Genomic DNA, 57,671 nt, shown 5'->3' with positions numbered 1-57,671 from the left:
CCGTATGCGTAAGCAAGACCCGCGCGGAGACTGGGGAAGACAAGAACGTCAACGGCAAGTGATCGAAGCGATCATCGATGAAATCATATCGATCTCCAGCTTAACAAATTTCAATCGTATCTTTAATGCGATCGCTCCTAATCTGACGACTAACCTTTCTGGAAGAGAAATTTGGATTTTAGGAACGAACTATGCTTCAGCAGCGAACAAAATCACTAGTTTAGTGCTGGAAGGTGAGGAAGACCGGATCTATTTTCCATCTTATGGACAAGAAGTTTATGTTTGGAAACCGAATGAGGACAAAAAAGCAGCCGTTTCAGCAGAATTGCGACGTCACTTAGAACTAGAACCAAATGCGATCGACAGCAGTGAAACAGACAGTATGGAAACAAGCAGTGCAACAAGCGAATAAAATGTTGTTTCAAATATGGAAAAATTTCAGCTCAAAATAGAGAAAAAACCGACAGCGAAAAACGATTGTCGGTTTTTTTGCGTATATTTGCTATAAGAAAAGCAAAAAAAGACAAGGCAAAGGAGCGCACTATGGAAGAACTGATCGGAAGGGAATTACTGCTGGAAGAACTGAAAAACTCGCCGACATCGTTGACAGCGGCTGAAAAAAGACCAGGTTTCACCATAAATGATCAAGCGATAACTTGTAACCGCTGCGGCTCGAATCAAAAAAAGCATCGTGCACGAACAGCTTGTACGTGTGGGGAGAATTGTTTTTACTGCACGAACTGTCTTCAGATGGGAAAAGTAAAAAGCTGCAGTACACTTTATCATTTGCCGGAAACAAACCAGTTCCCTATGATGCCTGAGCCTATTTTAACGTGGACAGGCACCTTGTCAAAACAGCAGCAAGCAGCTTCAGATGATATTGTCGCAACCATCGAAAGAAAGGAGACACGTTTGATATGGGCAGTGACTGGAGCAGGAAAAACAGAAATGTTGTTTCAAGGGATCGCTTTGGCTTTGCAACAGAAAAAAAGATTGTGTATTGCTTCTCCGCGTGTAGATGTTTGTTTGGAATTGGGACCTCGTTTACAAAAAGCTTTTGCAAGTGTGCGGCTGGCTGTACTGCATGGCGCAATGGAAGAAGATTATCGCTATACGCAATTGGTGATTGCTACTACTCACCAGCTTTTGCGATTCAAGGAAGCATTTGATGTATTGATCATTGATGAGGTGGATGCTTTTCCCTTCTATCTTGATCAAACACTGCAGTTTGCAGCAAATAAGGCGAAAAAGAAGACTGCTGCCTTGATTTATTTATCAGCTACACCTAATAAACAATTGCAGGCAGCAGTAGCTAAAAAGCGTTTGTTAGCTACGATTTTGCCGGCTCGTTACCATGGCTTTATCCTGCCGGTCCCTGTCTTGAGATGGATCGGGAATTGGCAGGAAATGATACAAAAGAAACAAAAAGGACAGCTTTATCGTTTGATCTGTCAGCTCTTGAGTAACAAGCGGCGTTTTTTATTGTTTGTTCCAAATATTCATTTAATGCAGCAATTGGAAGTTTGTCTGCAGGAATGGCTGCCTGATCTATCATTCGCCAGCGTTTTTGCTGCAGATGAGAAACGTCGTGAAAAAGTACAAGCGATGCGTGATGAGAAACTAGATTGCCTGCTGACCACTACTATTTTAGAAAGAGGCGTCACTTTTCGCGATATTGATGTACTTGTACTGGGAGCAGAAGATCGAACATTTACAGAAGCTGCGCTCGTACAAATCGCGGGAAGAGCAGGGCGGCACAAAGATTACCCTGAAGGATTGGTTCTTTATTTACATCACGGTCGAACAAAAGAGATGATCCATGCAAGACAGCAAATCCTGTCGATGAATCGATTAGCAAAGAAAAGAGGGTTGATCAAATGACAGCTCATTGTTTGTGGTGCCATAAAGAAATTGGACATACATTGCAACTTCGCGAATTGCTTTTATTAAAACCGATCCAATCGCCGATTTTGTGTCCGGATTGTCTTTCACAGTTACAGCCGCTAGAACAGCAGCCAGTTTGTAAAGGCTGCGGGCGTCTATGGCAAGAAAAAGAACCTTGTCCGGATTGCCAGAGGTGGAAGTTGATGTATCCTTCCTATGCGTTCCACAACGAAGCACTGTTTCAATATACAGGTTTGATAAAAGAAATGATCGAAGCGTATAAATTTAAAGGGGACTATCGGCTGAATCTGATTTTTGCAGAGCCTCTCCAACAGTTGTTGAAAAGAAAGGAAGTTGCTGCAAAAGGGGTTGTCCCTGTACCGGTTAGCCAACGAAGCCTTGCGACTAGAGGTTTTAATCAAGTCACTGGATTGCTAGATGCAGCAAGACAACCTTACCTAGATATCATGGTCAATACATCTATGGGAGAAAAGCAATCTAAAAAAGATCGAAAACAAAGAATGGAAACGCGTCAGCCTTTCCAAATAAAAGAAGCAGAAAAAGAATTCATCGAAGGCAAAGACATTCTTTTAGTTGATGATGTTTATACAACTGGCCGTACGTTGTTTCATGGTGCGGACTGTTTATTAAAGAATGGCGCTCGTTCTGTAGAGACCATCACATTAGCTCGTTAACAGCAAAAATAAAAAGGGAAAAGATGTAGCTTTTGTTTGCCAATTAAAGCGCTATCTCCTATAATTAAGATAAGCAACACAACAAGTGCATCAAATGAGTGGTCCATTTGATGTCTTGTGATCTGATCCAACATTTAACCTGTTTAAATGCAGGAAAACAACAAGGTCCTGCTTGCAAAGGGGAACTTTTCTTGTATTTAGACAGAAATAAAGGCAGTCAGATGGAAGGAGAGAGTATTTATGATTAGATACAATGTTCGTGGAGAAAATATTGAGGTCACTGCAGCTATCCGCAGTTATGTAGAGAAAAAAGTGGGCAAGATCGAAAAGTACTTTAATGATGTACCCGAAGCTTCTGCTCACGTCAATTTAAAAACATATTCGGATAAGACTGCAAAAGTGGAAGTGACAATCCCACTACCTTATATTGTCTTACGTGCGGAAGAAACCTCGCCTGATTTATATGGCAGTATCGATTTGGTTTCAGACAAACTAGAACGACAAATGCGTAAATATAAAACAAAAGTAAACCGCAATTCCCGTAACCGGGTTGAAGCTGTGGATCCGCTTGGCGGAACTGAATTTGAACATGCAGACGCAGAAGATGTTGAAGAAGAAACACCAATCGTGCGTACAAAACGTCTATCTTTAAAACCGATGAACAGCGAAGAAGCAGTGTTGCAAATGGATATGCTTGGACACAACTTCTTTATCTTTGAAGATGCTGATACTAACGGTACGAGCATCGTTTATCGCCGTAAAGATGGCAAATATGGCTTGATCGAAACAGAATAACAATGGGAACGAATAGGGGCTGGAATAAAGTCCTCTAAAAATAAATGTGCTTCCGTCTATGGATACTTCTTCATAGGCGGAAGCTTTTTTTGTCTGTGCAGTTTTTTCAATGAGTGAATACCTGTGTAATGACAATTCAACTAGATCTGCTCTCTTACATCAGTAGAAGCTTTTACAAATGCAGGAAACGATGCTGCATGTGGATCAGCTTATTGAGGATATCCATCATGCGTTTTTAAAAATGAAGAAGCAGCCATTCTTCTTTTCTCGAAGGGGCGATGCAGAGCTCTAAGAAGAGCAGTACAGCGAGCTTCTTTTTAAAGGAATCTTTAAGAAACGAAAAGCGGCTTTTTCTTGAAAAAAGGTTTAATTTGTACGCAACTAGTGTTAAAATTATTAAGGATATAGGCTTTTTTTATTAGGGATTAACGACTATGAAGGTCAGAATTGGACAAATAGCAAATTATGGATAGCGTGAATGACCAATACAGAGGAGAAAGATTGAATGGCAAATTTATTACGCAAAATTTTTGATACAGATAAAAAAGAATTGAAAATATTAGAAAAAGAAGCAGATAAAGTCGAAGCTTATGCAGAAGAAATGGCCGCTTTATCAGATGAAGCATTGCAAGCAAAGACCCCTGAATTTAAGGAACGGTTTCAGAGTGGCGAATCATTAGATGAATTGCTTCCAGAAGCTTTTGCGACAGTCCGCGAAGCTGCAAAACGTGTTTTGGGACTTTATCCTTTCCGCGTACAGCTGATGGGCGGCGTCACGTTGCATCGTGGGAACATCGCTGAAATGAAGACAGGTGAAGGGAAAACGTTGACTGCGACGATGCCTGTATATTTGAATGCATTGAGCGGTGAAGGTGTGCACGTTGTTACCGTCAATGAATACCTGTCTAGTCGGGATGCTGTTGAAATGGGCGAATTGTATAATTGGCTTGGCTTAACAGTTGGTTTGAACTTGAATAGTAAGACAGCAGAAGAAAAACGCGAAGCTTATTTAGCAGATATCACTTACTCAACCAATAATGAATTGGGATTTGATTATTTGCGGGATAACATGGTCGTTTACAAAGAACAAATGGTCCAACGTCCGTTAAATTTTGCTGTTGTCGATGAAGTAGACTCCATCTTGATCGATGAAGCGAGAACACCGTTGATCATTTCAGGACAAACCCAACAGTCGAATATGTTCTATACACGTGCAGATTTCTTTACAAAAGGCTTAAAAGAAGAAGATGATTATACGATCGATGTTTCTTCTAAAACCATCTCCTTGACAGAACAAGGGATCGAAAAGGCAGAGAAAACGTTTCGTGTTGAAAACCTGTATAACGTAGAAAATCAAGAGTTGATCCACTATATCGACCAAGCATTGCGCGCCAACTACATTATGCTCAAAGATATTGATTATGTGGTTCAAGACGGAAAAGTCATGATCGTAGACCAATTTACTGGTCGGATCATGGAAGGCCGTCGCTACTCAGACGGCTTACACCAAGCGATTGAAGCAAAAGAAGGCGTAGAGATCCAAAAAGAGTCTAAAACAATGGCGAATATTACATTCCAGAACTATTTCCGGATGTATAAAAAATTGTCGGGGATGACGGGTACAGCCAAAACGGAAGAAGAAGAATTCCGTGAGATCTATAATATGAACGTCATTGCTATCCCAACGAATAGACCACTGGTTCGTGATGACCGTGCAGATCTACTTTATCCATCACTGATCAGCAAGTTTCAAAATGTAGTGGAAGATATCAAAGCACGTCATGCAAAAGGACAACCAGTCTTAGTAGGGACTGTTGCAGTTGAAACATCTGAATTGATCTCAAAAATGTTAGATCAAGCCAAAGTTCCGCATGAAGTATTGAACGCTAAAAACCACTTCAAAGAAGCAGAAATCATTGTGAATGCTGGTCAAAAAGGTGCTGTAACGATTGCGACGAACATGGCTGGACGGGGAACAGATATCAAATTGGGGCCTGATGTACGTGAGCTAGGCGGTTTAGCGGTTATTGGAACGGAACGTCATGAATCACGAAGAATCGATAACCAATTACGTGGACGTTCTGGACGTCAAGGTGATCCTGGTGTTTCTCAATTTTATCTTTCATTGGAAGATGACTTAATGAGACGATTCGGCTCTGAAAAGATCAAAGCTGTTTTGCAACAACTAAAAGTTGAAGAAGAAGATGCCGTCATTCAAAGTAAAATGATTTCGCGTCAAGTTGAGTCCGCACAAAAACGGGTAGAAGGAAACAACTATGATACCCGTAAAAACGTTTTGAAATATGATGATGTCATGCGCGAACAGCGTGAAGTGGTGTACAAGCAGCGTCTAGAAGTGATCATGGAAAAAGAATCTTTGAAAAAAGTAACCGTACCGATGATCAGACGGACGATCAATCGCATTGTTCAAGCCAACACGCAAGGTCCAGTTGAAGAATGGCATTTGCAAAATATCGTTGATTTTGCTGGTGCTTCGCTTGTGCATCGTGATGAAGTCACCTTAGAGGACCTTAAAGGTAAGTCAGCAGAAGAAATCGAACAATTCTTGCTAGATTTAGCAAAACGTGTATATGCTGAAAAAGAAGAACAGTTAAACGGCGCAGAACAAGTTTTGGAATTTGAAAAAGTTGTTGTTTTAAGAGTAGTGGATAATAAATGGACGGACCACATCGATACGATGGACCATCTTCGCCAAGGTATCGGCTTACGGGCATATGGACAATCCAATCCATTGGTCGAATATCAAACAGAAGCATTCAATTTATTTGAAGAAATGATTGCTGCTATCGATTACGATGTCACTCGTTTGTTGATGAAAGCTCAAATCCGCCAAAATCTGCAGCGTGAAACAGTTTCTGGCAGTGCGGCACAACAAGCGAAAACTGCTGACACAGGCGGCGATCCTAAGAAAACGGCAAAGCCGAATAAAAAGCCTGTGCATGTAGATGGAAGCAAAGTCGGTCGGAATGACCCTTGTCCATGCGGCAGTGGAAAAAAGTATAAAAACTGTCACGGAAAATAAAAATGGAAAAGTTCAGGACACTTTACTGAAAACAGATCCATAAGCCTTTGCTAAAAAGGAGCTGAGAGTAATTTTCAGCTCCTTTTAAAAAGTAAAGAAGTGAGTAGGCGTTCTTCTGAACATGGAAAAAACATTTTTTGAGGATCCAATGCTAAAAATGATGGTTCTACAATATTTAACGTTGGTCAGTAAATCATCAATTTTTTTAATGCTAAACCCGTTAGAATCCTATTTTTTTACCAACTTTAAAAGAGGAAGAACCAAAATGATCGAGTTAGCATGAGGGAAAAGCAAACCAATAAAGAATAAGCTTTATTCAAGGAGGAAATAAATATGGATCAAAGCGAAGTAAGACATATTTTAGAAAAATCAGAAAAGAAGATAAACAACTTTAGGGGGTCTCTTTGACTTAGAAGGCATGGAGCAAGACATTGCGGAATATGATGAACGGATGGCTCAGCCTGGTTTTTGGGATGATTCAACTCAAGCGCAAGCCATTATCAATCAATCAAATGAGTTGAAAGAAAAATTTCAGCAGTTTCATCAATTGACGGATAAAAAAGAAGAGATCGAAGTCTTGCTAGATATGCTCAAAGAAGAAGCTGATGCAGGATTAGAAGCAGAATTGGAAGAAATGACTATTGCTTTTGAACAAGAGTTGAATGCATTCGAATTGCAATTGTTGTTAAGTGATCCATATGACAAAAATAATGCTATTATGGAGCTTCATCCTGGTGCTGGCGGAACAGAATCGCAAGACTGGGGCAGCATGCTGCTCAGAATGTATGTACGCTGGGCCGAGCGGAAAGGATTTAAAGTAGAAACGATTGATTATCAAGCTGGAGATGAAGCAGGAATCAAAAGTGTGACGCTGCTGGTTTCTGGAACGAATGCTTATGGGTATTTGAAAGCGGAAAAAGGGGTCCATCGATTGGTAAGGATATCGCCTTTTGATTCTGCAGGCAGAAGACATACTTCTTTTGCTTCAGTCGATGTCATTCCGGAAGTAGAAGATAATGTGGATGTTCAAATCGATTCAGATGATTTGAAAATCGACACTTATCGCGCAAGCGGTGCTGGCGGTCAGCACATCAACAAAACAGAATCAGCGGTGCGGATCACTCATATTCCAACTGGATTGGTTGCTGCTAGTCAGGCACAACGTTCACAGCTGCAAAATAGAGAACAAGCCATGAATATGCTAAAAGCCAAACTTTATCAACGTGAAGTAGAAGAAAAAGAAAAAGAAATGGCTGCTCTTCGCGGAGAACAAAAAGAAATCGGCTGGGGTTCACAGATCCGTTCTTATGTCTTCCATCCGTATTCAATGGTAAAAGATCATCGAACAAATGTTGAAACAGGAAATGTAGATGGCGTAATGGACGGTGAATTAGATCCATTTATCCATGCTTATTTAGCAAAAATGATCGAAAAAACAGACGAAATATAAAATTGTCAAACTTCTGTCAAAATTAAAATCTTGGCAGAAGCTTTTTTTGTTATTTCTGTAATATTTAAATAGATCTTTTTCCCATTTTTGATCATTTATATCCTCGAAAATGGTTGCTAGAGAAGATAGAAAACGGATCAAAATGCCTGAAAGTGGGCAAATAGAGGGGGTTGCTCAAAAATAAGACGTTTCTTACAGGTTAGTGTTATAATGAAATATAATTGTAAAGGAATTAAAACAGACAATATTCTGGAGAATGCTATAATGATTAACTGTTGGGTCAGCCGAAAACGGCTTTTCTCAATTACTTGAGCAAGAGAAAACTAACATTTAGATAGGTGATAAAATGATCGAGATGCTCAATGTCTCAAAAAAATATTCAAATGGTATCACAGCTGTGAATGATTTGTCTGTTCGTATCGAGCAAGGTGAATTTATTTATGTTGTAGGACCAAGTGGTGCAGGTAAATCAACGTTTATTAAAATGATTTATCGTGAAGAGCTTCCAACAAAAGGAACCATCAAAGTTGGCGATTTTGATTTAATGAAAATGAAAAACAAAAATATTCCTTTTTTAAGAAGACAAGTTGGCGTTGTTTTCCAAGATTTCAAGTTACTACCCCGGTTAACCGTTTATGAAAATATTGCATATGCTATGGAAGTAATTGAAAAGAACCCTAAAGCGATTAATAAACGAGTATTAGAAGTTCTTGACCTAGTGAATTTAAAACACAAAATTCGGATGTTTCCAAATGAACTATCTGGTGGGGAACAGCAACGGATCGCGATTGCTAGAGCAATTGCAAACACACCGCGTGTATTGATCGCTGATGAACCGACAGGAAACTTAGACCCAGATACAACTTGGGAAATCATGAATATCCTAGAAGAAATCAATAATCAAGGTACAACGGTTATCATGGCAACACATAACAGCGTAATCGTAAATAAAGTTAGACACCGTGTCCTCGCTATAGAAAATGGTCGTATTGTCCGTGACCAACAGGAAGGAGAATACGGTTATGAAGCTTAGAACAATTGGAAGACACATCAAAGAATCTTTTAAGAGTCTTTTTCGTAATGGTTGGATGTCTGTGGCAGCTGTCAGTGCGGTAGCCGTTACGCTGCTTTTAGTCGGAAGTTTCATTGCAATGTTGATGAACGTGAATAAATTAGCTTCAGACGTAGAAAATGATGTCAGTGTGCGAGTCTATATCGACTTGGCAGCATCAGAAGATGAACAAAAACAACTAGGCGAACAATTGGAGAAACTGGATAAAGTTGATTCTGTTGAGTATCGAACACGTGAACAAGAACTAAAACAAGTTGTAGGAACGTATGGAGATGAGTTCAACTTATTTAAAGGTGACGATAATCCATTGCATAACGTTTATATCGTGAATACAACTCAACCAGAGTTTACGAAGAAAGTCGCTGCAGAAGCAGAAAAAATGGAATTTGTTTCCCAAGCAAACTATGGTGGAGCAGAAGCAGATGCTTTATTTGACACCATGAAAACAGTACGGAACGTTGGTGGAATCATCATCATTACTTTGATTCTGACAGCTGTCTTCTTGATTTCAAATACGATCCGGATCACGATCTTCTCACGCCGGACAGAAATTGAAATCATGAAATTGGTAGGTGCGACAAACTGGTTTATCCGTTGGCCTTTCGTTATTGAAGGTGCATTGATCGGTTTGATCGGAGCAGCGATACCTGTTGCTATTTTAAGTATCGTGTACGTTTATGGATTTGATGCCATTTCAAATTATTTTGTTGGAACTTACTTCTCCTTGTTAACACCATCCCCATTCTTGTATCAATTGGGCGGATTGATGTTAGGCATCGGAGTTGTGATCGGAGCAATTGGTTCATTGCTTTCAATCAGACGTTTCTTGAAAATTTAAATTTAAAACAATTAAAAACAATTGAAAACAGTAGGAAATTTGGAGGAAAGACAAGTTGAAAAAGAAAATGATCGGAGCAGCTGTTTTAGCAGCTCTTAGCATTACTACTTTCGTGACACCTGTAGCAGCATCTACAGAGGATGACATTCAAGCGACAAACCAAAAACTGACTGAATTGACAAGTAAAGAAAGTTCAGCAAAAGCTGAATTGACAGAAGTCACTGCTCAAATGGCTGAGCAAGAAGGTAAAGCGAACGATTTAGCAGAACAAATGACAAAGACACAGCAAAAACTAGCTGATTTACAAGCACAAATCAAATCGTTGAAAGAGGCCATTGCTAAACGTGAAAATAAATTAGCGGAGCAAGCACGTTCTGTTCAAACAGATGGCAATAACGATAACTATGTAGCTTTCTTAATGGATTCAGAGAATTTTTCTGATGCGATCGGACGTATCGATGTGGTTTCTGAATTGGTAAAAGCCAATAAGGAATTAATCGATGAACAAGCTGAAGATCAAAAAACATTATCAGCTGTTGAAGAAGAAACCAAATCAAAATTAGCAGAACAAGATTTGCTAGCAGCAAAATTAGAAGCGGCTAAGACAGATTTGGAACAAAAGAAAATAGAAAAAGAAGCAGTAGTTGCTTCACTTGCAGCTGAAAAAGCTGATGTACAAGCAGATAAAGATCATTATTTAGCTGTTAAGGCTGAAGCAGACGAAGAATCTGCACGTTTAGCAGAAGCGAAGCAAACGGCAGCAGTATCATCAAATGATGAAACGACGAACAGCACTGAAAATAAAACAGATGCAAAAACCACTGCAGCAGATAAAAAATTGAAAACTGCAAAAGAAACAGCAACGGTCGAAGCAGAAAGCACAAGCACGGCTTCAGGAAACGCTTCTTGGTCTACGATCAAGAGCACTGCTTTCTCCCTTCAAGGAATTCCTTATCATTTTGGTGGGACGACAACGGCTGGATTTGACTGCTCTGGATTTACAAGCTATGTTTTTGCTAAGGCTGGCATACAATTGACGCGCACAGCTAGTGCACAGTATGCGTCAGCAACTAAGGTTTCTCAATCAGCAGCTAAACCTGGGGACCTCGTCTTCTTTAATCAAACAGGTTCGATCGACCATGTAGGAATCTATCTTGGCAATAACAAGTTTATCGGATCTCAATCTTCTTCCGGTGTTTCTGTTAAAGAAATCAACCAATATTATTGGGGCAAATACCTCGTTGGTTTTGGTCGTGTCAATTAATGTCTTCTTTATTTTAGTTTTATCCATTTCCTAAAAATTGTTTACTCCAAGTATCGTATCAGCGATGCTTGGAGTTTTTTTTTACCATAAAAATGAATGGGAAAGCAGTAATTTGGTTCTACAATATTTAACGTTAGTCAGTAAAAAATCAGTTTTTTTGATGCTAAACTCGTTAGAATCTCGCAAGCATTGAGACGCAATTTTCGGCTCAATGTGTTCGCAAGGCTTTCCATCAGTAGTCCCAGAAATTTCTTTATCAACATTAGAAGATGAAGAACTAGCAATTTAAAGAGTAATTTAAACATTTATCAACGTTCTCATTTCGTTGATAACATACCATTCTCTCTTTCGTCTTCTTTTAGCTGAAAGGAGCAGAAAGAATGACCCTTCCTTATTATTCAGTCTTCATTTAGAGAATAATGAACAAATTTTACAGAGGATTTCTGAGAATATCGTGCTTATTTTATGGGAGTTTGCTAAAATGAACCATAGGAATGTAAAGAAAGTAGGTGGAGAAATGGTTGCAAATATTTTAACTGCGCTTGCAGTATTTTTTGTTCAACCAAGTTTTTTAGTTGGCCTGGCATTGGCTTTTATGATCAGTGCGCAAAGGAAAAAAAGAGAAAGAAGTTATTTTCACGTAGCCATTGATAAACGTTCATATGAAGTGAAAACATACTTAGTGGATGGTCTGTTGATCGGACTGCTTTGTTCTGTGTTGATAGTAGCTGTTGGGATCCCTGTAACAATTGATTGGATTATTCTTTATCAATTGATCGCATTGTTGATGTTGCTATTTGGCTTTCGTTTCATTCATCCCTTGTTTACTTTTAGCGCAGCTGTCTTAGTTTTAGTAGGAATAAGAGAATTTATCGCTCCTGAAAATGCTGCCTTCTTATCTAATCCTTTGTATGAGCCTTTTTCTCAGTTAAAATGGGTCCATTCTTCCTTTGGTTTGAATGTTTTGATCATGTCGCTACTCGTTTTAGCTGGAACATTGATTTATTTTAAAAAGAAAACGTTTCTTCATTTATCACCAATACTATCAAAAACAAAAAGAGGTAAGAAAACAGCTAGTTACCGAATCACACCTTTTTTTGTCATTCCCTTAGTATTGATCGTACCTGGAAGTACTTTTACAGCTTTTTTTGACTGGTGGCCTGTTTTTTCTATCGGTAACCAGCAATATGCGTTCTTTATTTTGCCTGTCTTATTCGGATTTCGTTTAGTTATCCGTGGGCAAGTCGTGTCAGAAGCCATACGTAAAACCATGAATGAATTGATGATCGTCGGAATACTAGGTCTGCTTTGTGCAGCAGGTTCTTACTGGTTTGCGCCCGCTTCATTAATTGGAAGTTTATTGCTCATCTTAAGTGGAGGGGCCGTTCTTTTTCGGCATTACAGACGCGAAAAGAAAGCGGGTTATTTATATGGATTTTCAAATGACGGCTTGAAGATTATTGGAATCAAACTCGATACACCAGCGCAAAAAATGGAATTGAAGTTAGGCGAAACACTGGTGGCGTGCAACGATCTGCCTCTCAGAACAATAGAAGATTTTTATGCTGCATTGGCTACAAATAGTGTTTATTGCCATTTAAAAGTAAGAGGAACAGATGGGGAATTGCGTTTGACAGAGTCTGCTCTTTATGATGATGATCCATATGGAATCGGATTAGTCTTTTTACCTGATCAAGAATAAAAAATGATGAAACAACAGTTGATGGAGGTAGGAATGAAAAAAGTATTGATCGTAGATGACGAGCCATCTATTTTAACCTTATTGAAGTTTAATTTGGAAAAAGAGGGCTACAATGTTGTCACTGCATTAGATGGTTTAGAAGGTTATACACTTGCAATGGAAAGTTCGTACGATTTCATTATTCTTGACCTGATGCTTCCTTCAATGGATGGTATGGAAGTATGTAAAAAATTGCGTCAGGAAAAAATCAAAACGCCTATTATGATACTGACGGCTAAAGATGATGAACTAGATAAAATCATCGGTTTAGAACTTGGAGCAGATGACTATATGACCAAGCCTTTCAGTCCACGTGAGGTGCTTGCACGAATGAAAGCAATTTTCAGACGCACAAATGAAACATCTGATGAATCACAACATAAAAACGATGGATCTAAAGACGCTGCAGATGAAATAATCACGATCGGAGAAGTTGAGATTTACCCAGAAGAATATATCGTGAAGGTAAGAGGCGAACACATCAGCCTGACACCAAAAGAATTCGAGCTCCTTCTCTATATGTCGAGAAGGATGAACCGTATTTTAAGCCGTGACCATTTATTAAACGCCATTTGGGATTTTGATTATGCAGGTGAGACACGGATCGTAGATGTGCACATCAGTCACTTGCGCGAAAAAATCGAAGAGGATACGAAAAAGCCGAAATATATCTTAACTGTTCGCGGTTTTGGATATAAATTTGAGGAACCAAAACCATGAAACAACTGCAGTATCAGATCCTCAGTACATTTATTGTTATTTTTACGTTATTCAGCTTGTCTTTCAGCTTTTTTCTCCACTCTGTTTTATCAGAAGATGCACGCAATCATCAAAGAACACAGTTAACAGAACAGGCAAAGCTAATGGCTGATTTTTTAAACGAACTCCCTATGTTGGATAATGAGCAGAAGACAGAATCTTTCCTGGCAAATCTTTCTAAAGACTCAAAAACTCGTCTTACCTTGATTTCAACAACTGGACAAGTTTTATATGATTCAAGCATGGATAAAGAGCAGATTGAAAATCACTTGGATCGAGAAGAAGTGCAGGACGTTCTGAAAGGAAAGCCGTATAGTATTAGCGAACGGAAAAGCGAGACCACTCTTGAACTCCAGTTTTATGTAGCCGTTCCCGTTGTATCAAATACAAATGAGATCACAGCTGTTTTGCGTTTAGCCCAGCCGGAGAAAGAATTGGCTAAAATTGGACAGCAAATTCCACGGGTCCTGTTTTTATTTATTTTATTAGCTTTAGGTGCAGCTTCGATCGTTACGTATTTTTTAGCTAAAAAAATTGCCAAACCGGTTCAAGAAGTGATGTTTGTCACGAAAGAGCTGGCTAACAAAAACTATGCTGTCCGTTTTTCTGGAAGAGGTTACGGCGAGTTGGCAGAATTAGGGTCTACAGTCAATGAACTGGCCGTCAGTCTGGAAGATCAAATGCAAGAAATCAAACAGAATGACAAACAGCTGCACGAGCTGATCAATCATCTTGTAATCGGTGTGATGCTGCTGGATCATCAACGTAGTGTTCAAATGGTCAATCCTGCGATGGAGCGGATTTTACGCACAGGTGCAGACGCATTGATCGGCAAACCTTATGTTGAAGTGATCAAGAGTTATGGGTTAAGTCATCTGATTGAAAAAACGTATCGAAAAAAGACGACTCAGAATGATGAGATTTATTTCTACTACCCTGAGGATACGATCGTGGATGCCAACATCGTGCCCTTAATCGAACGAGAGCCTAATGATTTGAGGCTGATCGTCTTATTGTATGATATTACTGAAATCAGAAGGCTTGAAAAAGTACGGACCGATTTTGTAGCAAATGCTTCTCATGAACTGAGAACACCAGTCACAGCATTAAAAGGCTTCACCGAAACATTGCTGGATGGAGCGATGAAAGATCCAGAAGTATTGCAACAGTTCCTTGACATCATGCTGAAAGAAAGCCGCCGTTTGGATTCGCTGGTCAATGATATCCTAGAACTTTCTCGCGCTGAGCAAAAACAAGTTCCGCTCGAAGTAGAGACGGTCAGCTTAGAACAAACTGTAAACTCAGCTGTTCAGCTCGTTCGACAAAAAGCAGACCAAAAGAAAATCACGATCAATATGGTGATAGATCCACTGATGCTTCAAACAGATCCTGACCGATTGAAACAAGTTTTAGCTAACCTGCTTCATAATGCCGTTGCTTATACGCAGGAAAAAGGAGAAGTCGTTGTTCGTGCTTATCAAGAAGATCAGATGGCTACGATTCAAGTAAAAGACAATGGAATAGGTATTCCAGAAGATGAACAAGACAGGATCTTTGAACGTTTCTATCGCGTTGATAAAGCGCGCAGTCGTTATTCCGGAGGTACTGGATTAGGTTTGTCGATTGTAAGGTATTTGGTTGAAAACCTAAATGGAACGATTTTCGTGGAGAGCAAGTTAGGATTAGGAACGGTATTTACAGTAAAATTACCGATTCGTTTTTAAACAGCAACCATCAGTAAACAGAAGAAAAGAGCACGATTTAAAAGTTTGGGTATTTGTCCGCCTTTTCTTCTATAAAATGCAGTGTTATGGGCGGAAGCTATTGCTTTGTTAGTCGTATAGTATAATCAGCAGTCTGTAAGAAGATTCTTCTGGATCTTTCTACAGGCTGCTTTTTTGAGTTCTTCATTTGTATCTTCCAGCAACCAGATTTGTTCCATTTAAACAGATTTCGTCTAGGCAGTTCTTTGTTTCTTAACATTCTTTACATAGCTATACAGTTCTATACAAAAAACTTACATAAAGTCAAAATGAAATCAATATTGAATGGGTATGATGAACGTGTAAGAGAAAAGGGCTTTAAAATAAAAAAAAGGTGGGAAAAAGATGACGATTACGAAATGGATAAAATTTGCGACGGTATCTGGAGCTGCACTGATCTTAGCTGCTTGTGGAGGAAGCAATCAATCAGAAGAAGCAGAAGCTCAATTGGGAGGAAATGATTTCGATCAAACACAAAATGTTCATGTCATCTCACGAGAAGATGGTTCGGGTACTCGAGGAGCATTTACTGAAATAACAGGCATATTAGCCAAAGATGGAGACAAAGAAACCGACCTTACATACAGCGGAGCGACGATTCAAAATAATACAAACGCTGTGATGACTTCTGTGGCTCAGGATATTGCAGCTATCGGCTACATTTCAATGGATTCATTGAACGATTCAGTAAAAGCTGTTTCGATAGATGATGTATCTCCTTCTATCGAAACGATCCAACAAAAAGAGTATCCTATTTCACGTCCATTCAATTTAGCTTACAAAGGTGAGTTATCTGAAGCGGCAGAAGACTTTTGGAACTACATCATGAGCAAAGAAGGTCAGCAGATCATTGCGGAAGAAGGACTGGTCCAAGTTGTCCAACAAGCGCCTGCTTATCAAGCTAGCGAAGGACTGTCTGGGACGATCAGCGTAGTAGGCTCTACATCCGTTACACCTGTCATGGAAAAGTTGGCGGAAGCTTATCAAACCTTACAACCAAATGTTCAAATCGATATCACTTCTAATGGTTCTTCAGCTGGCATGACGGCAGCTATGGATGGTACAGCAGAGATTGGCATGTCTTCTAGAGAATTGACAGAAGAAGAGACCTCGCAGCTTGAATCGGAAGCCATTGCCATAGATGGGATCGCCGTCATTGTTCACAAAGACAATCCCGTTCAGTCCTTAACGACAGAGCAAGTCAAACAAATTTTTACTGGCGAATTGGATACGTGGGAAGGTCTTGCGCCGTAAATACTTTATCCTGGCTGAAGAGCTGCGGCAATAAGGCCACAGCTCTTCTATTTTAGGAGCAAGAAAGTGAGGGAAGATGGGATGCAGTATAACGATAAGCTGAATCTGAAAAAGTTGGATCAAGATTTGATAACAGTGAATAAAAAGAAGAAGAAAGTGCAAAAAATCGGGATGGAAAATTGGATGAAAGGCATTTTCTTCATGTGTGCTGTCTTTTCTATATCGTCCATTGTTTTTATGATCTATTTTATTTTTTCATCGGGTATCCCCTTTATCACGGAATATGGGGTAGCGCGTTTTTTGACAGGCACAACATGGGCACCTTCTAATACTCCTGGATCATACGGTATTTTACCAATGATGATCGGTTCTATTTTAGTTACCGGCGGAGCAACTTTAATCGGCATGCCGATTGGAATACTGACGGCTGTTTTTATGGCGGCGTATTGTCCGCCTGAATTATACAAAATTTTAAAAGCAGCTGTAAATCTGATGGCAGCTATCCCATCTATTTTATATGGTTTTTTTGCCCTGCAATTTATTGTGCCTTTTATGCGTGAAGTCGCAGGAGGAACCGGTATGAATATGATGACCGCTATGATTTTGCTGGGATTAATGATTTTGCCTACGATCATTAGTTTATCAGAAGCGGCTTTAAGAGCTGTTCCTCGGTCTTACTATGAAGGGAGCTTAGCTTTAGGGACAACACATGAAAAAACAGTTCTATCTGTTATGGTACCGGCAGCAAAATCTGGAATCATTTCATCAGTGATTTTAGGGATCGGACGGGCTATTGGAGAAACAATGGCCGTTGTTCTGATTGCAGGCAATCAACCGATTATTCCAGACAGCCTTTTTAGCGGTGTGCGTACCTTGACTACTAATATTGTTCTAGAAATGGCTTATGCACAAGGGGAACATAAAGAAGCGTTGATCGCGACAGCGGCTGTTTTGTTTTTGTTTATTTTGATGATCAACAGTTTGTTTCTCTATGTCAAAAAGAAAAGAGGTTAAAAAATGGGCAGTAAGTGGATTAAAATAGCTGTTTATCTTTCTGCAGGAATCACCTTTGCAGCGCTATTATTTATGGTCATGTTTATATTTATCAAAGGGATCCCTTATCTGTCACTTGATTTATTTTCTTGGGAATACACAACTGAAAATCAATCTTTACTGCCTTCTTTATTAACAACATTGATCGTAGTAGGGCTAACCTTGTTGATTGCTGCGCCTATCGGAATTTTTACCAGTTTCTATCTTGTTGAGTATGCTAGTAAGACGAGCAAGTTTGTTTCCGCTATTCGCATGGCTGTAGATACATTAGCGGCCGTTCCCTCAATCGTATACGGGCTGTTTGGGATGATTTTTTACGTAACGTTCTTGGGATTTCAGTATTCTGTTGCCGCTGGCGTCCTAACTTCAGTCATCATGATTCTGCCTATTATCATCCGTTCAACAGAAGAAGCATTATTTTCTGTAAGTGATACATTAAGAGAAGCCAGTTATGGGTTGGGAGCTGGTAAGTTGCGTACAATCTTTAGGGTTGTTCTTCCTGCTGCAATGCCAAGCATTCTCTCTGGCTTGATTTTAGCAAGCGGAAGAGTAATTGGAGAAACAGCAGCTTTGATGTATACCTTAGGAACTTCTACTCATTTGCCTTCAGGACTTTTTTCTTCAGGGCGTACACTAGCACTGCATATGTATGTACTAGCTAGTGAAGGACTTTATGTAGATAAAGCTTATGCTACAGGAGCCGTGTTGATCATTCTTGTTATTGTGATCAACAGTGTTGCTACTCTATTAAGTCAAACCACCATAAAGGAGACAGTAAAATGAATAAAATCGAGATCAATCAGCTCAACCTATGGTATGGTCAATTTCAAGCTTTACATGATATTGTCCTTGATATCCCAGAAAATGAAGTGACGGCCTTTATTGGACCATCTGGTTGTGGAAAATCTACTTTAATCAAAAGTTTAAATCGAATGAATGACTTAGTAGATCATTGCCAAGTCAAAGGAGAGGTTCTTTTCAATGGGACAGATATTTATCGAATGTCTGATCCTGTATCTGCCTTAAGGAAAAAAATCGGTATGGTTTTTCAACAACCCAATCCTTTTCCAAAAAGCATTTATGATAACGTTGCTTATGGGCCAAGGACACATGGGATCAAAGATCGTAAAACGTTAGATACAATCGTTGAAAAGAGCTTGCGAGGAGCAGCAGTTTGGGAAGAAGTAAAAGATATTCTGAACAAAAGTGCTTTGTCTGTTTCAGGAGGTCAGCAGCAACGAATCTGCATCGCTAGAGCGTTAGCCGTACAACCTGAAGTGCTGTTGATGGATGAACCCACCAGCGCATTAGACCCAATCTCGACAGCAAAGATCGAAGAACTGATTATAAACTTGAAGAAAAACTATACGATCGTGATGGTCACGCATAATATGCAGCAAGCTTCACGAATATCTGATCAGACTGCTTTTTTCTATAATGGTCGAATCATAGAGACAGATAGAACAGAACGCTTATTTACGCGACCTGCTAAACAACAAACAGCAGATTACGTTTCAGGACGTTTCGGATAAGTTTACGCAAACAATTTTAAAAGACTTTTTATTAAAAGACCGTGATGAACAGTAGAACCGCTAAAACCTTCTTTAGCCGTTTTATTGTTTTTTTTGGTTCTACAATATTTAACGTTGGTGTGTAAAATATCAATTTTTTAATGCTAAGCTCGTTAGAATCCTATTTCTAGAAATTTCAGGAGGCGACTAGGGCTAATGATAGCCATGAAAAAAGATGCAATGTGAATCACTTAGTGTTAGGCTTTATCCATTACACTAAGTTTGAAGCTTGCAAATATTGGGACGCGATTTTCGGCTCAATGTGTTCTCATGGCTTTCCATCAATAGCCCATCGACAGTAGGAAATTTCTTTACCAACGTTAAAAGAGGAAGACCCTTTTTTTTTGTTGCTTGAAACACTTTCCTGGATTTGCCTTTACATAAAATTTACAATAACGCTATAGTAGATTTACAAAGAAGCGGTATGATACAGGTAGAATGTCCTTACATTAAGCTTTTTTGGCTTATTGTCAATGATAGAAAATGGGTGACTTTTATCAAAAAAGATTTGATCGTAAAGGAAAAGTGCAGTCAGATGATAGGAGGAGGTAGACTATGAAATTAAAAAAAATAAAGCTGCTTTTGACATTAGCAGGTCTCATGCTTGTTGCGACTGCTTGTGGAGAAGTTGTAGATGAAGAATCCATCACTGCCGTGGGATCATCTGCTATGCAACCATTAGTTGAAGCTGCTGGAGAACAGTATAGTGCTGAAAACCTTGGCAAGTTTATCAATGTTCAAGGTGGAGGAAGCGGTACTGGATTGAGTCAGATCGATGCTGGTGCTGTTGATATTGGTAATTCAGATATTTTTGCTGAAGAAAGCGGAGGAATCGACGCTGATAAGCTAGTCGATCACCGTATTGCAGTCGTCGGCATCACACCCATCGTGACACCAGGTACAGGTGTCACGGACGTCACGCTGGAAGAATTGCGCGATATTTTTACAGGAAAAATTACCAACTGGGCAGAGTTGGGCGGAAAAGATTTGCCGATCACGGTATTGAATCGTGCTTCAGGAAGCGGCACAAGAGCGACATTTGAACAATGGGTGCTAGGAGACGAAAAAAGTATCGTTTCTCAAGAACAGGAGTCTAGCGGTACAGTTCGACAGATCGTCGCTAATACGCCTGGGACGATCAGTTACGTTGCTTTCTCGTATGTGACAGATGAAGTTGAAGCATTATCTATAAATGTCGTTGAACCAACGAATGAGAATGTTCAAAACAACGACTGGATCATCTGGTCTTATGAACATATGTATACAAATGGAGAACCAGAAGGATTAACGAAAGATTTTCTTGATTATATGCTGTCTGAAGATGTACAGCAAACGCTCATTCAAGCCTTAGATTATATTCCTATCAGCAATATGAAAATCGAACGAGACGTTGAAGGAAATACGACTCCAGTTCAATGAAAAAAAGAGCCACATCAACTGGAATAAAATATTTTTCTGTGCTTTATGAGTTAGAGGAGGTTATCTTTTGAAAGAGATACATGGAGATTTTTCAAAAAAATCGAAAAAAAGAAAATTAGAAAGTTTTGGAAGAACCATCAGTTTTGTTTGTATAGCACTGATTGTTCTAGTCGTACTGTCCATCTTGTACTTTGTGATCAGCAAGGGGGTCTCAACCTTTTTTGTCGATCATGTTTCTCTTAAAGACTTTTTATTCGGTACACTTTGGCGTCCGGGTGAAGTTGGAGAAGACGGCAATCCGTTAGTAGGGGCCTTGCCGATGATCGTTGGTTCATTCGGTGTAACGATTTTTTCAGCAATTTTTGCAACCCCCTTTGCGATTGCAGCCGCTATTTATATGGTTGAAATTTCGCCCAAAACTGGGAAAAAGATTTTACAGCCTGTCGTCGAATTATTGGTAGGCATTCCTTCTGTTGTTTATGGTTTTATTGGTTTAATGGTGGTGGTTCCAACGATCCGCTCCATTTTCGGAGGAACAGGATTTGGTATTCTATCTGCCACACTTGTTTTATTCGTCATGATCTTGCCTACTGTAACGAGTATGGCAGTTGATGCTTTACAGGCAGTGCCACGTCATTACCGGGAAGCTTCATTAGCAATGGGCGCAACTAGATGGCAAACCATCTATAAAGTAGTATTGCGTGCAGCTACTCCGGGCTTATTAACAGCTGTTGTATTTGGAATGGCTCGTGCATTTGGCGAAGCTTTGGCAGTGCAAATGGTGATTGGGAATGCAGCAATGATGCCGACAAGCCTCATCACACCTGCTTCGACTTTGACCAGTATTTTGACTATGAGCATGGGGAATACAGTCATGGGGACACTTGAAAACAATGTTCTCTGGTCGCTAGCCACTATTTTGCTTATCATGGCCTTATTGTTCAACATTTTGACACGTTGGATCGGCAAGAAAGGGGCAATGAATAAATGAATCCGAAAAAAGCAGACAAAATAGCAGTGGGTGTTATTTATATGATGTCAGGTATCATTGTGCTCATTTTAGCTAGTTTATTGCTATTTATTTTATGGAGAGGATTGCCAGAAATTTCGTGGGAGTTTTTGACCTCACCTTCTAAGTCGTTTCAAGTAGGCGGCGGGGTAGGTATCCAACTCTTTAACTCATTTTATCTATTGATTTTAACGATGTTGATCAGTGCGCCGCTAGCATTAGGTGCGGCCATCTATTTATCTGAGTATGCCAAGAAAAATTGGGTGACCGATTTTATTCGAACAGCTATTGAAGTGCTTAGTTCATTGCCTTCTATTGTGGTCGGGCTGTTTGGCTTTCTTATTTTTGTTGTTCAATGGGATTTTGGTTTTTCTATACTTTCAGGAGCATTGGCATTGACGATCTTTAACCTGCCATTGTTAACGCGGACGATCGAAGATGCTTTGCAGACCATACCCGCCACCCAACGCGAAGCTGGACTTGCATTAGGTCTGTCACGCTGGGAAACTGTTACACGCGTCATTCTGCCAGCAGCTTTACCGGGAATCATCACCGGTATGATCCTAGCAGCCGGACGTATTTTTGGTGAAGCCGCAGCATTGATTTACACAGCAGGACAAAGCGCACCAGCACTAGATTTTACAAACTGGAATCCACGTTCCATTACGAGTCCATTAAATATTATGCGACCAGCTGAAACACTAGCGGTTCACATTTGGAAAATCAACAGCGAAGGAGTTATGCCAGACGGCACACAAGTATCAGCAGGCGCATCTGCCGTTTTGATCCTAGCCGTCATGCTATTCAACTTAGTCTCAAGATACCTTGGCAAAAAAATCCAGAAAAAAATCACAAGCGCATAAAGATAGGATGTGGAGCGACCCCGAAAGAGAACGAGCACTAACGAAGGAACAACGCAAGCAACCCAGCGAAGCGGTTGTGCGGATGTTACAAGTTAGGCGGAGATCTCTGGGGAGCGCAACTCAACTACGAAGATACGGAGAAAGCCTGCAAGAGTCACAGCAAAAACACTATCGGAAGCACTGTTGCCGTTCCGGCAAAGTGTATCATGCCTCTAAGCGATTAAAATCGCAAGAGTCATGACAATGCGAAGCAAAGCCGAAAGAGGCGACAGGAAAATGAAAAAGCGCGCCAAAGCGGTTGCGCAGATATTTGAACATAAAGGAGGACTTGGACGATGGCAAGTCAGGAAACATATATCGTTCCAGCTAAAAACCACGAACAGGTTATTTTGGAAACAAATGATCTGCATGTGTGGTATGGAGATAATGAAGCAATAAAAGGTGTTTCACTTGAATTTGAAGAAAATAAAATCATTTCATTGATAGGTCCAAGTGGGTGCGGAAAATCGACTTATTTAAGATCATTGAATCGAATGAACGATGAAATCCAAATCGCACGAGTAACGGGTGAAATCTTATATAAAGGCGTGGACGTTAATAAACCTGATATCGATGTGTTTGAAATGAGAAAGAATATCGGAATGGTTTTCCAAAGACCCAATCCTTTTAGCAAATCGATTTATGACAATATCGCTTTTGCTTTAAGAAGACATGGCATCAAAAATAAAGCAGTCCTAGATGAAACAGTTGAGACGAGTTTGAAACAAGCTGCTTTATGGGACCAAGTAAAAGATGAACTGCATAAAAGTGCTCTTGCTCTATCAGGCGGGCAGCAACAACGGCTTTGTATCGCCCGTGCCATCGCCATGAAGCCGGATATTCTACTCCTAGATGAGCCAGCTAGTGCGCTTGATCCTATCTCGACTGCTCAAGTCGAGGAAACTTTGATGGAATTGAAGGAAAACTACTCCATTATCATTGTGACTCATAATATGCAGCAAGCTTCGCGTATTAGCGATCATACAGCCTTTTTCTACGCTGGGAATGTTTTGGAATACAATGAAACACGGAAAATCTTTACTCGTCCAAAAATACAAAAAACGGAAGATTATGTTTCTGGAAACTTTGGATAAGATATAGCTCAAGTTTTTAATGAGTATGACAAGCTGAGACAAAAGGAGTGAGATGAGATTGTCAACAAACGAAACGATCATCGAATCAAATGATATCCATTTGTATTATGGAAAAAAGGAAGCTTTAAAAGGAATCTCAATGGAAATCCAGCGCAATGAAATCACCGCTATGATCGGTCCCAGCGGATGCGGAAAATCGACTTTTTTAAGAACCATCAATCGAATGAATGACTTGATCCCGAATGTGACGATCACTGGACAGGTGAAGTTTCAAGGAGAAGACATTTATAGTCCCAACATGGATACTGTTGAGTTAAGAAAAAAAGTAGGAATGGTCTTTCAGCAGCCGAATCCTTTTCCTTTTTCTGTTTTCGATAACGTTGCTTACGGATTGCGGATCGCAGGCATGAAAGACAAGAAAAAAATTGAAACGATTGTTGTGGAAAGTTTAAAAAAAGCAGCTGTTTGGGAAGATGTAAAAGACAAACTACATGATAGCGCATTGGCTTTATCAGGAGGACAACAGCAAAGAGTTTGTATTGCACGTGTATTAGCAGTCGAACCTGAAATCATTTTACTAGATGAACCAACCAGTGCACTCGATCCGGTGTCGAGCGGAAAAATTGAAAATATGCTTTTAAGTTTGAAGGACCAATATACAATGATCATGGTTACACACAATATGCAACAAGCTTCCCGTATTTCAGACAAAACCGCTTTTTTCCTAGAAGGACATTTGATTGAATACGGAGAAACAAGACAAATCTTTACTAATCCGCAAAAGAAAGAAACGGATGATTATATTTCGGGACGTTTTGGCTGATGTTGTTTAGCCCGTCATAAAGAGAATGGAGGATTTTGATTGAGACAAGCGTTTGAAGAAGAAGTTAATACACTGCATATTCGCTTTTTGGAAATGGGTAAGCTAGTCAATGAAGCGGTATATAAATCTGTTAAAGCTTTTACAAATCATGACAAACAATTGGCTTTGCAAGTCATTGAAGAAGATCATCTGATCAACCAGCGCGAACAAAAGCTGGAAGAATCTTGTTTTGAGCTGATTGCACTACAACAGCCAGTAACCAGTGATTTGAGAAAAATCATCACAGTAATGAAAGCCAGTGCTGATTTAGAACGCATGGGCGACCATGCTGTGAGTATTTCAAAGTCAACGATCCGCGTCAAAGGCAGAAAGAGAGATGCTGAGATCGAAGCTCGACTAGTCGATTTAGCAGAATTGGTAAAAGTCAGTTTAGAGGAAGTTTTAACTGCTTATTTAAAAAGCGACGTTAAAAAGGCGAAAGCCATTGCAGCAAAAGATAAAAAAATCAATGAACGTTCAAAAGAAATTCTGAGTCTTTGTATTGAAGATATGAAAAAAGATACAGAATTGGTTTTTGGCGCGACAGACTATATGCTTGTCTCAACTTATTTAGAACGAATCGGCGATTATGTCACAAATATTTGCGAATGGATCGTCTACTTGTCGACAGGTAAGATGTTGGAGCTGAATACTAAAAATGTTGAGTAGTCACAACTCTAATCTTCTGATCACTTGCAGAACACGAATCGCTTGTTGTGGTTATATTTTTCTCAAAATGACTTAAAAGAAGCGTTAATTCTGGACGTTCTCTTATTTTCAATGCATAATGAAATTAATAGATGCACAGTTTTTTAGTAAACTGCTGCGAAAAGAATACGATGCTGAAGGTGAAAACATGAGACAACAATTTGAAGAAGAATTAAATGAGCTACACATTCAGTTTTTTAGGATGGGACGGGCAGTTCACGAGGCTGTTCAAAAATCAGTTGAAGCTTTTGTGACGCATAATAAGCAAATGGCACAAGAAGTGATCGATCATGATATCGAAATCAATAAAATCGAAATGGATCTTGAGCAGAAATGTATTGAATTGATTGCCTTGCAGCAACCTGTAACAACAGACCTAAGGAAAATCATTACAGTCATGAAAGCTACTTCTGACTTAGAGCGGATCGGCGACCATGCTGTGAGTATTTCAAAGTCGACGATACGCGTTAAAGGCAACAAACGGGAATACGATATTGAAAAACACTTGTCAGAAATGTCTGAGAAAGTATTGTATTTGGTGAGAAAAGTAATGGATGCCTATGTCATTTTTAATGCAGATGAAGCGATCAGATTAGCAGAATATGATCAAGAAGTAGACAAAATGGGAAAACAAATCTACGAAGAAAGCATTGAATTTATGAAAAGCGACCCTGAGATCGTATTGGGTGCGACAGACTATGTGCGCGTTACGACTTATCTCGAACGCATCGGTGACTATGTCACGAACATCTGCGAATGGATCGTTTACTTGGATACAGGCAAAGTGATCGAGTTAAATACTCATAACCATCTGGAAGATATTTAAAAGATAAGGGTTTAAACTTTTTTCAGTGTTTGTAGCAAGATGCCGAAATGATAACAGTAAAAAGAAAGGAAAAGCACATCTCTGCGATGCTGTCTTTTCCTTTCTTTTTTGATGATCTATCTGGTAAACTACTCATATGATTAAACAAACATTCGGAAGGTGTCTAAAAAATGGAACAAGAAAATCAATTGCATTTAAATAAAACCATATTAGAAAGTGCTAGCAAGATTTTTAAAACGTTAAGTGATCCAACACGGCTTTCTATCCTTTATCTGTTAGGCAAACAAGAGTTGAATGTGGGAACGATCGCTCAATTGTTGGGCATGGAACAATCGGCTGTTTCGCATCAACTAAAAACGCTGCGGTCCGCTCGCTTAGTAAAAGCAAGAAGAGCTGGAAAAACAATGATCTATAGTCAAACAGATGATCACGTTTACCGGATTATTGATCAAGTGATCTCTCATACTAAAGAAGACGAGAATCAATAAAGATCTTCGATTAAAAAAGGGAATGTTCTTGTTTTTTTCATTAAGGTATGCTAGTATATTGGCAATTTAAGCAATTATTGTGAAAGGGTGGAAGCTATGGGTATGCATCAATATATCAAAAGTTTGAGCGACTTAGAAAATATCATTCGTTTATCGGGGAAATTTAAGTTTGAAGAGCATTCAGTAGCAGCTCACTCCTTTAAAGTTACACAGATCGCCCAATTCTTAGGGACGGTAGAAGAACAAGCTGGCAATAAAGTGAACTGGAAATCACTTTATGAAAAAGCATTGAATCATGATTACACCGAACTGTTTATCGGCGATATCAAAACGCCTGTTAAATATGCTGATCCTCAACTGCGCGAAAAACTAGCAAATGTAGAAGAACAAATGGCTATGCATTTTATCGAAAGTGAAATCCCTGAAGAATTTCAGGCTGTTTATAAAGAACGTTTCAAAGAAGGAAAAGATGAATCACTGGAAGGAGAGATTTTGTCAGTTGCTGACAAGATCGACTTATTGTATGAGTCATTTGGAGAAATCCAAAAAGGAAATCCAGAAGATGTATTTACTGAAATCTATGAAGAATCTTTAACGACCATTTTAACCTTTAAGCACTTGAAAAGTGTAAAGTACTTCTTGCATGACATTCTACCGGATCTCTTAAGCGGAGACTTTACAAATCAAGTACAACTGCAAGAAATCTCACAGCGCATCTTTACTGAATATGCTGTGAAGTAATCTTTAGATAAAATGAACAGATGTTCGCTTAAAAGGTAGAACAGTGGTATAATAGAAGGAAGGGAATAGGATACGTTTTGCTATCCTATTTTTTCTGTTTTCGTTAAACTAAAGAAGACAAAGAAAAGGAAATTTACGATAAAGGAAGTTGAGAAATGCCAAGTGAAAATATTGTTGTGCATGGTGCACGCTCACATAATTTAAAAGATATCAACCTGACGATCCCAAGAGATCAACTAGTCGTTTTCACCGGATTATCCGGCTCAGGAAAAAGTTCTCTTGCTTTTGATACATTATATGCAGAAGGACAGAGAAGATATGTTGAAAGTCTATCCGCTTATGCACGACAATTTTTGGGGCAAATGGACAAACCAGACGTCGACAGTATTGATGGATTAAGCCCGGCTATTTCGATCGATCAGAAGACAACGAGCAATAATCCACGATCGACTGTTGGAACAGTAACAGAAGTCAATGACTATTTACGGCTGCTTTATGCACGCGTTGGTCACCCAATCTGTCCCAATGACGGTACAGAGATCACTAGACAAACTGTTGAACAAATGGTTGACCGTGTCATGGTTTATCCAGAAAGAACAAAAATCCAAATTTTAGCACCTGTTGTATCCGGAAAAAAAGGACAACATAAAAAACTATTAGAAAAGATCAAAAAAGAAGGCTACATTCGAGTGCGGATCGACAAAGAAATGTATGATCTAGCTGAATTGCCTGAATTAGAAAAAAATAAAAAACATGATATCGAAGTGGTCATTGACCGAATCATGATCAAAGAAAGTGTTCGTTCGCGCTTATTTGATTCTTTTGAAGCAGCTTTACGTTTAGCAGACGGATATGCTATTGCTGATGTGATCGGACAAGAAGAAGTATTGTTCAGTGAGCACTATGCCTGCCCATATTGCGGCTTTACAGTAGGCGAATTGGAACCGAGACTGTTTTCATTTAATGCGCCATTTGGTGCTTGTCCTGATTGTGATGGACTAGGATCAAAACTTGAAGTAGATATCGATTTGATCGTTCCAGATTCCTCACTAACGGTCAAAGATGGGGTATTTGCACCTTGGAAGCCCATCAGTTCAAACTATTACCCTCAAATGCTGGAACAAGCTTGCAAAGCGTTCGATATCGATATGAATGTTCCATTTGAAGAGCTGCCGGATAGAGATAAACAGTTGCTGCTTTATGGTTCAGACGGAAAATTATTCCATTTCCATTATAAAAATGATTTTGGGAATGTCCGAGATGTGGATGTTCCGTTTGAAGGGGTAGCTGTTAATGTCAATCGTCGCTACCATGAAACTTCAAGTGACTTTACACGTAGCCAGATGCGTCAATACATGACTGAGTTGACTTGTCAGACTTGTCACGGAAAAAGATTGAATGAAAAAGCTTTGGCAGTGAAAATCAATGGAAAAGATATCGGTGATGTATCTGATTATCCCATTGATCAATCGTATGACTTTTTTGAAGAATTGACATTGACAGAACAAGAAAAAATGATTGCAAAGCCAATTTTAAAAGAGTTGCATGATCGGTTGAGTTTTTTGAAAAATGTAGGATTAAGCTATTTAACTTTGGGCAGAACAGCTGGAACACTATCTGGGGGAGAAGCGCAAAGAATTCGTCTAGCGACTCAAATCGGTTCGAATTTATCAGGTGTTTTGTACATTCTTGATGAGCCTTCTATCGGACTGCATCAGCGGGATAACGACCGTTTGATCGATTCACTGAAAAAAATGCGTGATCTCGGGAACACGTTGATCGTCGTCGAACATGATGAGGACACCATGCGCGCAGCGGATTATTTAGTAGATATCGGTCCAGGAGCGGGCGAATTCGGTGGAGAAATCGTCGCTACAGGTTCTCCAGCAGAAGTAGAACAAAACCCTGCTTCTTTAACGGGTGCTTATTTATCTGGTAAAAAGAAAATTCCGGTGCCTGCTGAACGACGCACAGAAAATAAAGGGAAAGTGCGAATCAGCGGTGCTCAAGAAAACAACTTAAAAAGCGTAACCGTTGATTTTCCGTTGGGTCGCTTTATTGCAGTAACAGGTGTTTCCGGTTCGGGAAAAAGTACCTTAGTAAACAGTATTTTGAAAAAAGCTTTGTCGCGTGAATTAAATCGATCAAAACAAAAACCGGGTAAATTTAATAAAATCACTGGCTTTCAAGATCTTGAAAAAATCATCAATATTGACCAAAGTCCTATTGGCCGTACACCTCGGAGTAACCCGGCTACCTATACAAGTGTGTTTGACGACATTCGCGATTTATTTGCTACAACGAATGAAGCAAAAATACGAGGCTACAAAAAAGGCCGTTTCAGCTTTAACGTAAAAGGCGGACGCTGCGAAGCTTGCAAGGGAGACGGTATTTTAAAAATTGAAATGCATTTCCTTCCTGATGTGTATGTACCTTGTGAAGTTTGTCATGGTGCTCGTTATAATTCAGAAACGCTGGAAGTGAAATACAAAGGGAAGAATATTGCAGAAGTATTAGATATGACAGTAGAAGAAGCAACTGAATTCTTTGCAGCCATTCCAAAAATCAAACGGAAATTACAGACGATTATTGACGTTGGCTTAGGTTATGTACGACTAGGACAATCTGCTACGACGCTTTCCGGTGGAGAAGCTCAACGAATGAAGCTAGCCAGCGAATTGCATAGACGTTCAAACGGGCAAACTTTTTATATTTTTGATGAGCCAACAACTGGTCTGCATACTGATGATATCGCTCGATTGTTGAAAGTGCTTGACCGTTTAGTAGAAGCAGGAAATACCGTCTTAGTCATCGAACACAACCTAGATGTTATCAAAACTGCTGATTACATTATCGACTTAGGCCCAGAAGGCGGAGCAGGCGGCGGAACCATCGTAGCAACCGGCACACCTGAAGAAATTGCCGACATTCCAAACAGCTTTACCGGCCAATACCTCAAAAGAACTTTAGAAAAAAATAGGATGTGAAGAAAGCCCGCAAGAGTCACAGCAAAAACAGGAAGTTGTTGAAGAGAGCAGCGAAGCGCGCATCAAAACAACTTATCTTTTTTGCAAAGACTCTGGCTTTCGCAACTCAACTAAAAAAACAGGATGTGAAACGACCCCGCAAGAGAACGAGCACTAACGAAGGAATAACGCAAGCAACCCAGCGAAGCGGTTGTGCGGATGTTACAAGTTAGGCGGAGATCTCTGGGGAGTGTAACTCAACTACAAGGACGTGGAGCGAGGCCGATAGAGGCGACGGGAAAATGAAAAAGCGCGATACAGAGCATCCTGCGCATGTGAGCGACTTTAGAATTTTACCCGAGACTCTTCCTCGCGCAACTCAACTACAAGGACGTGGAGCGAGGCCGATAGAGGCGACGGGAAAATGAAAAATAAAATCGTTAGCGGAAGCACTGTTGCCGTTCCGGCAAAGTGTATCATGTCTCTAAGCGATTAAAATCGCAAGAGCCATGACAATGTGAAACGACCCTGCAAGAGAACGAGCACTAACGCAAGCAACTTAAGGGCGCAAAGGCTCGTTCCTCTCGTTTTGTATTCACTGGCTAAGATTTGTTTTACAAACCAAGCTGGTTAGGATTTTCTCGTAGAGTGCAGTTCAATTATCAACGAATAAGATTCATAGAAGGTCAATGATAGAAGCTTTGATTTTTTCATGTTAAAATGGTGATGAAAGATTAATTTCCGTGGATTCGGTCTATGTAAGGATGTTAAAATCGTCCTTAAGTCCTATGACAATTTTTCTTAAATAGCGCATAATAAATATAGAACAAAAGTTGATCATGAGCCGTTGAAAAAATGAAAAATAGAACTGCCAGAAACCATTAAGGAGGAAAATCATCATGAAAGAAAGAGAACGTATTCTTGAATTGGTCAAAAAGGGAATCATCTCCACAGAAGAAGCTCTATTGCTATTAGAAAATCTTGCAGAAAAAGAAGGACAAGATACAGTAAAGAAAGAGCGTGCTTCTGTAGAAGACATGTCCTCCCAAGAGCCGGAAGTATCAGCTGACAAGGAACCAGAAAAAGTAGATGTAGAATCTATTGACGAAGAAGAATCTTATCGCAAAGCCGAAGACAAACTGAGAGAAGAACAAGAAAGAGATCGTCAGCAGTTGGAAGCTATTTTAGAAGAACTAGCAAATCAAGCTTCTGCTTACTCTGTCCAACTTGATACACTGAATGAAAAAATTGATGAAGTAGAAGAGCAAAAAGATACGTTAGATGAAAAGTTGCTTGTTTTTCAAACAATGGAAGACCTAGATGAACTGGAACCAGGCAAAGAAGAAGAAATGAAACAACTGCAACATCAAATCGATCAATTAGAGGATCAATTGATCGACTTGAATGAGGAACGAGACGAATTAGAAGATCAAATGCGGTCTGTTAAAAAGAAACAATGGAAAAAGCAAAAACAACAAGTGAAAGAAAAATTTGAAATACCAGATGAATGGAAAGAAACAGCACACAAAACATTGGATGAAGTAAATGAAAAAGTATCCGATGCGGGTAGTCAATTGGGTAAATTCTTAAAAGACAGTTTCTCTTCTATTGTTGACAGTATGGAATGGAAAGATGTCAATGTTCGAGTGCCTGGCTTAGTTTCAACAAAATTTAGCCACACGTTCACTTATCCTGAAACATCCGCTTCTATATTGAACATTAAGTTGGCGAATGGAAATGTGATCTTCAAGAAAAATGACAGTGAAGAGATCAAAGTAGTTGCAGATATCAAACTCTACGGCAAGTTAGAGGAAAATGAAGAACCAATCGATGCTTTCAACAAACGCAGTAAAATAGAATTGAATGAAGATTCCTTTACTTTCCATGTGCCAAACAAAAGTGTACGTGCAGATTTGGTGATTTACTTGCCAGATCGTTCATATGATCATACGCAAGTGAAATTGCTCAATGGAAATGTGAAGTTTGAAAGTTTTGAAGGCAATGATATCTATGTGAAATCTACAAATGGATCACTGTACTTTGAAAACTTTAAAGCGACGATGCTGGAAGCAGAAGGCGTGAATGGCTCCGTAAACGTCGCCCACAGTCATATTCGTGATTTGATGGCGAACAGTGTGAACGGCAGTCTAACGATTCGCGGAAATGTAAAGAGCAGTAATCTATCAACTGTTAATGGAGCTGTCAGACTGACATTAACTGGAGAAGATATTGTTAGAGCGGAAGCTTCTTCTGTTAATGGTGCAGTGAAAGTTTCTGTACCAAGAGAGTCCAGCTTAGAATTAGAAGCAAAAACGAATTTAGGATCCATTCAAAACCGTTTGGAAGAGACAGAAGTAGTGAAAGAAAAGAAAGAACGTACGAATCATTTATTAGTTTTAAGAAGAGGTACGACAGAAAAACCAATCTATTTAAAACTTAAAACCACTACTGGGACTGTCATGCTAAAAGACGGCGAATAAGTTGTTGTGCTTAAATAAAAAAGAGGTGAATCGGAATGAAAAAATTAACAAAATCTAGAAATGACCGGATGGTTTCCGGTGTATTGGGTGGTATTGCTGAATACTTTGGAATCGACTCTACACTAGTCCGTATTGTATATGCAATTGCAATATTATTCGGCTATGGAGCGCCTGTAGTGTTGTATATTGTTTTAGCGATCTTAATGCCTGAACCAACATCAGGTCAGTCTCCCTATCGGAACCGCAACTACTCAGGCTACTACAAAAATCAGCGCGAGAAAAAACGTAAAGAAGCTGAAAAAGTAGATAAAGACGATGACAATTGGAGTGATTTCTAGTGAGATTCTGGCAACGCATCTTCATAAACGCGTTGGTTTTCCTAGCGCTGGCTGGATTTCTTCAAAATAGCTTTTACGTCAGAAGTGTTTGGATCGCTTTAGGCGCAAGTTTGGTTCTTGCTTTGCTGAATATGATCGTGAAACCTATCCTCGTATTGTTTTCTTTGCCGATCACGATCCTGACATTGGGATTGTTTAGTATTGTGATCAATGGCGCTATGCTGAGCATGACAGCAGGGATCGTGGGCGATGGGTTTTCTTTCTCTTCTTTCTGGACAGCCATGTTTGTTGCGATTATCCTGTCACTCGTCAATACCTTCTTCAATAATCGGATGGTAACAGAGCGACGATAAAAGGAACGAAGAAAAAATAAGCGCGAAAATGAATGAGTTAAGAATATTCATGAAATGAGAGCAGGGATTTTTTATCCCTGCTCTTTTTTAGGTTTTATCGGTCCAGAATAGCAAGAACAAATGTCTGAAGGATAACGAAGTTTACAAAGTAAAGATGTTTGACTTTTCATGATGCATTTCTTTAAAGGCGTGTGTTAAAATGGTAGAATGATATGAGCCCTTTAAAACATCAGGGGTCAAAAGATTTTCTTCAGAAAGTTGAAAAGATAAAAAATAACGCTTTAAAAATCACGGTGTCTTCCTACAAGGTTAATTGCAGAGTACACTTTTTCTGCAAGGATCACTTTTTTTTATGCGTAAAAAATGTATATACCGTTTTTAAAAAATAAAGACACAAAATTTTATTGGAAGAGGTGAAGTGAATGGGAAGCAGTGTAACCGTTCAAGAACTTGTCGAAGCAATCGACTTAGAGGTCTACAGCGGCGATGCGTATTTAGGCCGTAAAATAGAAGTGAGCGACCTATCACGACCAGGATTAGAATTAACAGGTTATTTTAATTACTATCCTCAAAATAGAGTACAATTATTTGGTAGAACAGAAATTTCATTTTCAAAACAGATGACGAGTGATGAACGATTGATCGTTATGAGAAGAATGTGCCAAGAAGAAACACCAGCCTTTCTTATCTCAAGAGAATTAGTCCCACCTCAGGAACTGATTCAAGCTGCAGAAGAAAAACAGATTCCTGTTTTGATTTCAGACCAACCAACAACACGCTTGTCGAGTAATGTGACCAGCTTTTTAGAAGAGAAACTAGCAGAACGCTTTTCAGTTCATGGTGTATTAGTAGATATTTACGGGATGGGCGTACTGATCACTGGAGATAGCGGTATTGGAAAAAGTGAAACAGCTTTAGAATTGATCCAACGCGGGCATCGCTTAGTAGCTGATGATCGAGTGGATCTCTATATGATGGATGAGAGTCGCATCGTCGGTGAGCCACCAGAAATTTTAGCCCATTTGATCGAGATCCGTGGGGTAGGCATTATTGATGTAGTGAACTTATTCGGTGTGGGAGCGATCCGTACAAGTAAAACAGTCAACTTAGCAGTCAACTTGAAATTATGGAACAAAAATGAGCAGTATGATCGTTTAGGAAGCTCAGAAGAAACCTTGCATGTCTTTGATGTAGATATCCCTAAAATTTCTATTCCTGTTCGTACAGGTCGGAATTTATCCAATATCATTGAAGTTGCTGCGATGAACTTTAGAGCTAAGCAAATGGGTTATGATGCAACAGCAACTTTAAATCGCAACTTAGAAGAATTGATTCGGAAAAATTCAGACGAATAACAAGGAGTTGAAAGTATTAAATGAAAGATATTTACCCAGCACTAGATCCGATTGCAATCAAACTTGGTCCATTGTCTGTTCACTGGTATGGCGTGATCATTGCAGCCGGGATTTTTATTGCAATCTATCTCAGTTCAAAAGAAGCTGAAAAAAGAGGTATTCAAGAAGATACGATCATTGATATGGCGATGTGGATGATTCCACTTGCTTTTGTCGGTGCACGTCTTTATTACGTGATCTTCAAATTAGATTATTACCTTGCTCACCCAGAGAAAATCATTGCGATCTGGGAAGGTGGTATTGCAATTTATGGTGGATTGATTGCTGGTGGGTTAGTGATTTATTGGTTTACAAAAAAACGCGGCATTCCGATGTGGTTGATGCTGGATGTCATTGCACCGAGTGTTTTATTGGCCCAAGCAATCGGAAGATGGGGGAATTTCATTAATCAGGAAGCCCATGGCGGAGAAGTCAGCCGTGCTTTCTTGGAAAATCTCTTTTTACCAGAGTTCATCATTCGCCAAATGGAAATCAATGGCGTTTATTACCATCCAACTTTTTTATATGAATCGTTATGGAGTTTCGTTGGTTTTATCGTGATCGTATTGTTGCGAAATAAAAAGCATCTTTTGCTGCAGGGAGAAGTAGCACTTAGTTATGTCATATGGTATGCTGCAGGACGCTTGTGGGTCGAAGGCATGCGGACGGATAGTTTATACATACCAGGAACTTCAATAAGGGTTTCTCAAGCATTGAGTGCAGTTTTACTGATTGGTGCAGCGATTGTTTGGTTTTACCGCAGAAGAGATTATCCACGAAAACCGTATTACACAGATGGCTTACAGAAAAAGAAAGTCAAAAATGGTGGACAAGTTACGGAATAGTCCACAGCATTTTGATTGAAAGAGCATGAAGAGAAACCAATGACAAACGTTAAAAAATGGCGTAGACGATGGAATAATCGTTAGTACTCCTAGCAAATAGCGTTTCTTGGCAATCAGACGACGCTAGTGTTTAAAAATAAAAAAGCTGTTTGTTTAGTAAAGAAAGAAGGAATAGGATGAATCCAATAAAGAAAACGGCAGTTTTGGGTGCCGGTTCTTGGGGCACTGCTCTAGCAAAAGTGTTAGTAGAAAATGGACAAGAGGTCTGTTTATGGGGCAACCATCCGGAACAGGCAGCTGAGATCAATGAACAACACACCAATAAAAAATATTTGCCAGACGTCCAATTGCCTAAAAAACTAAAGAGCACGAATGATTTAAGCGATGCTTTAAGTCAAGCGGACACGGTCTTATTTGTGATCCCTACAAAAGCAATGCGAGAAGTGGCACAAAAAGTAACTGCTATATTGGAAAAACCGGTACTCATCGTTCACGCGAGCAAAGGATTGGAACAAGGCACACACAAAAGAATTTCTGAGATCTTAGCAGAAGAAATACCAGAGGAAAAAAGAAAAGCTATTGTAGCATTATCAGGGCCTAGTCATGCTGAAGAGGTTGCAGTCCAAGACTTGACTTCGATTACAGCTGCTTCAGAGAATAAGATGGCGGCGGAAGATGTTCAAGCTTTGTTTATGAATGATTATTTTCGCATTTACACAAACGAAGATATTATCGGAGTTGAACTGGGTGCAGCATTAAAGAATATTATTGCAGTTGGCGCAGGTGCTCTAGTAGGATTGGGGTATGGAGACAATGCTAAAGCTGCATTGATGACGAGAGGATTGGCAGAAATTAGTCGATTAGGTGCAGCATTTGGGGCAGATCCATTGACCTTTTTAGGTTTAAGTGGTGTAGGTGATTTGATCGTAACTTGTACAAGTGTCCATTCGAGAAACTGGCGTGCAGGGAAGATGCTAGGAGAAGGAAAAAAACTCGATGATATACTGGAAAACATGGGAATGGTCGTTGAAGGAATCGCCACAACCAAAGCTGCGTACGAATTAGCAGACTTGAAAAATGTAGAGATGCCGATCACTACAGCCATCTATGATGTGATTTATAAACATGAAGATGTCAGAGAAGTGATCATGAAGTTGATGAACCGTGTAGGAAAGAATGAAAACGACTAAAGACGAACTGGAGGAATAAATGATGAAAAAGGTAAGAAAAGCCGTTATCCCCGCAGCAGGTCTAGGTACACGTTTTTTACCTGCAACAAAAGCAATGGCAAAAGAAATGCTGCCGATCGTTGACAAGCCGACCATTCAATTTATCGTTGAAGAAGCCATAAATTCGGGTATCGAAGACATTTTGATCATTACCGGAAAAAGCAAACGCCCTATTGAAGACCACTTTGACTCTAATATTGAATTAGAAGAAAATTTGAAAGAAAAAGGCAAACTTGACCTATTGAAACAAGTGGAGGAAACGACTGAATTAAATCTTTTCTTTGTGCGTCAGTCTTATCCGAAAGGGTTAGGAGATGCTGTCCTGCATGCTAAAGCATTTGTTGGGAATGAACCTTTTGTCGTCATGCTTGGAGACGATATTATGAACGATGAAGTTCCGCTGACAAAGCAGCTGATCGATCAGTATGATAAAACTCATGCTTCTAATATTGCGGTTATGCGTGTGCCTTATGAAGATACTTCTAAATATGGCATCATTGATCCAGAAGCGCAAATGGAAGATGATTTGTTCAATGTGAAACGCTTTGTGGAAAAACCTAAATCAGAAGAAGCACCAAGCAACTTAGCGATCATTGGACGTTATCTACTGACACCTGAGATCTTCGATATTCTTGAAAAACAAGAGCCTGGAGCAGGCAACGAGATCCAATTGACAGATGCGATCGATACTTTAAATAAAACGCAACGTGTCTTTGCCCATGAATTTAAAGGGCAACGCTATGATGTAGGCGATAAGTTCGGCTTTTTGAAGACCAGTATCCAATATGGATTAGAGCATGATCAAGTCAAAGACGAATTGCATGACTATATTTTAGCATTAGCCAAAGAAATTGAAGCAAAAGACGGCAAAACAAGCGGATCCGAAACAGCTGAAGAAACAGAAAAAACTGAAAAGAAAAAGTCGAAAGAAGAATCAAAAGAAACAGTGAAAGAACCACCAAAAGAAACAAAATAAGCCCCGGAATGAGGTGAAGAAGGTTATGCAGCCAGAAAAAAGAGAAAATGAACCGATTATCTGTATTGAACCCTCAGCTGAATTTTATTTTAAACGGGGATGGAAAGCTTTTCAAAAGAGTCGTTTACATGATGCAGAAAAATACTTCGAGCGCGCTGCTAGCCTCGCTCAGGATGAAATGGATCGAGTATTTGGATTATGCCAAGTAGCTTTGATTAAACAGCACCAAGGAAATTATCAGGCTTCTGCTGATCTGTTGGAAAGTTTGATCAAAGGAGGGCTTGGTTATTTCCCTGAAGTGTATTATTTTCAGGCAAATAACTTTGCTTTTTTAGAGGACTTTCTCCGGGCATTGAAGTATACACAAGTTTATCTGTATTTGGAACCAAGCGGCGACTATCAACAAGAAGCCGAGCAGTTCCAAGCAGAACTTGAGATAGAATTGGATAATTTTTGACAAGTTAAATCGTTTACTTTTATTTAGTAAGTAAAAAAGGTGGAAAAAATTTGCGTTTCCATATAAACTAGAGGTAATCAATAATAGTTTTTGAAGGGAGTTTCTTTAGTGGAAACGAATGAAAAAATTTATGATGTAATCATCATTGGAGCAGGTCCTGGAGGAATGACAGCAGCATTATATGCTTCACGTTCAAATCTAGATACTTTGTTACTAGAACGCGGAATCCCGGGCGGTCAAATGAATAACACAGCCGAAATCGAAAATTATCCTGGTTTTAATAGTATTTTAGGTCCAGATCTATCTACTAAGATGTTTGACAGTGCCAAACAGTTTGGTGTGGAATATGCGTATGGCGATGTAAAAGAAGTAAAAGATGGCCACGCTTATAAAACCATTATTGCAGGTAAGAAAGAATATAAAACGCGTGCAATCATTATCTCAACGGGAGCTGAGCATCGAAAACTAGATGTAACCGGAGAAAATGAATACAATGGACGTGGTGTTTCTTATTGTGCGGTTTGTGACGGCGCTTTTTTCCGGCATAAACATTTAGTTGTGGTTGGTGGCGGAGATTCGGCTGTTGAAGAAGGAAACTACCTGACGCAATTTGCTGATCAAGTCACGATCATTCACAGACGCGACGAATTAAGAGCACAGAAAATTTTGCAAGAAAGAGCCTTTAAAAACGAGAAAATTGACTTTATTTGGGATTCCACTGTGGAAGAAATTTACGGTGATGATATGAAGGTCCAAGGTGTAAAAGTCAAAAATAAGAAAACAGGCGTAATGACAGAGTTTCCAGCAGATGGTACATTTATCTATGTTGGTTTGCTGCCGAATTCTACCCCTTTTTCTGAGTTGGGTATCACAGACGAAGAAGGATGGATCGAAACCAATATCAAAATGGAAACGAAGGTACCAGGCATTTTTGCTGTTGGAGATGTACGGAAAACACCACTGCGTCAAGTAGCTACTGCAGTTGGAGATGGTAGTTTAGCTGGTCAGGCTGTTTTTGATTATGTAGAAGAATTGAAAGATGCCTTATCTGCTGAAGTAAAATAAGATAATTAATAAAAAACGAGAAGCCAAAACAAAGTAAAAGGGTATTTTACTTTGTTTTGGCTTTTTTGGTTCTTCTTCTTTTAACGTTGGTAAAGAAATTTCCTACGGTCGATGGGCTACTGATGGAAAGCCATGAGAACACATTGAGCTGAAAATCGCGTCTCAATGCTTGCAAGCTTCAAACTTAGTGTAACGGCTAAAGCCTAACACTAAGTGATTCACATTGCATCTTTTTTCATGGCTATCAGTAGCCCTATGCGCCTCCTGAAATTTCTAGAAATAGGATTCTAACGAGCTTAGCATTAAAAAAATTGATTTTTTACAGACCAACGTTAAATATTGTAGAACCGCTTTTTTATATTGTGTATAAATTTGATGGTATATAAACTTTCTGTTAAAGTAATGCATAAAATGATGGGTCATTTTAATTATAGAAATAGTAGAAATGGGGTCTTTAGAATGAATATTCATTTAGTTTTGGTAGCATCTTTGCTTTTAAATATTGTCTGCTTCATCACGATCAATGGACAATCAAAGCAAATGAAAATTTTGCGAGAAGAGAATAAAAAGTTACGCTCTAATGAAAGTGATGACGAATTGGTCGCCTTAGCAAAGGAAAAATTAAAAACTATCGGGGAAATCAAAACGATAAAGTATTTACGAATAGAAAAAGGAATGTCCATGTTAGAGGCCAAGCAATTTGTAGACTCTTTAAAAGAAGACACTTAAAGAGAAAGCCATTGACTGTTTGACTTCTTTTTTATTTCTGAGCTGTTTATGTGTCATCGAATGAGGGGATTTTAAAAAATAGGAGAACAGAAGAGATAAAAGATTTTTTAAACAATTTTCTGCCATTTGATGAAAAAAGCTGCTTTATTATGCATATTCTTAGGAAAAGTTGTCTAATAAATGGTATACTTGTTAAGAACAATACATAATATGCGAATGAAAGAAGGATGGAAAATGAACTGGAAAGAAACGGTTGAGGTATGGACGAACGAAGATACTTTGCAATCCAACTTAAAAGAAGAATTGAATGCGCTTAAAGATAACCCAGAAGCCTTAGAAGATGCTTTTTTTGCCCCGCTTGAATTCGGTACAGCAGGGATGCGCGGTGTAATTGGAGTCGGAATCAATCGCATGAATCAATATACCGTTCGTCAAGCAACAGAAGGCTTGGCTTTATTTATGGAAGAAAATGGAGAAGAAGCAAAAAAACGTGGAGTAGCTATTGCTTATGACTCCAGACATCAATCACCTGTGTTTGCAATGGAAGCAGCTAAAACATTGGGAAATCATGGGATCCCGTCTTATGTATTTGAAAGCTTGCGGCCAACACCTGAATTGTCGTTTGCCGTTCGTCATTTAAATGCTTTCGCTGGTATTATGATCACGGCTAGCCATAATCCACCTGAATATAATGGTTACAAGATTTACGGAGAAGATGGCGGACAACTGCCTCCAAAAGAAGCAGACGCTTTAACGGCTTATGTGAGAAGCGTTGAAAACAGCTTGACTGTTGAAGTCCTTTCAGATGAAGCGTTAGAAGAAAGCGGACTATTGACGATGATCGGGGATGAAGTTGATGAAGCTTACTTAGAACGAGTCAAAGAAGTGACGATCGATCACGAACTGATCAAGCGCGTAGGGAAAGATATGAAATTGGTCTACACGCCATTACATGGTACTGGAGGCATGCTGGGGGAACGAGCCTTGAAAAATGCTGGTTTTGAAGGGGTGACATTGGAACCAAAACAAGCAATTCCAGATGCTGATTTTTCAACGGTTAAATCACCGAACCCTGAAGAGCCGGGTGCTTTTGAATATGCCATTAAATTAGGAAAAGAAATCGATGCAGACGTACTAGTGGCAAGCGATCCAGATGCTGACCGTTTGGGTATCGCCGTTAAAACATCTACTGGTTATTATGAAGTACTGACAGGAAACCAAATCGCCAGTTTAATGTTGCATTACTTGCTAACCGCTAAACAAGAAGCAGATGAGCTGCCAAGAAATGGTGTCGTCATCAAATCGATCGTTTCCAGCGAATTGCCAACAACGATCGCAGAAAGTTTTGATGTGAAAATGCTTGATGTGTTGACTGGGTTCAAATTTATTGCCGAAAAAATCAAGCAATATGAACAAGACCAAAGTCAAACGTTCCTATTTGGTTTTGAAGAAAGTTACGGATACTTGGTTCGTCCATTTGTCCGTGATAAAGATGCCATCCAAGCACTGGTACTGATCGCTGAAGTAGCAGCCTTTTATAAAGACAAAGGGTATACATTATATGATGGATTACAAGATTTGTATCATAAATATGGCTACTATAAAGAAAAAACAATTTCAGTGAAAATGGCAGGGATCGAAGGATCAGCTAAAATCAAAGCTTTGATGGAGAAATTTAGAGAAGAAATGCCGGCTGAATTCGGCGGAATACGCATCAAAATGATGGAAGATTTTAAAACAGGTAAACGGATCAATAACGAAACGAACAGTGAAGAAGAAATCAAGATGTCTTCTTCTGATGTACTGAAATACAAATTGATGGATGATAGTTGGATCGCTGTTCGCCCATCAGGAACAGAGCCAAAAATCAAGTTTTATATTGGAGCCAAAGCTGAATCTATGGGTGAAACCAAAGAAAAACTAGCTGCTTTCGAAGCAGACATCAATAAAATCGTTGATGGAGAATAGCAAAATTATGCTACATGAACCTCGTTAAATAATAAAAACATTCCTCTTTTTCTTACAAGAAGAGGAATGTTTTTTTGTTTGAGCGTTATGCTAAACAATTGAACGGATTTACATGTGGATCGGCAACCCAAGTGCAAGCTCCGCTGTATCCATGATCGCTTCGCCAACGGAAGGATGAGCTTGGATCGTTAAAGCGATATCCTCTGCAGAGAATCCATTTTCAATTACAAAACTTAATGGACTGCTTAAATCGGCTGCACTGACACCAGCCATTTGGGCGCCTACAACTTTACCTTCTTGCGCTTCGTCTGTAATCAATCGAATAAAGCCATCTGTTTGATTCAATGACAAAGCCCTACCATTTCCAGCTAACGGAAATTTGCTGATTTTATACTGCTTTCCAGCTGCTTTTGCTTCTTCTGCTTTCATACCGGTCGTTGAAAGTTCAGGTTCTGTATACACTGCGATCGGTAAAGCTTGAAATACATGTTTAGGCGATTTCCCTGCAATGGCCTCTGCAGCAGCCTTCCCGTTGAACATAGCTTCATGAGCCAAAGCGGAACCGGGAGTGATATCTCCTACAGCATAAATGCCATCAATATTTGTCATTTGACGTTCATCGACTTTTACTTTGCCTTCTTCTGTAAAAGCTACACCAATTTTTTCAAGATTCAATCCTGCTGTGAACGGCTTTCGGCCAACAGAAACCAATATCACAGAAGACGTTAAGGTTTCATCCTTGCCTTCTTTTTGATAATGAATCGTCATGCCATCCTCAGTTTCTTGAGCCGTTGTGATAGTGACGCCAGTCTGGATATGAATCCCTTTTGCTGTATATTGTTTGACGACCAGATCAGAAAGATCTTTGTCCATGAAGGGGAGAATATGCGTTTCTTTTTCAAGCAGGTTTACCTTAACACCTAAGTTGCTAAGAGCACCTGCTAATTGCGAGCCGACATAACCGGCACCTACAATCGTGATAGAATCTGGTAATTCTTGGATATTCAAAGCTGCTGTAGTGTCGATCACGCGCTTTCCAAACGGAACTTCTTTTAAGGAGGCAGCTGTTGTTCCGGTTGAAATGATGCAGTTGTCAAAAGATAAAGTTTGCTTACCTTCTGTACCTTCAACAATTAACTGTTTTGTATCTTTGAAGGTAGCTGTACCTCTGATGATCTCCACTTTATTTTTCTTCAACAGTGCTTCAACACCTTTGGTCAAACGACCGACGACTTGCTCATTTTTCCATTTTTGTGTTTTTTTGATATCGATCGTTGTGGTACCAACATTTACACCAAATGTATGGGAGTCAAGGGCATAGTGATAGCGGTGGGCCGCAGTGATAAGCGCTTTGGAAGGAATACAGCCGATATTCAAGCAAACTCCTCCAATATACTCTTTTTCAATGATCGTGACGTTTTGTCCGAGTTGGGCTGCGCGAATAGCTGCAGTATAACCACCTGGACCTGCTCCAATAACGATTGTCTTTGTGCTTTGATTAGCGGGGATGTCAGTCATGATATCCTCTCCTCAAATTAGAATAGAGAAACAGGCTGTTTGTGTTCTTCGTTTCTTATTGAAGACAAAAAAGAACAAGGTCTGTCATTGCTCTATTTCTCACTTTTTATATTACTTAAAAAGTGAGAAATTGCAACTAATATCCACTCTTGCACTGAAAAAAGATGAAACGGAGAAATACCTGTGAAATCAAGGAAGAGAGGCGTTAAAAAAACGGTTCTATCAAGCATCGTTTAATGAAATGGAGTATGTACTGATCTGACTTTTTTAAGGAAAGGAAAAAGAAATCACAAGGAATGTATACATGACACGCCCGGAATGTTATAATGGATGAGACAGATTAAATGACGAGAGTAGGGGACGTATAAATGGTAGAGAGTTTACAGTTGGTTGTCATTACCGGAATGAGCGGAGCTGGGAAGACAGTAGCGATGCAAAGTTTTGAAGACATGGGTTACTTTTGTATGGACAACATGCCGCCAAGCTTATTGCCTAAGTTCTGGGATATTGTAAGAGAATCCGGCAAATTAACGAAGATCGCTTTGGTGATTGATTTACGTTCAAGAGCATTTTTTGATGACTTATTGCCTGCACTGGATAGTATCGACAACACTTCTTTTGTGACTACCAAGATCTTGTTTTTAGATGCAAGTGATGAAGAATTGGTATCCCGCTATAAAGAAACAAGAAGAACGCATCCTTTAGCTACAAACGGACGCATCATAGAAGGTATCAAAAAAGAACGAGCATTGTTAGAAGGCATTAAAGGAAGAGCACAAAAAATCATTGATACAACTGATTTGTCGCCGCGTAAGTTGCGTGAAGAAATACAAGAAGATTTTATGAGCAAAGATACAGAAACCTTCCGAGTTGAACTAGTGTCATTTGGCTTTAAGTATGGTCTGCCTATTGATGCAGATGTAGTGATGGATGTACGTTTTCTGCCAAACCCCCATTATATCGATAATTTAAGACCGATGACAGGTCAAGATAGGCCGGTTTACGATTATGTGATGCAACAGCCGGAAACAGAACTATTTTACAAAAAGTTTGTCGATCTGCTGGATCTTATTTTACCAGGATACAAAAAAGAGGGGAAAACCAGTGTGACGATCGCTATCGGCTGCACAGGAGGAAAACACCGTTCCGTCGCTTTAGTTGAACGTATCGGGCGTAAAATAAAATCGGACGAGTATCCTACACACATTACTCATCGGGACAAAGATAAAAGTAAGGAGTCTGTGAATCGCTCATGATGAACGCAAAAAAAACGAATAGAAGACCGAGGATCGTGATTATCGGCGGCGGGACAGGTCTGCCTGTTATTTTAAATGGTCTGAAAGCAAAACAAGCGGACGTGACTGCGATTGTTACTGTAGCAGACGATGGAGGAAACAGCGGCGTTTTACGCAATGAAATGAATGCTGTTCCACCAGGAGACATGCGGAATGTGTTGGTTTCACTGTCCAATATCCCTCATATGCATAAGGATATTTTTCAATATCGATTTGCAAGCAAAGACAATTCTTTAGCTGGACATTCAATCGGAAACCTGATCATTTCTGCGATGGCGGAGATGAAAGGGAATATTTATGAAGCCATTCAGTTGTTGTCGAAAATGATGCTTGTAGAGGGCCATGTTTATCCTGCTTGCGAAGAGCCGTTGGAACTTCATGCTGTTTACAAAGATGGAAGTACAGCATCAGGTGAATCTAATATTGCAAAATCTCGTAAGGAAATCGAACACATTTATGTGACTACAAAAGGAGAGACAGAGCCAAAAGCGGCACGCAAGGTCATTTCATCGATATTAAATGCTGATATGGTTGTTTTGGGACCAGGAAGTTTATTTACCAGTATCCTGCCTAATCTCATGATTCCTGAAATTGCAAAAGCTGTTCAAGAAACCTCAGCTAATGTGGTTTATATTTGCAACATTATGACCCAGCTAGGGGAAACAGAAAACTTTACGGATGCCAATCACGTAGAAGTTTTACATCGCCATATGAAACAAAAATTTGTAGATACAGTACTGGTCAATATCGGAGAAGTACCTGAAAACTATATGGATAAAGAAAAATATGATGAGTATTTAGTTCAAGTAGCTCATGACTTTAAAGGACTTCAAGCAGAAGTGCCGATGGTCATTTCAAATAACTTTTTGAAGTTAGAAAATAATGGCGTTTTTCATGATGGTGAAAAAGTGGTCGAAGAATTGTTCAGGATGTCCTTTGATCCTCAATACAGTGGGAAGAAGAACAAACTGCAGATGGAGTCACTTTAAGAAGAAAAACATAAAGAAGGGAGGGGAATCTGTATGTCTTTTGCTGCAACGGTAAAAAAAGAATTGACACAATTAGAAGTGCATAAAGAACATGCTAAAGCTGAATTGGCTGCTTTGATCAGAATGAATGGTTCAGTGAGTTTAGTAGAGCGTCAGTTTATTTTGAACGTCCAATCAGAGAATGCTGCCATTGCGCGCCGAATCTACGTGCTGTTAAAAGATCATTTTGCAGTAGAAAGTGAGCTGCTCGTTCGGCGAAAAATGAAGTTGAAGAAAAACAATGTGTACATCGTCCGCTTAAAACAGGGAACAAAAGAAGTACTATCTGACTTATCTATCATGGATGACATGCTCTTTCAAGGCCATGTCAGCGAAGAAATTATCGGGAATGAACAAAAAGTCCGATCTTACTTAAGAGGTGCCTTCTTAGCTGCTGGTTCTGTTAATAATCCAGAAACCAGTCGTTACCATTTAGAGATTTATTCAAATTATGAAGAACATAATGAAGATATTTGTCAGATGATGAACCAATTTGGGTTGAATGCGAGGATGATCGAACGCCGCAATGGTTATATCACTTATTTGAAAGAAGCTGAGAAGATCGCTGACTTTTTAGCAACGATCGGTGCTGCCAATGCCATGCTGAAATTTGAAGACATTCGAATCGTGCGAGATATGAGAAACTCTGTCAATCGCTTAGTCAATTGTGAGAATGCCAATCTAAATAAAACGATTGATGCTGCTAGCAAACAAATCGAAAACATTCGCTACTTGGATCAGACCATTGGTATCGATTGTCTTCCAGATAAATTAAAAGAAGTCGCAAGGATGAGGTTAGAGTACCCTGATGCGACATTAAAAGAATTAGGCGACTTGATTCCAAGCGGTAAGATCAGCAAGTCGGGGATCAATCACCGTTTAAGAAAACTGAATGAGTTGGCGGAAAGCCAAAAAAATCCTGTCACACTTTAAGCAGGCAGTCAGCTAAGAAAACAAGAAAGCTTTGGACCTTTTGTTGTGTCTGAGAGCTTTCTTGGAATTTCTTTCATTACATCTTGTTTTTTACTATGAAATTGGTTAAAATAGAGTAGTTGAAATAAACTTGTCTCCTTAGTGTAATGGATATCACGTAAGATTCCGGTTCTTGAGATGGGGGTTCGATTCCCTCAGGAGACATAATATAGGTGAAACTAGATGATATTGAGTAACAAAAACATTGATATACAAGGATTCTTTAAAATGAGAAGTAATAAGAAATAAAACAAAACTGGTAAAAATCTGGTATGAACTGGTAAAAAACTGGTATGAAATTAGAAACGATTATTGATACATTTCGTTCGCTAAAGCATTTACTTGTTCATTTCCTTTATCTTCCATTTCTTTCAAAACATGCGCATAAACTTCTGCAGTAACCAAAGTACTGCTATGTCCTAATCGTTTCGAAACAAAAAAGATATCCGATCCGTTTAATAGCATCATGCTTGCATGTGTATGACGTAGACCATGGAAAGTAATGGTTTGTGCATGGATTCGTTCACAAGCACGTTTTAAGGCTTTGTTTGCTCCAGTTGATGATATAGGTAAGAAGTCTTTCCCGGTAAAGACCAAATTTCTAACGTTACGTTGACCTGTTTTTAAAGCTAGCTTTTTATAATAATTAATATGTTTGTCCACGATAGCTATCGTTTTCGTATCGATGGCTATTTTTCTTTCGCTAGAATTTGTTTTTGTGGGAACAAACGTATGATTCTTTTTATAGTCCCAGCTTCTTTTAACATGGATTAACATATTTTCTCGATCAATACAATCTTCTGTTAAAGCCATTACTTCTCCTAGTCTACATCCTGTAGATAAAGCAAATAAAATCATGGCTCTGCTCGTTTGACTGCCGTTGTAACCCTCTAATAAGTCTCGTGTGAGGTCTTTAGCTTCTGATTGATTTAAGTACTTCATGTCTTCTTGTTTGCCTGCCTTACCCACTAATTTTACTTTGTAGGTAATGTCAGTTAGCGTATGGCCAGAATGATAAGCATGATCCAAGCAAGCTTTCATATGATTGTGGTGACGTTTGACGGTTTCAATCGAATGGTTTTTTCCATATTGATTAATGAATTTCTGATACTGATCTGTTGATAGAAAAGTTAATTGTTGATTTCCAAAGTGTTTGTTAATAATGTTTTTCGTTACAGAGTAAACCATTTGAGTGATTTCAGATATATGAGGTTCTTTGTAAACTTCGTACCAATTACAAAAATAGCCATAAAAGCTTGTTTCTGGATCTAAAAGTGTTTGGTTTCGCAATTGTTTGTTCAGTTGTTTTTCAACTTTCTCAGCATTTATCTTTGCTTCGGCTTTAGTTTTGAACCCAGCTTTAGACCGTTCTTTAGGTTTTCCATTATTATCCTTGTAAGTAATCCGGTATTGCCATCCTGATTTTAATTTTCGATATGACGCCATGTTAAAAACTCCTTTTTATGTTAAAATAGGAGACGACAAAGAGGCGTTAAAAACGCTACTTGTCATCCTTTGAAACACCACTTTCGCTTTGGTCGGGTAGAGTGGTGTTTTTTCTTTAAAGCTAATAGTGTAAAAAATTATTTGTTCTGGTAGAATGTATTTGAGCAAGATTTTTTAATATTTACGCTAAGTGCTAGATTTATAGTTTTGTATAAGTTATAATTCACCTTAGGAACATATGTTCGTTGGAAGGAGAGGTTACTAATGTTTAAGTTGATTAAGGCTATAATTTTATGGTTAGCTTTTTTCATTTTAATTATCTCTTTCATAATGACTGGTGAGTATACAATAGACAGCTTTTTGAATCAGGGGCCAGGTATTGTTTCGATTTTTGTCTTGGCATCTAGCTATACCTATAATTCTTTTTCTGCGATTTTCGTATGGATTAATCAGCGAAAAATGGAGATATTCAATCCAACCCTTCATTGGTCAATGCAATTTGAATTTTTTTCAACTGAATTTGATAGTAGTATTTTCAATGAACTTTTTGATAAAATATATGAAATGGATAAAGATGTTAAAATTGTTGCTAAAGATGAAAAACAGCTATTCTTAAGAATTGACCAAATAAATATTGAAATTTTTGTTGATAATGAAGAAGATGCATATTTGTACACAGTTTATTTCATTTCAGACATTTCATATCGTGACTCATTAAAAAATTTTTATATCATTTATGAAGAATATTTAAACATAATTAAAACTAACATACACAAACCATATGAAGAGCAGTATATACTAAAATTAAAATTTAAAGAATATAACCCATTTTATAAAGTATACTTGAAAAGAATAGACAAACCTTCAAATATGGAATTCTCAATGAGATACAATGATGAAAGTAATGAATATATTATACGAAAAAATGAGATGCAAGTAATTTCCAAAAATCTAGTTAACATTAAAGATGTCAGTAGTAAGTATATTGCAGTAAGCAATAAAAACTTATTAAAATAAATCTCTATATACTTGGTAAAGTAACTCTAACCTTTTTTCTTCTGTTAGTTTATCTGCGTAAACAACCATATTTCCTTCCTTTCCAATACCCATATAAAAGGACTCATCTTCAAAGGTATAATAAAAATTTATGTATTTAGCTTTTCCTTTCTTTATCAAATCCAAAACTTCAGCATCTGAATTCACTTTTTCACCATAAAAAGCAGATACGTTTATACCGTGGCGTTTGGTAGTTAACCAAGCGCCTTTAATATTGTTAATCTTAGATGCTACTTTTTTTAACTCAATTTTTAAAGGTTCATATGAAAAAGAAGGTATGGTTTCTTCCATGATATCTAAAAAATCAACTGCTACTTTTTTGTTTACTTGCAAAAAAAACATTTTTTTCCGTTTGTCGTAATACATTTTAAAATTATGTGGATCCATATAGTAAGAAAAATTTTGTTCGAAAACTTTCCCTGATTGTTTAACTACTAATTCATGATGAACATTAAAAACTCGTATCAAACTTTTTCCAATATGGATATTTTCTACTTTAGATGTTGTTGTTAATGGTTCTCCTTCTGTAAACCCTATGCTTTTTTCATCTTGTAGAGTTATTTGTGCACTTAATTTCAACTCCATTTCATCCATTTTAGAATTTGTTTTACACAAATAAAAAGATTGCGGCATCAGTGATCCTCCATTCTATGATACAATAGTGTATGAAGGCGCTATAATGAGTCTTCCGTATACCTCACTCCATACCGTCCAAAGTAAGGGAGTAGGTATTTAGAACACTCCTAAACTTTTGCGAGGGCAGGGGTGTTCTTTTTTTATTTATATTCTCCAGCCCAAGAAGCATTTGCGAAATAGATTTCAAAAGATTCTCCTTCTGAAATTACATCAAATAAGCACTTTCTTTAGCTGTTTTTCCTGCTTGAATTGTTTCGCTAAAAAAATCTTTAGAACTTAATTCTCTTTTAACGCCCTGACTTTGGCGAGTAGGGTGTTTTTTTATTCGTTCAAATGTTCAACGGCATAGTCAGCTTCTTCTTGTGTGAATTGCTCTCCACTGTCGGATGTAAGTTGGTCTCTGATCGCTTCCGGGGACATATTCATTTGTTCTTGATAGTCTTTCGCTTTATTCAGTGCATTTTCTTTCCAATCTACTTCTAAATTGTCAATGGCGTATTGAGCGGCTTCTTCCGAGAATTGTTCTCCATACTCAGAGGTCAGCTGATCGTGCACGCCTTTCTTGGACATATCCATCATCGTTGCATATGATTCAGCTTTGTTCAGCGCTGATTTATATTCTGCTGGAACATCCTCTTCTTCCGCCTGACTAGAACTAGATTCTACTTCTGACGAAGCAGCTTCCGATGTTTCTTCTGTTATAGCGCCTTCATTTGTTTCATTCACTTGTGTTTCCTCAACCCCAGCGGTCGTATCAGGCGTAGGTGTTTCTTCATCACCGCCCATGCTGCCAAAAATCGAGATCAATACTATTACTAAAACCCAAAACCAAATTTTCTTATAAAAAGGTTTTTTTAATTTCCCTTTCACTTCATTACCATTCTCATCGTACAGCTTTCTCTTTGCCATTTATACCACTCCTTTTTTATTTTATATACCTTGCAGACGGCAAATCCGCAAGGTATAATATAATTACATTACAATTTACTTACCACTTCGAGAGCCTTGCCCACGATCCGGGCGGGGTTCTTTTCATTTATAATGTAAGGATCATAATCATCGTTTATCGGTTCCAAAATGATCATATCGCTTACTTTTCTTACCCGTTTAAGCGTGGCCTCTGTATCATCGTTAACGAGCACAGCAGCGATTTCTCCACTTTCCACATCTGGTTGCTGCTTACATAGAACAAGTGATCCGTTTGAAATAGTCGGCCACATACTATCACCTTTAGCATTCAAATAGAACAATTCTCCGGACGGTAGATCATCTACTGTCCTTTCTTTATAGCCTTCTATATTTTCTTCTGCTGTGATTGGTTCACCGCAAGCGATTGTTCCTAATATAGGGATAGGTATCACTTTCGAAACTTCTACAACATTAGATGGTGTTCCAGTAGTATATCTAGGATCAATATCTGATTTTTTAACATTAAAGAAGTTAGCTATCTTTTGTACGTTGCCTGGGTTCGGCGTTGAAGTTCCCTTTACATATCCCGTTATAGTACTTCTAGGTATTCCGGTAAACTTACTTAAATCGATTTGTTTTCTACCTGTTTCTTCTAACAATTCATTTATTTTATTAGAAATTATTTCTCTATGTTCTTTATCTATGGGAGTTAATTCTCCTCTTGCCATAAAATCACCTCCTTTATCTATACCTATATAATACTATTGTTTTTTGTTTAAGTAAACATAAAAAGTCGAAAAAAATCGTATTTTTTTAAATTTAGTTGTTTACAATACGAATTAAATCGTATATAATAAAGTTACAAGGTTAAGAGAGAGGTGAAAAAAATGATCGAAATCTCTTTGAGAGCAGCTAGAGAAAACGCAGGTCTTTCTGGTGAAGAAGCAGCAAAAATACTAGGCATGCACAAACAAACTCTATACAAGTATGAAAATGATTCTTCAGACATCCCGTTGAGAGTGCTCAAAGAATTATCTAAACTTTATCAAATGCCTGTAGATAATATTTTTTTAGGCAAAAGGTACGATTTAATTCGTACTATAAAACGTAAAAGAGAAGAGGAGGCAATCTAATGAATGAGTTAAAAATATTCAATTTTGAAGAACAGGAAGTAAGAACACAATTAATTGATGATGAACTTTGGTTTGTGGGGAAAGATGTTGCTGAAGTTCTTGGATATGAGCGTCCTGACAATGCTATCAGAAATCACATTGATGAAGAGGATAAGCTGATGCACCAAATCAGTGCATCAGGTCAAATGAGAAATATGACTATTATCAATGAATCAGGCATGTATGCTTTAGTTTTTGGATCGAAGTTAGATAAAGCGAAACGATTTAAACGTTGGGTGACAAGTGAAGTTCTTCCAACTATTAGAAAAACAGGAAAATATCAATCTCCCATGTCCCAAGAAGATATCATGATCGCTACTTTAGAAAATCAAAAAGAAATTAAAAAGCGGTTGAATACTGTTTCTGATGATGTCGAAGAGTTGAAACTTGAAATCGACTTGAGCAGAAGACAAAAAGCAGAACTTTCAAGACTGGTTCGTAAAAATGCAATGAATGCGGTAGGCGGCAAGAAGTCGAACGCATACAAAGAACTATATAGAGTAGCGATTGCTGAACACTGGAGAGCTTTAAAAAATGCTTTTGAAGTAGCGAGTTATGAAGAAATTCCAAAACTCAAATTTGAAGAAGCAATGCAAATGGCTGAGATGTGGCTTCCTTCGATGGAATTAGCATACAAAATAAAACAGCTAAATACACAAATTGAAATGGAGGTTTAACCATGAAAAAACTACTACTAACAACAATAACCCTCACAGCTATTGGGGTAGCCGTGAAGGTTATAAAAGAAAGAAAAAAAGCATCTATCGCAGTTAAAAAAGCGTCCAGAGCTAATGAAATAGCTTTGAGAACTATTGACCTTTAGAGCGGTCGAACACTATTTCTTCTTTCCAATAAACGTTGCTCATAAGAACTGTAGTTATGATGTTTTTCTTAATAACTTCTTTTCTTTGCTCATCAGTCATAGCGGGATTGCTTATAGCTTCAGAAAAGGAAGAAGCTACATCTTCAAACAAAGAATCGTAGTTATCAAGAAATTGTTCTTTGAACTCTTTATCTTGATTATAAGAGACCATATATCTATCACCTCGCTTAAGTTATTTCAGCGGACCACTCGCTGATAAGGCAATTATCTCACCGTTAAACAACAAAATGAATAGTAAAGGAGTGATTTCTAATGCAACAACTAGAATCAAAAATCATCATCACCATTCCTGAAGACATGATTCTTGTTAAGAAGGTCGAATATTTACAGCTGCAAGAAAAAAATGAAGATGTAGTTGGTAACTTGAAATGGTTGATGAAAGAAACTGATATTAAGAGTCCAAAAACAATTAAAGAACAATTGCTGTATCCATTTCGTGACGAACTTGAAAGCTTTGTTTCATATCCCGAGAATGGAGAGCATTGGAAGTTTAATAAAGCACCCATGCGTCGTTGGCTAAAAGATAATTTTAAAAGAGTCTGGAGGTAGCATGATGAAATTATCAAATAAATTAAGAACAGTCAGCAATGCAATTAACACCAAATATTTAAGCGAAAGTGAGTGGAAGGTAAGCGACATTCTAAGTGTTGTTGGGATAGTCATTTTAATAACTATAGTCGGTTGGGTAGAAGGGAGCAGCTTATGAAAAATAACAAAATCGTAATCGATGCAGAAAAAGAACAGATTATCGAAAACATGAAAGAAACAATCAATAAATTAAGCGACGATGAATCTTTCGTCATGATAACCGTGAAAGATGATGGTGTAAGAGCTGAAACTCATTCTCCTAGCAGTATACAACCATCGCACTTGCCTTATATAGCAGAAGCTTTTAAACAGATATTGACAGAACATATAAAATTTATGTTTCAAAATGATGAGAGGCGAGAAAATTGAATAAGAGATATCAATTGATCGGACTCAACACGAAGAATGTTTATAAAGAATCAATCGAGCCTGAAGAGCTTCATCGGTGGATGCAAATAAAATTTCCAACACCACGTACAGACAAAGATAGAAGTACATTTTCGAGAGATCTGATGCCGGAACCAATGCGGATAGAAAGAAAAAAGAAAACAAAAAAAGACTAATCGGACGGCCATCCAATTAGTCGATAAAAAATCATTTGTAAGTAAAGTATACCAAAAATAGGAGTGATAAGAAAATGGAAACAAAAAGTTATCCTCTAATTAGCGAATATGAAAATGGCTATAAGCTAACGGACGAGTTTGGTGATTCATTTGTAGTAGAACGATATGATCATGCCTATACAAATGAAAAACGTGTTCAGATTTACTGGGAACCTAAAAATGAAGTTCATGATAACTATTTGATAGATAAGGATATCCAAGTTGATTTACCCGAAGAAGTTTTTGAGGCCTTTTGCATAAATTATGGCTCAAGAGGTGGATCTAAGTGACAGATAAAATAAGCACTTTAGATATGACTTACTATGATTGGCTATCGCAGCGCAGGAAGTCTATCGGTGGATCAGACGTTAGCGCAATTTTAGGATTTAACAAGTATCGTAGCCCTTATCAGATCTGGCTCGATAAGACAGGACAAATTGAAATAGAAGATGACGAGCCAAGCGAAGCAGCACATTTTGGAAACATCTTAGAACAAGTGGTAGCAGAAGAATTTACCAGACGAACTGGAATCAAAGTAAGAAATGATAATAAAATGCACTTCAAAAAAGAAAAACCATTCCTTTCAGCAAACATTGATCGAGCGGTTATTGGAGAAAGGGCCTTCCTTGAGTGCAAAACAGCTTCAGAATGGCTTAGAAATGAATGGACAGATGAAGAGATACCAACGGCTTACATTCTCCAAATACAGCATTATATGAACATTTTAGACTATGACTATTGCTACATCGCTGCATTGATTGGCGGAAATAAGTTCATATGGAAAAAAGTGGAACGAGATCAAGAGCTGATTGATTTAGTCGAAGCTCGTTTAACAGATTTTTGGGAAGTAAATGTGAAAAAGAACATTGCGCCAGCGATTGACGGCAGCGATGCGACAACTGATTTTATCAACCAACGTTATCACGAAGAAGGCTCAGAAGAGCTTCTGCTGCATAGAGATACAGATGAAGCTCTAGATACTCTTGAGGAGTTGAAAGAGAGCATCAAGCAGCTAGAAACAAGCAAGAAAGCTATTGAAAATGACCTGAAGAAAAAGTTGGGAGAAGCAAGTGCGAATACAGCGATTAGTCCTAAGAGAATAATTACTTGGAAAACAATAGCTACTAATCGTTTAGACGCGAGAAAACTAAAAGCAGAGCAACCTGATGTATACGAAAAATATTCAAAAGAAAACTCATACAGAAAACTACAAATAAAGGAGATCGAATAATATGGCAACGACAAACTTGATTAAAAACCAAATGCAAACTCAAAACAGCGGAGCAGTAAATGCTAATCAATTAAATTTAAAAGGACTTCTTAACACCAACCAAATGAAACAAAAGTTTAATGATGTATTGCAAGACAAAGCTCCAGGGTTCACGACAAGTCTTCTAAATCTTGTCAGCAATGATCGGAATCTATCAAAATGCGAACCGATGTCAGTAGCAACTTCAGCAATGGTAGCGGCAACTCTTGATTTGCCAATCGATAAAAACTTGGGATATGCCTGGATCATTCCATACGGAAATAAAGCAACTTTCCAATTGGGGTATAAGGGATATATTCAGTTAGCACAGCGTTCTGGGCAATATTTGTCCTTAAATGTTATCGAAGTTTATGAAGGAGAGTTAAAGTCCTGGAACCGGCTGACAGAAGAGTTTGAATTTGATTCTAACGGCAGAACATCGAATGAAGTTATTGGTTATGTTGGTTATTTCAAATTGGTAAACGGTTTTGAAAAAACAGTTTATTGGACAAAACAAGAAATTGAAGCGCATAGACGTCGTTTCAGCAAATCTGGTAGCGTTTGGAAGTCAGACTTTGATGCTATGGCTAAAAAGACGGTGCTGCGCAATATGCTATCAAAATGGGGTGTTCTTTCTATCGAAATGCAAACAGCAACTACAAAAGACGGTACAGTGCAAGAAATCGACGAAGAAACAAAAGAGTTGAAAACAGCTGAAGTGATCGAAGATGAATCAGATCCGAATGATGTGACTTATGTAAATGATGATGGTGAAGTACAACTATTTAACGATATGCAGCCGCCAATGAAAGAGGTAAAAGCAGATGATAAATAATGTCGTTCTAATTGGAAGGTTAACGAAAGATGCGGATTTACGTTCAACGCAAACTGGTAAGTCAGTCGCAAACTTTACGTTAGCCGTTAACAGGAAATATAAAAAAGAAGGACAACCAGAAGCGGATTTTATTAACTGCGTCGCTTGGAACAAAACTGCAGAACTTTTAGGCGATTATACCAGAAAAGGTTCGCAAGTTGGCGTAGAAGGCAATATACAAACAAGAAACTATGAGAACAACGAAGGGCAGCGTGTCTACATGACTGAAGTAGTGGTGCAAAGCGTTACATTCTTAGACAGCAAAAAAGAAAATAGTCAAACAAGTCCTTATCAAAAAAACGATTATACGTCTAATCATTTTGAAAGCGGCAGTAATGCAATAGATATTAATGATGATTTTCTGCCTTTCTGATCGGAGATGATTATATGGAATTGTGGAATGATATACCTGGGTATGAAGGTTTATATGAAGTCAGCACATTTGGACGAGTAAGGACTAAAGAAGGAAAGATAACCTCAAATGCCAGATATGAAAAGAGAGTATGGAAACAAAGATATTTAAAAGATAAAACTCCAAGAGGTAGAGACGTGAGAGTATCTTTATGGAAAGACGGGGAGCACAAAGATTGGTTAGTTCATCGTTTAGTTGCTTTAACCTTCTTGCCTAAAGTAGAAAGCAAGGAATCAATTAACCATATCGATGGAAACCCAAAGAATAATAACGTTTCTAATCTTGAGTGGTGTAATCATACTGAGAATAATAACCACGCGTTTGATAATCGATTGATTCCCGCAATGAATTTGGTTTTAGTTGATAAAAAAACTTTTAAACCTTATTACTTTAGAAGTCTTTCAAAAGCCAGCGAGTTTTTAGGGAAAAATCCAGGATATTTAAGCGGAATGTTAAAAAAAGGAAAATTAGTTCTCAATGATTATTTTATTTATATTCCTTTAAAAAGGGATAGCAATTGGATTAGTGACTAAAAGTTAAATCGAATTTTATAAGAACAGACTTTAGGAAAGGAAAACAATATGGCTCAAAGAAGAATGTTTAGCAAAAAAATAACTGAAACAGACATGTTTCTTGACATGCCTATGTCGACACAATGCTTATATTTCCATTTAAATATGAGTGCAGATGATGATGGTTTTATAGGCAACGTAAAAACTATTAGAAGAATGGTTGGAGCAAGTGAAGATGATTTAAAGCTACTAATGGCTAAAGAATTCATCATCCCTTTTGAAAGCGGAGTTGTAGTGATTAAAGATTGGAAAATACACAATTACATTCGATCTGACCGTTATAACGAAACTGTTTATACGGAGGAAAAAAATCAATTAAATCAAAAAGAAAATGGTCAATATGAGCTTGGTATACCAGATGACATACCAACGGTATACCAAATGGATACACAGGTTAGGTTAGGTAAGGATAGGTTAGGTAAGGATAG

Annotated in this window: 59 protein-coding genes, 1 tRNA gene and 1 pseudogene (1 of these 61 running past the window's edge); 55 read left to right on the top strand and 6 right to left on the bottom strand. The window is 38.6% G+C overall.

Translation table 11 applies throughout. The features are described from left to right. The 37 genes from BM057_RS03985 to BM057_RS03805 all read left to right on the top strand — a co-directional run. A protein-coding gene (locus BM057_RS03985; protein ID WP_092091637.1) for an LCP family glycopolymer transferase crosses the window boundary here: on the top strand, positions 1–412 show its 3' end. Its footprint begins 623 nt before the window's first position; the window shows 412 of its 1,035 coding nt (coding positions 624–1,035); the start codon falls outside the window, past its left edge; its stop codon occupies positions 410–412. A gap of 131 nt (positions 413–543) precedes the next feature. Further along, complete coding sequence (locus BM057_RS03980) at positions 544–1,881, top strand: ATP-dependent helicase ComFA (RefSeq protein WP_092091635.1); 1,338 nt, start codon at positions 544–546, stop codon at positions 1,879–1,881. Further along, a complete protein-coding gene (locus BM057_RS03975; RefSeq protein WP_047390732.1) occupies positions 1,878–2,579 on the top strand; it encodes a ComF family protein in 702 nt (233 codons plus the stop codon). The genes BM057_RS03980 and BM057_RS03975 overlap by 4 nt, the downstream gene beginning before the upstream one ends. A gap of 240 nt (positions 2,580–2,819) precedes the next feature. Continuing rightward, positions 2,820–3,374 (top strand): ribosome hibernation-promoting factor, HPF/YfiA family, encoded by a 555-nt coding sequence (gene hpf, locus BM057_RS03970; protein ID WP_092091633.1) that lies wholly within the window; start codon positions 2,820–2,822, stop codon positions 3,372–3,374. A gap of 505 nt (positions 3,375–3,879) precedes the next feature. Beyond that, positions 3,880–6,417, top strand: coding sequence for a preprotein translocase subunit SecA (gene secA / locus BM057_RS03965; protein WP_092091631.1), 2,538 nt, complete (start codon positions 3,880–3,882; stop codon positions 6,415–6,417). 333 nt (positions 6,418–6,750) lie between these two features. Further along, a protein-coding gene (prfB, locus tag BM057_RS03960; RefSeq protein ID WP_143074469.1) for a peptide chain release factor 2 occupies positions 6,751–7,867 on the top strand; the annotation gives its coding sequence in 2 pieces (ribosomal slippage) (positions 6,751–6,822 and positions 6,824–7,867; 1,116 coding nt in all). A gap of 346 nt (positions 7,868–8,213) precedes the next feature. Next, positions 8,214–8,900: a cell division ATP-binding protein FtsE gene (gene ftsE / locus BM057_RS03955; RefSeq protein ID WP_047390728.1), complete on the top strand. Its 687-nt coding sequence runs from the start codon at positions 8,214–8,216 to the stop codon at positions 8,898–8,900. Continuing rightward, positions 8,890–9,777, top strand: coding sequence for a permease-like cell division protein FtsX (gene ftsX, locus BM057_RS03950; RefSeq protein WP_092091627.1), 888 nt, complete (start codon positions 8,890–8,892; stop codon positions 9,775–9,777). Before ftsE ends, ftsX begins: the two co-directional genes overlap by 11 nt. 55 nt (positions 9,778–9,832) lie before the next feature. Beyond that, entirely contained in the window at positions 9,833–11,041 is a 1,209-nt protein-coding gene (locus tag BM057_RS03945) for a C40 family peptidase (RefSeq protein WP_092091621.1), read from the top strand. A 481-nt stretch (positions 11,042–11,522) separates the two neighbouring features. After that, positions 11,523–12,743, top strand: a complete 1,221-nt coding sequence (locus BM057_RS03940; protein ID WP_092091619.1) for a PDZ domain-containing protein — start codon at positions 11,523–11,525, stop codon at positions 12,741–12,743. A 33-nt stretch (positions 12,744–12,776) separates the two neighbouring features. Continuing rightward, positions 12,777–13,502 carry a response regulator transcription factor gene (locus BM057_RS03935; RefSeq protein WP_092091617.1) on the top strand — a complete coding sequence of 242 codons (726 nt, stop codon included), beginning with the start codon at positions 12,777–12,779 and terminating at the stop codon, positions 13,500–13,502. Next, positions 13,499–15,265 (top strand): two-component system histidine kinase PnpS, encoded by a 1,767-nt coding sequence (pnpS, locus tag BM057_RS03930; RefSeq protein WP_092091615.1) that lies wholly within the window; start codon positions 13,499–13,501, stop codon positions 15,263–15,265. Before BM057_RS03935 ends, pnpS begins: the two co-directional genes overlap by 4 nt. A 384-nt stretch (positions 15,266–15,649) precedes the next feature. After that, complete coding sequence (locus tag BM057_RS03925) at positions 15,650–16,558, top strand: substrate-binding domain-containing protein (protein WP_092091613.1); 909 nt, start codon at positions 15,650–15,652, stop codon at positions 16,556–16,558. A 171-nt stretch (positions 16,559–16,729) separates the two neighbouring features. Further along, positions 16,730–17,572 carry a phosphate ABC transporter permease subunit PstC gene (gene pstC, locus BM057_RS03920; protein ID WP_092091692.1) on the top strand — a complete coding sequence of 281 codons (843 nt, stop codon included), beginning with the start codon at positions 16,730–16,732 and terminating at the stop codon, positions 17,570–17,572. A gap of 3 nt (positions 17,573–17,575) precedes the next feature. Then, a complete protein-coding gene (gene pstA, locus BM057_RS03915) occupies positions 17,576–18,394 on the top strand; it encodes a phosphate ABC transporter permease PstA (protein WP_047390721.1) in 819 nt (272 codons plus the stop codon). After that, positions 18,391–19,143, top strand: coding sequence for a phosphate ABC transporter ATP-binding protein PstB (gene pstB / locus BM057_RS03910; RefSeq protein WP_092091611.1), 753 nt, complete (start codon positions 18,391–18,393; stop codon positions 19,141–19,143). The genes pstA (BM057_RS03915) and pstB (BM057_RS03910) overlap by 4 nt, the downstream gene beginning before the upstream one ends. A 594-nt stretch (positions 19,144–19,737) precedes the next feature. Further along, the gene (locus tag BM057_RS03905; RefSeq protein WP_092091609.1) at positions 19,738–20,601 is read left to right on the top strand and encodes a phosphate ABC transporter substrate-binding protein PstS family protein; all 864 of its coding nucleotides are present in this window, start codon (positions 19,738–19,740) and stop codon (positions 20,599–20,601) included. Between the two features lie 67 nt (positions 20,602–20,668). Further along, a complete protein-coding gene (gene pstC, locus BM057_RS03900; RefSeq protein WP_047390717.1) occupies positions 20,669–21,592 on the top strand; it encodes a phosphate ABC transporter permease subunit PstC in 924 nt (307 codons plus the stop codon). Beyond that, positions 21,589–22,473, top strand: coding sequence for a phosphate ABC transporter permease PstA (gene pstA / locus BM057_RS03895; RefSeq protein ID WP_047390716.1), 885 nt, complete (start codon positions 21,589–21,591; stop codon positions 22,471–22,473). The genes pstC (BM057_RS03900) and pstA (BM057_RS03895) overlap by 4 nt, the downstream gene beginning before the upstream one ends. 335 nt (positions 22,474–22,808) lie before the next feature. Next, positions 22,809–23,606: a phosphate ABC transporter ATP-binding protein PstB gene (pstB, locus tag BM057_RS03890; RefSeq protein ID WP_092091607.1), complete on the top strand. Its 798-nt coding sequence runs from the start codon at positions 22,809–22,811 to the stop codon at positions 23,604–23,606. 52 nt (positions 23,607–23,658) lie between these two features. Continuing rightward, positions 23,659–24,429, top strand: coding sequence for a phosphate ABC transporter ATP-binding protein PstB (pstB, locus tag BM057_RS03885; protein WP_047390713.1), 771 nt, complete (start codon positions 23,659–23,661; stop codon positions 24,427–24,429). A gap of 39 nt (positions 24,430–24,468) precedes the next feature. Next, positions 24,469–25,137, top strand: a complete 669-nt coding sequence (gene phoU, locus BM057_RS03880) for a phosphate signaling complex protein PhoU (RefSeq protein ID WP_092091603.1) — start codon at positions 24,469–24,471, stop codon at positions 25,135–25,137. Between the two features lie 187 nt (positions 25,138–25,324). Beyond that, a complete protein-coding gene (gene phoU / locus BM057_RS03875) occupies positions 25,325–26,002 on the top strand; it encodes a phosphate signaling complex protein PhoU (RefSeq protein WP_047390809.1) in 678 nt (225 codons plus the stop codon). A 170-nt stretch (positions 26,003–26,172) separates the two neighbouring features. After that, positions 26,173–26,490 carry an ArsR/SmtB family transcription factor gene (locus BM057_RS03870; RefSeq protein ID WP_047390711.1) on the top strand — a complete coding sequence of 106 codons (318 nt, stop codon included), beginning with the start codon at positions 26,173–26,175 and terminating at the stop codon, positions 26,488–26,490. Positions 26,491–26,586: 96 nt separating this feature from the next. After that, positions 26,587–27,231, top strand: coding sequence for an HD domain-containing protein (locus BM057_RS03865; protein ID WP_047390709.1), 645 nt, complete (start codon positions 26,587–26,589; stop codon positions 27,229–27,231). Positions 27,232–27,386: 155 nt separating this feature from the next. Next, positions 27,387–30,218, top strand: a complete 2,832-nt coding sequence (gene uvrA, locus BM057_RS03860; protein WP_092091601.1) for an excinuclease ABC subunit UvrA — start codon at positions 27,387–27,389, stop codon at positions 30,216–30,218. An 878-nt stretch (positions 30,219–31,096) separates the two neighbouring features. Then, positions 31,097–32,677 (top strand): daptomycin-sensing surface protein LiaX, encoded by a 1,581-nt coding sequence (gene liaX / locus BM057_RS03855; RefSeq protein ID WP_092091599.1) that lies wholly within the window; start codon positions 31,097–31,099, stop codon positions 32,675–32,677. A gap of 35 nt (positions 32,678–32,712) precedes the next feature. Then, complete coding sequence (locus BM057_RS03850) at positions 32,713–33,015, top strand: PspC domain-containing protein (RefSeq protein ID WP_047389980.1); 303 nt, start codon at positions 32,713–32,715, stop codon at positions 33,013–33,015. Beyond that, a complete protein-coding gene (locus tag BM057_RS03845) occupies positions 33,015–33,368 on the top strand; it encodes a phage holin family protein (RefSeq protein ID WP_047389981.1) in 354 nt (117 codons plus the stop codon). Before BM057_RS03850 ends, BM057_RS03845 begins: the two co-directional genes overlap by 1 nt. 422 nt (positions 33,369–33,790) lie before the next feature. Further along, positions 33,791–34,723, top strand: a complete 933-nt coding sequence (gene hprK / locus BM057_RS03840; protein ID WP_047389982.1) for an HPr(Ser) kinase/phosphatase — start codon at positions 33,791–33,793, stop codon at positions 34,721–34,723. A 20-nt stretch (positions 34,724–34,743) separates the two neighbouring features. After that, positions 34,744–35,607: a prolipoprotein diacylglyceryl transferase gene (lgt, locus tag BM057_RS03835; RefSeq protein ID WP_092091597.1), complete on the top strand. Its 864-nt coding sequence runs from the start codon at positions 34,744–34,746 to the stop codon at positions 35,605–35,607. 176 nt (positions 35,608–35,783) lie between these two features. Next, complete coding sequence (locus tag BM057_RS03830) at positions 35,784–36,797, top strand: NAD(P)H-dependent glycerol-3-phosphate dehydrogenase (protein WP_047389984.1); 1,014 nt, start codon at positions 35,784–35,786, stop codon at positions 36,795–36,797. A gap of 22 nt (positions 36,798–36,819) precedes the next feature. Beyond that, positions 36,820–37,812, top strand: a complete 993-nt coding sequence (galU, locus tag BM057_RS03825) for a UTP--glucose-1-phosphate uridylyltransferase GalU (RefSeq protein ID WP_092091595.1) — start codon at positions 36,820–36,822, stop codon at positions 37,810–37,812. 25 nt (positions 37,813–37,837) lie between these two features. Continuing rightward, entirely contained in the window at positions 37,838–38,269 is a 432-nt protein-coding gene (locus tag BM057_RS03820; RefSeq protein ID WP_092091593.1) for a tetratricopeptide repeat protein, read from the top strand. Between the two features lie 108 nt (positions 38,270–38,377). Next, entirely contained in the window at positions 38,378–39,334 is a 957-nt protein-coding gene (trxB, locus tag BM057_RS03815) for a thioredoxin-disulfide reductase (RefSeq protein WP_092091591.1), read from the top strand. 459 nt (positions 39,335–39,793) lie between these two features. Beyond that, positions 39,794–40,063: a hypothetical protein gene (locus BM057_RS03810; RefSeq protein ID WP_218147444.1), complete on the top strand. Its 270-nt coding sequence runs from the start codon at positions 39,794–39,796 to the stop codon at positions 40,061–40,063. A 234-nt stretch (positions 40,064–40,297) separates the two neighbouring features. After that, positions 40,298–42,031 carry a phospho-sugar mutase gene (locus tag BM057_RS03805; RefSeq protein ID WP_092091589.1) on the top strand — a complete coding sequence of 578 codons (1,734 nt, stop codon included), beginning with the start codon at positions 40,298–40,300 and terminating at the stop codon, positions 42,029–42,031. A gap of 108 nt (positions 42,032–42,139) precedes the next feature. Here the strand turns inward: BM057_RS03805 and lpdA are convergent, their stop codons facing one another. After that, positions 42,140–43,549 carry a dihydrolipoyl dehydrogenase gene (gene lpdA, locus BM057_RS03800; protein WP_092091585.1) on the bottom strand — a complete coding sequence of 470 codons (1,410 nt, stop codon included), beginning with the start codon at positions 43,547–43,549 and terminating at the stop codon, positions 42,140–42,142. 368 nt (positions 43,550–43,917) lie between these two features. Between lpdA and rapZ the strand changes: the two genes are divergently transcribed. The 4 genes from rapZ to BM057_RS03780 all read left to right on the top strand — a co-directional run bounded on the left by rapZ (position 43,918) and on the right by BM057_RS03780 (position 47,009). Continuing rightward, the gene (rapZ, locus tag BM057_RS03795) at positions 43,918–44,805 is read left to right on the top strand and encodes an RNase adapter RapZ (RefSeq protein ID WP_092091583.1); all 888 of its coding nucleotides are present in this window, start codon (positions 43,918–43,920) and stop codon (positions 44,803–44,805) included. Further along, on the top strand, positions 44,805–45,833 hold the full coding sequence (locus tag BM057_RS03790; protein WP_425439014.1) for a gluconeogenesis factor YvcK family protein: 1,029 nt from the start codon (positions 44,805–44,807) through the stop codon (positions 45,831–45,833). The genes rapZ and BM057_RS03790 overlap by 1 nt, the downstream gene beginning before the upstream one ends. A 33-nt stretch (positions 45,834–45,866) precedes the next feature. Further along, entirely contained in the window at positions 45,867–46,805 is a 939-nt protein-coding gene (whiA, locus tag BM057_RS03785; RefSeq protein WP_047389991.1) for a DNA-binding protein WhiA, read from the top strand. A 132-nt stretch (positions 46,806–46,937) separates the two neighbouring features. Beyond that, positions 46,938–47,009: transfer RNA gene (locus tag BM057_RS03780), tRNA-Arg, on the top strand. 144 nt (positions 47,010–47,153) lie between these two features. Here the strand turns inward: BM057_RS03780 and BM057_RS03775 are convergent. Further along, positions 47,154–48,290: a tyrosine-type recombinase/integrase gene (locus tag BM057_RS03775; protein WP_092091579.1), complete on the bottom strand. Its 1,137-nt coding sequence runs from the start codon at positions 48,288–48,290 to the stop codon at positions 47,154–47,156. A gap of 264 nt (positions 48,291–48,554) precedes the next feature. On the opposite strand from BM057_RS03775, the gene BM057_RS03770 reads away from it, so the two are divergent. Further along, on the top strand, positions 48,555–49,307 hold the full coding sequence (locus tag BM057_RS03770; RefSeq protein WP_092091577.1) for a hypothetical protein: 753 nt from the start codon (positions 48,555–48,557) through the stop codon (positions 49,305–49,307). Here the strand turns inward: BM057_RS03770 and BM057_RS03765 are convergent. The 3 genes from BM057_RS03765 to BM057_RS03755 all read right to left on the bottom strand — a co-directional run bounded on the left by BM057_RS03765 (position 49,299) and on the right by BM057_RS03755 (position 51,619). Then, positions 49,299–49,979: a hypothetical protein gene (locus tag BM057_RS03765; RefSeq protein ID WP_092091575.1), complete on the bottom strand. Its 681-nt coding sequence runs from the start codon at positions 49,977–49,979 to the stop codon at positions 49,299–49,301. The genes BM057_RS03770 and BM057_RS03765 overlap by 9 nt on opposite strands. 324 nt (positions 49,980–50,303) lie before the next feature. Beyond that, positions 50,304–50,891 carry an Ltp family lipoprotein gene (locus BM057_RS03760; RefSeq protein ID WP_092091573.1) on the bottom strand — a complete coding sequence of 196 codons (588 nt, stop codon included), beginning with the start codon at positions 50,889–50,891 and terminating at the stop codon, positions 50,304–50,306. A 68-nt stretch (positions 50,892–50,959) separates the two neighbouring features. Continuing rightward, entirely contained in the window at positions 50,960–51,619 is a 660-nt protein-coding gene (locus BM057_RS03755; RefSeq protein WP_092091571.1) for a LexA family protein, read from the bottom strand. A 168-nt stretch (positions 51,620–51,787) separates the two neighbouring features. Here BM057_RS03755 and BM057_RS03750 point away from each other — a divergent pair, with 168 nt between their 5' ends. From BM057_RS03750 to BM057_RS11630, 3 genes are read left to right on the top strand one after another with little or no spacing between them, the layout of a single operon-like run. After that, on the top strand, positions 51,788–52,024 hold the full coding sequence (locus BM057_RS03750) for a helix-turn-helix domain-containing protein (protein ID WP_177186170.1): 237 nt from the start codon (positions 51,788–51,790) through the stop codon (positions 52,022–52,024). Next, the gene (locus BM057_RS03745) at positions 52,024–52,740 is read left to right on the top strand and encodes a BRO family protein (protein ID WP_092091567.1); all 717 of its coding nucleotides are present in this window, start codon (positions 52,024–52,026) and stop codon (positions 52,738–52,740) included. Before BM057_RS03750 ends, BM057_RS03745 begins: the two co-directional genes overlap by 1 nt. Positions 52,741–52,742: 2 nt before the next feature. Beyond that, positions 52,743–52,886: a hypothetical protein gene (locus BM057_RS11630; protein ID WP_177186167.1), complete on the top strand. Its 144-nt coding sequence runs from the start codon at positions 52,743–52,745 to the stop codon at positions 52,884–52,886. Here BM057_RS11630 and BM057_RS03740 read toward each other — a convergent pair. Then, positions 52,873–53,097, bottom strand: coding sequence for a hypothetical protein (locus BM057_RS03740; RefSeq protein WP_092091565.1), 225 nt, complete (start codon positions 53,095–53,097; stop codon positions 52,873–52,875). The genes BM057_RS11630 and BM057_RS03740 overlap by 14 nt on opposite strands. Positions 53,098–53,198: 101 nt before the next feature. Between BM057_RS03740 and BM057_RS03735 the strand changes: the two genes are divergently transcribed. The 10 genes and pseudogenes from BM057_RS03735 to BM057_RS03695 all read left to right on the top strand — a co-directional run. Continuing rightward, complete coding sequence (locus BM057_RS03735; RefSeq protein WP_092091563.1) at positions 53,199–53,495, top strand: DUF771 domain-containing protein; 297 nt, start codon at positions 53,199–53,201, stop codon at positions 53,493–53,495. A 4-nt stretch (positions 53,496–53,499) separates the two neighbouring features. Beyond that, complete coding sequence (locus BM057_RS11625; protein ID WP_177186166.1) at positions 53,500–53,652, top strand: hypothetical protein; 153 nt, start codon at positions 53,500–53,502, stop codon at positions 53,650–53,652. Then, a complete protein-coding gene (locus tag BM057_RS03730) occupies positions 53,649–53,903 on the top strand; it encodes a hypothetical protein (RefSeq protein ID WP_092091561.1) in 255 nt (84 codons plus the stop codon). Before BM057_RS11625 ends, BM057_RS03730 begins: the two co-directional genes overlap by 4 nt. Beyond that, on the top strand, positions 53,900–54,097 hold the full coding sequence (locus BM057_RS03725; protein WP_092091559.1) for a hypothetical protein: 198 nt from the start codon (positions 53,900–53,902) through the stop codon (positions 54,095–54,097). Before BM057_RS03730 ends, BM057_RS03725 begins: the two co-directional genes overlap by 4 nt. 74 nt (positions 54,098–54,171) lie before the next feature. Then, positions 54,172–54,426 carry a hypothetical protein gene (locus BM057_RS03720; protein WP_092091557.1) on the top strand — a complete coding sequence of 85 codons (255 nt, stop codon included), beginning with the start codon at positions 54,172–54,174 and terminating at the stop codon, positions 54,424–54,426. Continuing rightward, the gene (locus BM057_RS03715) at positions 54,423–55,367 is read left to right on the top strand and encodes a YqaJ viral recombinase family nuclease (RefSeq protein WP_245741792.1); all 945 of its coding nucleotides are present in this window, start codon (positions 54,423–54,425) and stop codon (positions 55,365–55,367) included. The genes BM057_RS03720 and BM057_RS03715 overlap by 4 nt, the downstream gene beginning before the upstream one ends. Position 55,368: 1 nt before the next feature. After that, positions 55,369–56,220, top strand: coding sequence for a recombinase RecT (locus BM057_RS03710; protein ID WP_092091555.1), 852 nt, complete (start codon positions 55,369–55,371; stop codon positions 56,218–56,220). Beyond that, complete coding sequence (locus BM057_RS03705; RefSeq protein WP_092091553.1) at positions 56,210–56,632, top strand: single-stranded DNA-binding protein; 423 nt, start codon at positions 56,210–56,212, stop codon at positions 56,630–56,632. The genes BM057_RS03710 and BM057_RS03705 overlap by 11 nt, the downstream gene beginning before the upstream one ends. 14 nt (positions 56,633–56,646) lie before the next feature. Continuing rightward, positions 56,647–57,204 (top strand): NUMOD4 domain-containing protein, encoded by a 558-nt coding sequence (locus BM057_RS03700; RefSeq protein ID WP_092091551.1) that lies wholly within the window; start codon positions 56,647–56,649, stop codon positions 57,202–57,204. 48 nt (positions 57,205–57,252) lie between these two features. Next, a pseudogene (locus tag BM057_RS03695) lies at positions 57,253–57,671 on the top strand (DNA replication protein); the annotation flags it as partial.

Origin of the sequence: Pisciglobus halotolerans (assembly GCF_900113675.1) — a bacterium.
In the GTDB taxonomy this organism is placed as follows: Bacteria; Bacillota; Bacilli; order Lactobacillales; family Carnobacteriaceae; genus Pisciglobus; species Pisciglobus halotolerans.
Note: the sequence above shows the minus strand (reverse complement) of the source record. Positions and strands in the feature narration are given on the sequence as shown.

What these genes read in the sequence shown, in the direction of transcription:
- BM057_RS03980 (WP_092091635.1), top strand. Translation starts at nt 544, where the DNA reads ATGGAAGAACTGATCGGAAGGGAATTACTGCTGGAAGAACTGAAAAAC.
- BM057_RS03975 (WP_047390732.1), top strand. Translation starts at nt 1,878, where the DNA reads ATGACAGCTCATTGTTTGTGGTGCCATAAAGAAATTGGACATACATTG.
- hpf (WP_092091633.1), top strand. Translation starts at nt 2,820, where the DNA reads ATGATTAGATACAATGTTCGTGGAGAAAATATTGAGGTCACTGCAGCT.
- secA (WP_092091631.1), top strand. Translation starts at nt 3,880, where the DNA reads ATGGCAAATTTATTACGCAAAATTTTTGATACAGATAAAAAAGAATTG.
- ftsE (WP_047390728.1), top strand. Translation starts at nt 8,214, where the DNA reads ATGATCGAGATGCTCAATGTCTCAAAAAAATATTCAAATGGTATCACA.
- ftsX (WP_092091627.1), top strand. Translation starts at nt 8,890, where the DNA reads ATGAAGCTTAGAACAATTGGAAGACACATCAAAGAATCTTTTAAGAGT.
- BM057_RS03940 (WP_092091619.1), top strand. Translation starts at nt 11,523, where the DNA reads ATGAACCATAGGAATGTAAAGAAAGTAGGTGGAGAAATGGTTGCAAAT.
- BM057_RS03935 (WP_092091617.1), top strand. Translation starts at nt 12,777, where the DNA reads ATGAAAAAAGTATTGATCGTAGATGACGAGCCATCTATTTTAACCTTA.
- pnpS (WP_092091615.1), top strand. Translation starts at nt 13,499, where the DNA reads ATGAAACAACTGCAGTATCAGATCCTCAGTACATTTATTGTTATTTTT.
- BM057_RS03925 (WP_092091613.1), top strand. Translation starts at nt 15,650, where the DNA reads ATGACGATTACGAAATGGATAAAATTTGCGACGGTATCTGGAGCTGCA.
- pstC (WP_092091692.1), top strand. Translation starts at nt 16,730, where the DNA reads ATGGAAAATTGGATGAAAGGCATTTTCTTCATGTGTGCTGTCTTTTCT.
- pstA (WP_047390721.1), top strand. Translation starts at nt 17,576, where the DNA reads ATGGGCAGTAAGTGGATTAAAATAGCTGTTTATCTTTCTGCAGGAATC.
- pstB (WP_092091611.1), top strand. Translation starts at nt 18,391, where the DNA reads ATGAATAAAATCGAGATCAATCAGCTCAACCTATGGTATGGTCAATTT.
- BM057_RS03905 (WP_092091609.1), top strand. Translation starts at nt 19,738, where the DNA reads ATGAAATTAAAAAAAATAAAGCTGCTTTTGACATTAGCAGGTCTCATG.
- pstA (WP_047390716.1), top strand. Translation starts at nt 21,589, where the DNA reads ATGAATCCGAAAAAAGCAGACAAAATAGCAGTGGGTGTTATTTATATG.
- pstB (WP_092091607.1), top strand. Translation starts at nt 22,809, where the DNA reads ATGGCAAGTCAGGAAACATATATCGTTCCAGCTAAAAACCACGAACAG.
- pstB (WP_047390713.1), top strand. Translation starts at nt 23,659, where the DNA reads ATGAGATTGTCAACAAACGAAACGATCATCGAATCAAATGATATCCAT.
- phoU (WP_047390809.1), top strand. Translation starts at nt 25,325, where the DNA reads ATGAGACAACAATTTGAAGAAGAATTAAATGAGCTACACATTCAGTTT.
- BM057_RS03870 (WP_047390711.1), top strand. Translation starts at nt 26,173, where the DNA reads ATGGAACAAGAAAATCAATTGCATTTAAATAAAACCATATTAGAAAGT.
- BM057_RS03865 (WP_047390709.1), top strand. Translation starts at nt 26,587, where the DNA reads ATGGGTATGCATCAATATATCAAAAGTTTGAGCGACTTAGAAAATATC.
- uvrA (WP_092091601.1), top strand. Translation starts at nt 27,387, where the DNA reads ATGCCAAGTGAAAATATTGTTGTGCATGGTGCACGCTCACATAATTTA.
- liaX (WP_092091599.1), top strand. Translation starts at nt 31,097, where the DNA reads ATGAAAGAAAGAGAACGTATTCTTGAATTGGTCAAAAAGGGAATCATC.
- BM057_RS03850 (WP_047389980.1), top strand. Translation starts at nt 32,713, where the DNA reads ATGAAAAAATTAACAAAATCTAGAAATGACCGGATGGTTTCCGGTGTA.
- hprK (WP_047389982.1), top strand. Translation starts at nt 33,791, where the DNA reads ATGGGAAGCAGTGTAACCGTTCAAGAACTTGTCGAAGCAATCGACTTA.
- lgt (WP_092091597.1), top strand. Translation starts at nt 34,744, where the DNA reads ATGAAAGATATTTACCCAGCACTAGATCCGATTGCAATCAAACTTGGT.
- BM057_RS03830 (WP_047389984.1), top strand. Translation starts at nt 35,784, where the DNA reads ATGAATCCAATAAAGAAAACGGCAGTTTTGGGTGCCGGTTCTTGGGGC.
- galU (WP_092091595.1), top strand. Translation starts at nt 36,820, where the DNA reads ATGAAAAAGGTAAGAAAAGCCGTTATCCCCGCAGCAGGTCTAGGTACA.
- BM057_RS03820 (WP_092091593.1), top strand. Translation starts at nt 37,838, where the DNA reads ATGCAGCCAGAAAAAAGAGAAAATGAACCGATTATCTGTATTGAACCC.
- BM057_RS03810 (WP_218147444.1), top strand. Translation starts at nt 39,794, where the DNA reads ATGAATATTCATTTAGTTTTGGTAGCATCTTTGCTTTTAAATATTGTC.
- BM057_RS03805 (WP_092091589.1), top strand. Translation starts at nt 40,298, where the DNA reads ATGAACTGGAAAGAAACGGTTGAGGTATGGACGAACGAAGATACTTTG.
- lpdA (WP_092091585.1), bottom strand. Translation starts at nt 43,549, where the DNA reads ATGACTGACATCCCCGCTAATCAAAGCACAAAGACAATCGTTATTGGA.
- rapZ (WP_092091583.1), top strand. Translation starts at nt 43,918, where the DNA reads ATGGTAGAGAGTTTACAGTTGGTTGTCATTACCGGAATGAGCGGAGCT.
- BM057_RS03790 (WP_425439014.1), top strand. Translation starts at nt 44,805, where the DNA reads ATGAACGCAAAAAAAACGAATAGAAGACCGAGGATCGTGATTATCGGC.
- whiA (WP_047389991.1), top strand. Translation starts at nt 45,867, where the DNA reads ATGTCTTTTGCTGCAACGGTAAAAAAAGAATTGACACAATTAGAAGTG.
- BM057_RS03775 (WP_092091579.1), bottom strand. Translation starts at nt 48,290, where the DNA reads ATGGCGTCATATCGAAAATTAAAATCAGGATGGCAATACCGGATTACT.
- BM057_RS03770 (WP_092091577.1), top strand. Translation starts at nt 48,555, where the DNA reads ATGTTTAAGTTGATTAAGGCTATAATTTTATGGTTAGCTTTTTTCATT.
- BM057_RS03765 (WP_092091575.1), bottom strand. Translation starts at nt 49,979, where the DNA reads ATGCCGCAATCTTTTTATTTGTGTAAAACAAATTCTAAAATGGATGAA.
- BM057_RS03760 (WP_092091573.1), bottom strand. Translation starts at nt 50,891, where the DNA reads ATGGCAAAGAGAAAGCTGTACGATGAGAATGGTAATGAAGTGAAAGGG.
- BM057_RS03755 (WP_092091571.1), bottom strand. Translation starts at nt 51,619, where the DNA reads ATGGCAAGAGGAGAATTAACTCCCATAGATAAAGAACATAGAGAAATA.
- BM057_RS03745 (WP_092091567.1), top strand. Translation starts at nt 52,024, where the DNA reads ATGAATGAGTTAAAAATATTCAATTTTGAAGAACAGGAAGTAAGAACA.
- BM057_RS11630 (WP_177186167.1), top strand. Translation starts at nt 52,743, where the DNA reads ATGAAAAAACTACTACTAACAACAATAACCCTCACAGCTATTGGGGTA.
- BM057_RS03740 (WP_092091565.1), bottom strand. Translation starts at nt 53,097, where the DNA reads ATGGTCTCTTATAATCAAGATAAAGAGTTCAAAGAACAATTTCTTGAT.
- BM057_RS03735 (WP_092091563.1), top strand. Translation starts at nt 53,199, where the DNA reads ATGCAACAACTAGAATCAAAAATCATCATCACCATTCCTGAAGACATG.
- BM057_RS11625 (WP_177186166.1), top strand. Translation starts at nt 53,500, where the DNA reads ATGAAATTATCAAATAAATTAAGAACAGTCAGCAATGCAATTAACACC.
- BM057_RS03730 (WP_092091561.1), top strand. Translation starts at nt 53,649, where the DNA reads ATGAAAAATAACAAAATCGTAATCGATGCAGAAAAAGAACAGATTATC.
- BM057_RS03720 (WP_092091557.1), top strand. Translation starts at nt 54,172, where the DNA reads ATGGAAACAAAAAGTTATCCTCTAATTAGCGAATATGAAAATGGCTAT.
- BM057_RS03710 (WP_092091555.1), top strand. Translation starts at nt 55,369, where the DNA reads ATGGCAACGACAAACTTGATTAAAAACCAAATGCAAACTCAAAACAGC.
- BM057_RS03705 (WP_092091553.1), top strand. Translation starts at nt 56,210, where the DNA reads ATGATAAATAATGTCGTTCTAATTGGAAGGTTAACGAAAGATGCGGAT.
- BM057_RS03700 (WP_092091551.1), top strand. Translation starts at nt 56,647, where the DNA reads ATGGAATTGTGGAATGATATACCTGGGTATGAAGGTTTATATGAAGTC.